Origin of the sequence: Microbispora bryophytorum (assembly GCF_006874465.1) — a bacterium.
Lineage (GTDB): Bacteria > Actinomycetota > Actinomycetes > Streptosporangiales > Streptosporangiaceae > Microbispora > Microbispora bryophytorum.
In genome coordinates this window covers 451,134-508,804 of record NZ_VIRL01000001.1, presented here as the reverse complement: position 1 = coordinate 508,804, position 57,671 = coordinate 451,134, and the positions used below count along the sequence as shown (strand labels likewise).

Below are 57,671 nucleotides of genomic sequence, written 5' to 3'. Positions count from 1 at the left end.
GCCTGCGCGCACTGACGGTCTCCGGGTCGCCCCTCAGCCCGCATCGGCTGCTGGAGGCGCTGGACCGGCTGGGCCCCGTCGTCCACGTCGTGTACGGCGCGACCGAGGCCGGAGCCATCTCCATGCTCACCCCGGAGGAGGGCCACGACGCGCCCGGCTCGGTCGGCCGCCCGCACCCCGGCGTGGAGATCAGCGTGCGCGACGAGGAGGGCCGCCCGGTCGCCCCGGGACGCATCGGCGAGATCCACGTGCGCGGCCCCTACCTGATGGCGGGCTACTGGAATCAGCCGGAGGAGACCCGCGACGTGCTGCGGGACGGCTGGCTGCGCACCCGCGATCTCGGTCACCTCGACGAGACCGGCCTGCTGCACCTGGCCGGCCGGACCAGGGACGTGATCATGGTGAACGCGATCGTCGTCTACGCCGGTCCCGTCGAGCGGGCGCTGGCCGGCCATCCCGGCGTGGCCGAGGCGTACGTGACCGGCGCGCCGGACGAGCGGACCGGGGAGGCCGTCCACGCGTTCGTCGTCCCGGCTCCGGGCGCCACCCTGGACCACGCCGCCCTGGCGGAGCTCGTGCGCGCCGAGCTCGGCGCGGACAGCGTCCCCCGGACGATCACGACCGTGTCCTCCGTGCCGGTCGCGCCGAGTGGCAAACCCGACAAGCGCGCGCTGGTGGAGCGGCATCTGCCGTCGGCGCTCTGATCCATCTCTGAGAATCGCCCGCCAACACTGGTGAAACTTCAACCACCCCAGTGAGGGAGGCGTCAGTGCCCGACAACACCCTGGACTATTTGGTGATCGGCGCCGGACCGGCGGGCCTGCAGATGGGCCACTTCCTGCATCGGGCGGGGCGCGGCTACCGGATTCTCGAAGCGGCGCCCGAGCCCGGCGCGTTCTTCCGGACCTTTCCCCGCCATCGCAAGCTCATCTCCATCAACAAGAAGCACACCGGATGGGACGATCCGGAGCTCAACCTCCGGATGGACTGGAACTCGCTGCTGTCGGACGACCCCCGTCTGCTGTTCACCCGCTACAGCGACCGCTACTTCCCCGCCGCCGAGGACTTCGTCCGCTACCTGGAGGACTTCGTCGCCTTTCAGGGCCTGCACGTCACGTACGACGCGCGGGTCGCCGAGATCGCGCGCCCGGACGCCGAAGGCCCGTTCCAGGTGACCGACGAGCACGGCCGGACGTACCGGGCACGGCGGGTGATCGTCGCGACGGGGGTCTCCCTGCCCAACGTCCCGCCCATCCCCGGCGTCGAGACCGCCGAGCAGTACGGCACCCACTCGACCGACCCCGCGGACTACACGGACATGCGGGTGCTCGTCATCGGCAAGGCCAACTCGGCCTTCGAGACCGCCGACAACCTCCTCGAGACGGCCGCGGTCGTCCACGTGGCCGGACCGCACTCGCTGCGCCTGGCCTGGCGGACCCACTTCGTCGGGCACCTGCGCGCGGCCAACAACAACTTCCTCGACACCTATCAGCTCAAGTTGCAGAACGCCTTGCTGGACGGCGACATCAGGCGCATCGAGCGCCGGGCCGACGGCTCCTACCTGGTGACGGTGGCCTTCGCCCGAGCCGACGAGGTCACCAAGGACATCCCGTACGACCGGGTGATCGTCTGCACCGGATTCCGGTTCGACGCCTCCGCCTTCGCGCCCGAGTGCCGTCCGGAGCTGACGATCGGCGACAGGTTCCCCGCGCTGACCCCGGCCTACGAGTCGGTCAACGTGCCCGACCTCCACTTCGCCGGCACGATCACCCAGTCGCTCGACTTCAAGCGCGGCACCAACGGGTTCATCCACGGGTTCCGCTACGGCGTGCGCGCCCTGCACCGCACGCTGGAGAGCAGGCATCACGGCGTCCCCTGGCCGGGCCGCGACCTCCCCGCCGATCCGGACGCGCTCGCGGCGGCCGTGCTCGAACGGGTCAACCGCAGCTCGGCCCTGTGGCAGCAGTTCGGGGTGCTGGCCGACGTGATCGTCCCGGACGGGCGCGGCGGCATGCGCTACCTGGAGGAGTTGCCGCTCGATCTGCAGGGCCCGCCGATCGGCGATGGGGGCCACTTCGCGATCACCCTGGAGTACGGCCCGAACCACGACCAGGTCGACCCCTTCGACATCGCGGTGGGGCGGATCAGGCAGAGCGACGCGGAGCGTGCGCACGAGGGCCACTACCTCCACCCGGTCGTACGCCGCTGCCGAGGCGGTGTGGTGGAGGCCGTCCACCACGTCACCGAGAACCTGGAGAACGACTGGACCTCGGAAGAGGTGCACCTGCGCCCGCTCCGGGACTTCTTCCAGCGCCAGAGCCTGCCGGTCTCGGTGTGACGGCCGTGCTGCCGGCGATCCGGGACTTCGAGGCGGCGGCCCGCGACCGGCTGGACCCCGCTCACTACGACTACTTCGCCGGCGGGGCCGGCGACGAGCTGACGGTGAGGGCCAACGAGGCGGCGTTCGCCCGGCTCGCGCTGCTGCCGCGGGTCCTGCGCGGCGCGGGGAGCCCGCGGATCGGGGTGACTTTGCTGGGCAGCCGCGCGGCGATGCCGGTGCTGGTGGCGCCGACCGCGTTCCACCGGCTCGCCGACCCGGAGGGGGAGAAGGCCACGGCCCGCGCGGCCGCCGCCGCGGAGACCATCATGATCGTGAGCATGGCCGCCACGGTCGCCGTCGAGGACGTCGCGGCCGCGGCGCCGGGCGCCACCCTGTGGTTCCAGCTCTACGTCCAGCCGGACATGGCCTTCACCGAGGCGCTCGTCCGGCGTGCCGAGAAGGCCGGCTGCGCGGCGCTGGTCGTCACCGTCGACTCCCCGGCCCGGGGACGCCGGGACCGGGACGTGCGCAACGGCTTCGACGACCTGCCCGCGGGCATGCGCTGCGAGAACCTGCGCTGCGAGAACCTGTGCGACGGCGGCGCCGGGCCGGTGCGGCCGATCGTCATGTCGCCCGTGATCTCCTGGGAGCACGTGGACATGCTGCGGCGGATGACGCGGCTGCCGATCGTGCTCAAGGGCGTCACGCACCCCGCCGACGCGCGCCTCGCCCTGGACCACGGGGTGTCGGCGCTGTACGTCTCCAACCACGGCGGGCGGCAGCTCGACACCGTTCCGGCCACCGTCGACCTGCTGCCGGAGATCGTGGCCGCCGTCGGCGGGGCCGTACCGGTGCTGATGGACGGAGGGATCCGGCGCGGCACCGACGTGATCAAGGCGATGGCGCTCGGCGCGTCCGCCGTCGCGGTCGGCCGTCCGGTGATCTGGGGCCTGGCGGCGGGCGGCGAGTGCGGCGTGGCCCGCGTGCTCGGGCTGCTGCGCGACGAGGTCGAGCACGCGCTCACCCTGTGCGGCCTCGCCTCGACGCAGGACCTGGAGCCGGGGCTGGTGCGGCGATGCTGACGGCGGCGTGGGTGGCGATGCGGGTGGTGCTGTGGGCGGCCGCGGCCGTCGTCGTGATCAGCCTGCCCCGGTGGCTCCCCGGGCGCGTCGTCGTGCTGCGCGGGTGGGTGTTCACGAGGATCAACGGCGAGGAGAGCATCGCCGTGCCGGGTGACCTGGTCGGCGTGGACCGGTTCAGGGAGGTCTACTCCCATCCGGCGGCCTCGGGCCGGAGCAAGGGCGCCGTCCTGTCCGACCTGTTCTGGTACTGGCTGTCGCCGGGGCCGGAGATGCACCAGGAGCACCTGGAGGCCGGGGAGCGGTACGACGCCGTCGCCCTGGCCACCCGCCGCATCCTGTCGCGCCCGCGGGCGCAGGTGGAGGAGCTCACCCGCCGGTGCGTCCGCCGGACGCTGGAGGGCAGGCACGGGGTCAGGCGCGGGGTCAGGCACGGGGTGGTCCGGCTGCGCGACCTGATGATGCCGGCCTGGGCCGAGTTCTCCTACGAGCTCGTCTTCCGCGAGCCCTGCCCGCCGCACGCCCGCGACCTCATCGTCGGCAACGCGGACGACGTCGTGACCGCGCTCAAGTGCTGCGGCCTGCGGCACATGGACCGGCGCGACCGGCTGACCGCGTATCTCGTCGAGTCGCTGCCGCGGGTGGGGCACGAGCTGCCGCCGGGCCTGACGGCCCGGGAGCAGGCGCTGTATCTCCAGGGCGCCTTCTTCAACACCGCGGTCGTGCAGATGTCGGAGGCCACGGCCCATGTGCTGATGGCTCTCGCCCGGCACCCGGATGTGCAGGACAGGGCGCGGGCCGGCGACGACCGCTTCCTCGACCAGGTGATCGCGGAGACGCTGCGGCTCTACCCGCTCTTCGGCATCGCCCACCGCGTCACCACGGGCGACATCTCCGTGGACGAGGGCGTCGCCATCCCGGCCGGCTCGGTGCTGTGCTTCGACTATCCCGCCTTCCACCGTGCGGGCTTCCCCGAACCCGAGCGCTTCGATCCCGGACGCTTCGATCCCGGGCGCGCCTCGGTCAAGGAGCTCAACCACATCCCGTTCGGTATGCCGGCGAACCGGCCCTGCCCGGCGTGGCGGCTCGCGCCGCTCGCCATGCGGGTCGCGGTGCGGGAGGTCCTGCGTTCGTACGAGCTCGACTCCACCGCCGCGCACACCCGGTCGCTGCCCAACCGGGGACCGTGCCTGCTCACCCCGCCGGGCGCGCGGCGCGGGCGGGGCCGGCGCCTGACGCTGCTGTCCATGCGGCTCAGGGACGGCTGGGAGGACGTCTGGCGCAGCCTGGTGCAGCTCGTCCTCGGCACGTACATGGTGTGGGACGCCCGCCGGCTGCGGCTGTGCGAGCGCCACTTCTCCGGCGACGCCCGGTCAGAAAGCACGTAGACCCCGGCCGATCTCAGGTCCCGATCACGAGCGGAGGCGCAAGCCATGCCCGTTCCGGCTCTTCTCCCCGACCTTCTCCCAGCACAGGCGTCCGCCGCCGACCCCAACCTCGAACTGGCCCTCAGAGTGCTGCCGGCCCTGGCCGTCATCCTGCTGACCGCCGCACTGTGCGGCCGGCTGGCCACTTTGGTGATGCAGCCGCGCGTGGTCGGCGAGATGGTCGCCGGCGTCCTGCTCGGGCCGACGCTGCTCGGCGCGGTGTTCCCCGACGCCCAGGCGGCCCTGTTCCCCGCTCAGGTCAGGCCGGTCCTGTACGTGCTCAGCACCCTCGGCCTGACGTTGTACATGTTCCTGGTCGGGGCCGGGATGGACCACGACGCCCGGGCGCCGGGCGAGCTGCGCAAGGCGAGCGTGCTGGCGGCGTCGGGGATCATCTCCCCGCTGGTCCTCGGCGGCGCCGCCGGGCTCGTCCTGTGGGAGCGGCTGTCCCGCCCGGACGTCGGCCGGTTGGAGTTCGCCCTGTTCCTCGGGGGAGCGCTGTCGCTGACCGCGTTCCCCATGCTCGCCAGGATCCTCTACGAACGCGGGCTGCAGAACACCCGCGTCGGCCGGATCGCCCTGCTGTCCGCCTCCATCGACGACGCCGTGGCCTGGTGCCTGCTCGCGGCGCTGTCGGCGGTGCACCTCGGCGGCGGCACCGGCGACACGCTGCGCACCATCGCCCTGGCCGGGGTGTTCGCCGCGGTGATGCTCGGGGTGGTGGCTCCGCTGCTGCGTCCCCTGGGCCGCCGCGTCGCGCGTACCGGGCATCTCGGCGCCGGCGCCGTGTACGTGGTCGTGCTGGTGCCGATCGTGGCCGGGTGGATCACCGACGCCATCGGCGTCTACTCGGTGTTCGGCGGTTTCGTCGCCGGGTTGGCCATGCCGCGCCAACCGGCGTTCCGCGCCGCTCTGCACGGCCGGATGATGGACCTCGTATCGACCCTGCTGCTGCCCGTCTTCTTCGCGTTCTCGGGGCTGAACACCCATCTCGGCGGCATCACCGGGGGTTTCGCGCTCCTGGCGTTCGCGCTGATCCTGCTTCTGGCCTTCTCCGGGAAGTACTTCGGCTGCTCGCTGGCGACGCGGGCGCTGGGATTCGGCTGGCGCGAGTCCTGGGCCATGGGCGCGATGATGAACGCCCGCGGGCTGATGATCCTCATCTTCATCAACATCGGCCTGGCGCAGGGCATGATCACGCAGGAGCTCTTCGCGATGCTCGTCCTCGTGGCCGTGCTCACCACCGCGGCAGCCCTGCCGCTGTACAAACTGGCGCTGCCGGAGCGCCATGAGCCGGCGGATGCGGAAGGCGCGCAGAAACCGGCCCCGGTGGGCGCGGCGACGGGAGAAACCGGTTTCATCTAATTTCATGTGAAAGCTCAGGACAACCGCAGAACATGGGGCGGCCTCCCGGCAGCGGCAATCCGGAGTCTGGATATTTCCTGATACTGGTGCGACGGTTGGCCGGTGGCACGGATATCGGGGACATCCGAACCGCGCTCGTCGCGTCTACTGCTCGTGGAGGACGACCGTGAGCTGGGAGACATGCTGGTCGAGGTGTTCACCGACCAGGGATACACGGTCGACCTGGCGCTGGAGGGACAGCGGGGCCTGCATCTGGCGCTGAGCCGCGGCTACGACGCGATGATCATCGATCGCGGACTGCCCGTCGTCGACGGGCTCGATCTGCTGCGGCGGCTGCGCCGGCAGGCGGTCACCGTGCCGGTGCTGATGCTCACCGCCTTCGGCGCCCTCGCCGACCGGGTCACCGGACTCGACGCGGGCGCCGAGGACTACCTGGTCAAGCCGTTCGAGATCGACGAGCTGCTGGCCCGGGTGCGCGCCCTGCACCGCAGGAACCTGGACCAGGCCGCGCTGCTGCCGCTCGGCGCCGCCTGGCTCGACTCCGCGTCCAGCACCGTACGGCTGCCGTCCGGCGAGCAGGTGACGCTGTCGGGCCAGGAGTGCCGGCTGCTCCACGCCCTGGCGGCCCGTCCGCAGCAGGTGCACACGCGCGCCTCGCTGCGGCAGCGGATCTTCGACGGCGCCAGGACCGAGTCGATCGTGGACACCTACGTCTACTACCTGCGCAACAAGCTGGGGCCCGGCGTCGTCCGCACCGTGCGGGGCGTGGGATACCGCCTGGGCGAGCTGTGACGATCAGACGGGCCTTCGACCCGGAGCGGCGCCTGCTGATCCGGACCCGCCGCCGGATCACCGCGCAGGTGGCGGCCGTGTTCTCGCTGGCGATCGCCCTCCTGGGCGCGCTGGTCTACTTCGTCGTGGTCGACGCGCAGGATGCCACCGCCCGGCGCGATCTCGCCGTGGCCGCGGCGTCGGCCCCGATGGACCACCCGCCGCCCTGCGTATGGCTGTTCGAGCTCCGGGCGAACGCCCTGCGGAGCACCCCCGGGGCGCCGGAGAACCTGCCGGTGCGCGAGGCGCTCGACCGGGTCGCCGCCGACGGCCGCACCCGGGTCGAGGTCGCGGAGGCCGGCGGCAGCACCTACCTGGTCCGTACACAGCGGCGCGGCGAGGTGCTGCAGCAGGCGGTGATGGACCTGTACTTCCCCGTCACCGAGCGGCGCCGGCTGCTGCACACGCTCTGCGCGGCCGAGGTCGCGGCCCTGCTGGCGGCGTTGCTGATCGGCCAGGTCCTCGCCCGCCGGGCGATCGCGCCGCTGGGCGAGGCCCTCGACCGGCAGCGCCGGTTCACCGCCGACGTCAGTCACGAACTGCGCAGCCCGCTGACCCGGCTGCACGTCCGCGCGCAACTGGCCGCCCGGCGCCTGCGCGGGGAGCCCGATCCTCTGCTCGTCGTGGGCGACGTCGACCGGCTGGTCACCGGCATCGGGCAACTGGGCGAGGTGATCGAGGACCTGCTGCTGTCGACCCAGCTCAGGCAGCGCCGCCGGCCGTTCGGGCTCGCGGACCTGGGCGCTCTGGCGGAGGAGTCGGCCGAGGCCGAGGCGGCCCGCGCCGGGCAGCACGGGGTGACGATCGACCTGCGGCGGAGTCCGGGCGACCATGTGGTGTGCGGAGCGCCGTCCGCGCTGCGCCGGGTGATCTCCGCGCTCCTCGACAACGCGCTGCGCCACACCTCGGCGGGCGGCCACATCTGGGTGACCGTGGGTTCGGATCCGGAGACGGTTCGGCTCAGTGTGCGGGACGACGGCGTGGGGCTGGACCCGTGTGACGGCGAGCGCCTGCTCGCCAGACATGCCGGCGCGCCCCACGCCGGGGGTCTCGGCATCGGTCTGGCTCTCGTGAACGAGGTGATGGACGCGCACGGCGGCACGATCGACGTGGACGGGCGGCCGGGAGCCGGAGCCACCTTCACCATCCGTCTGCCACGGGCGGCGCCGGACCCCGCCGCGCGCCTGTCCGGGATCTTCCTGCCCCAGGAGGCGCGGAGCGAGGTGAACAGAACGCCCGAGGCGACCGCCTCCGGCCCCGGCGACCCCTCCCTGTAGTCCTCCGGGGAGGGCGCAGTGGTCGCGGGCGCGCGGATGATCTGCCTGGAGAGCATCCGCACCGACGCGGCCACCCTGACGTACGCGCAGTGGCCGGGCGGAAGTCGCCGATCGCGATGCTCTCCAGGTATGCCGCCATCAGCGCGTCCTTCGATGGGTAGCACTGGTAGAGCCGCATTTGCGGACAACGATCGTTGTCTCGTCCGGGGAGGAGAGCACGATGAGCACACGTCCGCCGCTTCCGCCGTTCACCGAGGACAGCGCCAGGCAGAAGGTGCAGGCCGCCGAGGACGCCTGGAACACCAGGGACCCCGAACGCGTCGCCGCCGCGTACACCGAGGACTCGGTGTGGCGCAACCGCTCGGAGTTCCTGACCGGACGGGAGGAGATCGTCGCCTTCCTGACCCGCAAGTGGGAGCGCGAGCGCGACTACGCCCTGCGTAAGGACCTGTGGACCTTCGGCGGCGACCGCATCGCCGTGCGGTTCCAGTACGAGTGGCACGACGCCGAGGGCCGGTGGTGGCGCAGCTACGGCAACGAGCTGTGGGAGTTCACCGCCGACGGCCTGATGAGCCGCAGGGAGGCGAGCATCAACGACGTGCCGATCGAGGAGAGCGAGCGGCGCATCCGCGGCCCGCGCCCCGAGTCCGAGCACGGGACCGGCTTCCCACTCGCCTGACCGGCAGGGTCGGCCCGAGGTCCGTCACCCGGCCATGCCGCCGAGGGACTCGGCGCGGAGCGCGTCCGGCCGCGCGGACGACGACCTCTTTCGAGGTCCTCGTGTCGTCCATCGCGCTCAGGGCCGCCCAGGCGCAGCCGTCCGGATCGCTGCTCTCCTGGGCGGTCCCGCCCGTCCGGACCGGGGCGGGCAGTTTTGTCGTACGGCTCGGCTACTTTCCGGATCATGACAGACCGTTCCCCCAACGGCGCGACCGTGTGGGCGCGACACAGCAGGCTGCGGGTGGTGCCGCCGGTCCAGCCGCGCAAGCTGGCGAAGGTCCCCTTCGTAGAGCTGGCCGACGGCCGGCTACAGGGCGTGGTGTCGAGCGGCTCGGACATCGGCCGGGTCTACGTCTCCTCCATCGCCGCCGGCTCCCACAACTACAACTGCAGCACCAACAACAACCGCCCCTGCGGTGGCTTGTACGGCTCGCCGTGCAAACACCTGCGGGCCCTGGTCGCCGAGGCCGTCGTGCAGTACGGCGCCGACCGCGTGTGCCGATACCTGCGGGTCGAGGTCCCCGAGGGCGCGGATCCGGCCGACTGCCTGGGCGGCGTCCACGAGCCCGCCCCCGCCGCGGTCGTGTTCAGCCGGTTCCTGCGCCACCTGGCCTACCTGGAGGTGCCAGACACGACCCTGCCGATCCCGGAGCTGCACTGGTTCCCGGCCACGGGGACGGTGGGCTGATGCTCGCCGTGCAGCTCGCCGCCCTGCTCGGTGGCGACTCGGGAAAGGCCGGTGAGGGGGCCGAGGAGGCGCTCGCACTGCTCGACGGCTTCGACGACGCCCTGGTGCACGGCCTCGCCCGGCTCGCCGACGAGCGCGCCGAGGCGGTGGCCGCGCTGGCCGCCGCGTTCGCCGCCACCCCTCTCGGCGATCGGCTGGCGGAGGCCGCCGATGCGGTCGTGTCCGGTTCGATCACGCAGGAGCATCTGACGGCCCTGGCGGGCGGCCGGGTCGCGTTGTCCGGCGCCGTGCACGACGCCCTGCTCGAAAGCCTGGACACGGCATTGGGACGGGAACGGGCGGAATGGCCGCCAGCGCCCGATGGCCTGGGGACGACGGGCGGCGCCGCCGTTCAGCCAGCCGTTCAGCCGGCCGCCCAGCCCGCCGCCCAGTCGGCCGCTCAGTCGGCCGTTCAGCCGGCCGGGAACGTGCTCGGTGGCGTCCGCTCCTGGCTACGCGAGCTGGCCATCACCGGCTGGCGCGGCGTCGACCACGACCTCGTCTCCGCGGCGGACCAGATCGTCGAGGCCCTGCTCGCCGCGCCGGATCTGCGCAGGCTCGCGGTGCTGCTCGACGGCTTCGCCGCCGAGCTGCGGGCCTCCTGCCCGATCGGCTCGGCGGAGCACCTGCCGGTGCGGCGCTGGGCCGACCTGTGGACCCGCGCCCTGCTGTTGTCGCAGGACGGCGTCCTGACCGCAGAGCCCCGGCCCGCCGCCACGGTGTCGGGACGGCTGCTGGTGCTCGGCGTCGACGTGCACGAGCACGGCACCGCCGTCCAGTTCCAGGTGCACGCCGTCCTGGAGCCCGCCGACGGCGGCAGGCCCCGGCTGCTGCGCACCTCCGTCGCGGTCGCCAAGGTCGACACCATCGCCGGGCCCGCGCTGTGGAAGCTGACGCAGCGCCACAAGCTACTGCTGGCCGCGCTGGCCGACCGCCGCTGCGTCGAGATCACGGACATGCCCCTGCTCGACAGCGGTGACCTCGTCTGGGACGACGACCACGCCTTCGTGAGCAAGCCCGCCGACCCGTTGGCGGCCGCCCGGCTGTGCCTGTCCGGCGCGCTCGCCCCGGCGGTGCCGCCCCTCGACCGCGTTGCCGTACGGATCGCCGAGCCGGTGCTGGTGGAGGGCTACAAGGTCACCAAGGACGGCTCCTTCGACCTGGGCGGGACCGTCCTCGCCGTGGACGCGCAGCGGCTGCCCGAATGCGGTCCGCTCACGCCCAAGCTGGTGGCGGCCTCGTCGGCGTGTGTGGGGCTGGTCCGGTGGGACGCCGGCCGCTGGACGCTGCAGCCGCTCGCCGTGCAGGCGAAGGTCAAGCGGGAGGCGGTGGTGGTCGCCACCGGCGACTGGGCGCTCGGCCCCACCGACCCCAAGGCGGCCAAGGCCGAGGCCAGGGCCGCCGACGCGGTCACCGTGCTGCGGGAACGAGCCGGACGGTTACTGCGACGATGAGCGACGACATCCCCACGACCGGCATCCCCACGGCTGGCATCCCCACGGCTGGCATCTCCGCGGCCGATATCTCCACGACCGGCGAAGACGGTCTGACGAACGCCGACCGGAACCGGCGTCAGGTGCTCTACTGGCGGCTGCTCGCCCGGTTGTTCGACCACGAGGAGCAGCCCGCGCTGGAGACCGCCGGCGTCGCGGTCGTCGGCGACCTGGGGCTGCCCGCCGGGCTGCTCGACCCGGCCGTGTCGGTCGACTCGCTGGTGCAGCGCTTCCCCGACCTGGCCACCGAGTTCGAGACCCTGCTCACGCCGGGCGAGCATGTGCCGGGCGGTGAGGTGCGCCGGGCGGCGCTGATCTCGAAGCTGCTGCTCAACGTCTTCGCCACCGGCTCGGGTGACGTCAGCGCCACCCAGCTCGCGGCCTGGCAACGGGACGCCGCCTGGCTCAAGTGGGCCCTGTGCGCGGGCACGGCCCCCGGATCGGGAACGGGCGCCGGGACGGGCGCGCGAACGGGCGCGGCGCCGGGAGAGCAGGACGGCGAAGCCGGGACGGGAGCAGGATCCGGCTCCGGCCACGGCTCCGGGAGCGGTCACGGCTCTGGCCCCACGGCCGGGTCCGGGCCGGGCTCCGGCGTCAGGGTCGGCGACGACGACCTGGCCAAGGCGCTGGCCGGCATCGAAGCCGGGCTGGTCAGCCGCATGCGGCTGCGCGAGGTCCTGGCGGACCCGGCCCTGGCGCGGCAGCTCACGCCCAGCATGTCGCTGGTCGAGCAGTTGCTGCGCGACAAGTCCAACCTGTCGGGGGTGGCGCTGGCCAACGCCAAGGCGCTGATCCGCAGGTTCGTCGACGAGGTCGCCGAGGTGCTGCGCACGCAGGTCGAGAAGGCCGGCGTGGGCACGATCGACCGGTCGGTGCCGCCCAAACGGGTGTTCCGCAATCTGGACGTCGAACGGACGATCTGGAAGAACCTCACCAACTGGAACCCGGAGGACCAGCGGCTCTACGTCGACCGGCTCTACTACCGGCGCACCGCGAGGCGTACCACGCCGGCCAGAATGATCGTGGTGGTCGACCAGTCCGGTTCCATGGTCGACGCGATGGTCAACTGCACCATCCTGGCGTCCATCTTCGCCGGGCTGCCCAAGGTCGACGTGCACCTGGTCGCGTACGACACCCGCGCGCTCGACCTCACCCCGTGGGTGCACGATCCGTTCGAGGTGCTGCTGCGCACCCAGCTCGGTGGCGGCACCGACGGCACCGCCGCCCTGGCCCTCGCCCAGCCGAAGGTCGCCGACCCCCGCAACACGGTGGTCGTGTGGATCTCCGACTTCTACGAGTGGAACTGTCCCGCCGTCTACGCCGGGATGGAGGCGCTGCACCGATCCGGCGTACGGATCATCCCCGTGGGCTCGGTGGACAGCGGCGGCCAGCAGAGCGTCAATCCGTGGTTCCGGCAGAAGCTCAAGGACCTGGGCACACCGGTGATCTCGGGTCACATACGCAAACTCGTGTTCGAACTCAAGAACTTCCTCGCTTAGGAGACCCCCCACATGACCAACGAGATGCTCCGCGCCCCCGCCGAGGTGAAGTACGCCGAGGAGCTCGACTGGCTGGAGTCGGTCGACGACGGCCCCAAGCCGTTCTCCTGGCGGCTCAGCCCCCGCATGGTCCGGCTGTTCGTGCTCGGCAGCGAGCGGTCCGACGGCCTGGACCGCGAGATCCCGCAGAAGTGGTTCGGCGACCGGAGCTTCGTCGAGCGCAGCATCGTGACGCTCGCCTCCGACCGCGGCCTGCTGCTGATCGGCGACCCGGGCACCGGCAAGAGCTGGCTGGCCGAGCTGTTGTCCGCCGCCATCTGCCGCGACTCCACCCTGGTCGTGCAGGGAACGGCGGGCACCACCGAGGACCACATCAAGTATTCGTGGAACGTCTCGATGGTGATCGCCAAGGGCCAGTCCCGTGAGTCGATGATCCCCTCGCCGATCATGACGGCGATGGAGCAGGGCATGATCGGTCGTTTCGAGGAGCTGACCCGTTCCACCAGCGACGTGCAGGACGCCCTGATCTCGATCCTTTCGGAGAAGTACGTCTCCATTCCCGAGCTGGACACCGACAACACGGTGTTCGCCAGGCCCGGGTTCTCGATCATCGCCACCGCCAACAGCCGGGACCGGGGCGTCAACGACCTGTCCTCCGCGCTGAAACGGCGGTTCAACTTCGTCCGCATCCCCGTGGTGACGAGCAAGACCAGCGAGGCGGAGATCGTCCGCTTCCGCACCACCGAGCTGCTGCGCCGGCACCGCATCGAGCTGGACGTGCCGCCCGCGCTCCTCGACATCCTGCTGCAGAGCTTCGCCGACCTGCGCGCCGCGGCGGCGTCGGCCACGAGCGAGGACGAGAAGCTGGAGTCCGCCCTGTCCACCGCCGAGCAGATCGGCGTGCTGGAGGACGCCATCCTGCACAGCCACTTCTTCGGCGACAGGACGCTACGCGCCGAGACGCTGGGCGGCGCACTGGTGGGCTCGTTGGCCAGGCGCGCCCCGGAGGACCTGGCCATCCTCAACAAGTACTGGCACGGCGTGGTCGAACCCCGCAGCAAGAACGACGGCGGTGAGTGGACCCGGTTCCTCGACGGCGGCCGGCAGACGATCTCGACGCTGTCATGAGCACCTTCGGCGCCCTGCGCGAGCAGCTTCTCGACGCCGCCGCGGCCTTCTCGGGCGACGGCGACGCCCTGGCCGGCATCCTGTCCGGCATGGTCGACGACGTCGACCGCATGCTGCGCGAGGAGCTGGAGATCTTCCCGGTGTGCCACCACTCGCCGGCCTCCGCCCTGGCCATGACCCGGCGGCTGCGCGACAGGCGGCCCAAGGTCGTCTACCTGGAGTTGTGCGAGGACCTGCGCCCCCTCCTGGACGAGCTGCGCAACTGCCGGCTGCCGGTGGCACTGCAGGCGTTCGCGACCCAGCTCGACGGGTTCCCGCCCGGCTCAGGGCCCCTCAGCGTGATCGCGCCGGTGACGGAGGCGTCGGCGGAGTATCAGGCCATCGCGTACGCGCTCGACACCCCCGGCGTCGAGATCGTGCTGGTCGATCGCTCGGTGGACCACGTCTTCCAATGGCTGCCCCAGGAAACGGACGGCCCGGCCGGTCCGGCTCCGGAGGAGTCCGGCTCCGCCGACGACGGGCACGGTGACGAGGCGGCGCTGCACGGGGACGCCGTGGGCGTCGAGATCGGCGACCTGCGTCCGCGCTTCGCCGAGCTGGAAAAGCACCTGCTGCACCACGGCAAGGTGCGGCACTGGTCGGAGTGGTGGGACCAGTACGTCGAACAGCCGCTGACCGGGGCCGACTACGGCACCTACCGCCAGGCGATGGCGCTGGTCGGCAGCCTGTTCCGGCGGCTGCGCCCGGACGGCGACGGCCGCCTGGCCGTCGACGAGGAACGCGAGCGCCACATGTGGGCGCGTATCCGCGAGCACCTCGCCGCGTCGGGCGCGGACCCCGCCGACTGCCTGTACGTGTGCGGAGCCTTCCACGCGGTCAGTACGGTCGCCGAGTTCGGTCTGCGGTCCGAGGCGCCGCCGTACGAGATCAGCCCGCGCACGGGCACCCACTGGCTCTACGGGCTGATCCCCTCCAGCCACTCCGCGATCGAGGCGCAGTTCGGCCTGGCCCGGGGCTCGGTGTCCATCGCCGCCGCCACCTGGGCCAAGGCGGTCAAGCGTGGGGGCCTCACGCCCCACCGGCTGGAGGGGCAGCAGGGCGGGTCCGGCAAGCGGACCACCAAAGCCAAAGCCACCAAAGCCACCGGTCCCGCCGGGGCCGCACCGCCCGTCGCCGCACCGCCCGCCGCCGAGCCGTCGGCCGACCGGCTGACGGGGTTCCTCGCCGGCCCGCCCGCGCTCGATGGCCTGGACGAGGACGAACTGCGCGGATGGTGCGTCGACATCGTGCGGCTGGCCCGCCGCAACGGCTATCTGGCCAGCACGGCCGACGCCATCGCCGTGTTCGAGACGTCGATCCTGCTCGCCGGCGTGCGCGGCCGGGCGAGGCCCACGCCGTACGACTTCGCCGATGCGGCCGTCACCTGCATCGAGAAGGACGTCGTGCCGGGTCGCCGGGACGTCCGCCGCCTGTGCGAGATCCTCCTGGGCGGGGACAAGATCGGGATGGTCGGCTACGCGGCGCTGCCCCCGCTGGTCCGCGACGTGCACGACCGGCTGGAGCCGCTCGGGCTGGACCTGACCAGGCGCACGCAGCAGCGCGTGCTGCTCGACCTCAAGGCGGATCCCGAGCTGGAGCCGTGCTCCGATCTGCTGTGGACGCTGCGCTACCTGCTGCCCGACGGCGCGATCCGGCCGATCATGGGGGCGCGCCGCCTCGGCGAACGGCCGATCCAGGAGAGCTGGGACGTGGCGCTCGGCCGGCACCAGCGGGAGATCATCGAGCTGGGCTACGAGGGCGTCACGGTCGAACAGGTGCTGGAGCAGCGGCTGCGCCGCACGGTGTGGGACCCCCAGGCCACGGCGGGAGTCGCGCTCGCGGCCGTCGAGGACGCCATCCTCTACCTGGGCGGCCGCCGCCTCCCGAGCGAGCTCGGCGCCCGCGCCGTCGAGCTGCTGGCCGCCGAGCGCACGGTGGACGACGCACCCGAGGTGCTGCGCAGGATCAGGCGGCTGCTGACCTATTACCGGGCGAGCGAACCGGAGCTGCCTGCCTGGTGCGAGGACTTCGTCACGGCCGGATACGCCCACTACTGCACGCTGCTGCCCACCGCCTTCGCCGACGACGACACCGGCGTGCGTCAGGTCGGCGCGATGCTCGGCTTCCTGTTCACCCTGGAGGGCCTCGCGCTGTCGCTGGGCTGCGACCGGGCCCAGCTCGAACTGGCCGTACGGCAGTCGCACCCGCGGGCCCCGGCCAAGGTCGCGCTGCTGTGGGCGGCGCAGACGCAGCTGGGCCTGCTGACCAGGGAGGAGCTGCGCGCCCGCTGTGACGAACTGTTGGCCAACCCGCTCGTCGTCCCGGCCTATCCGCTCTACGTGAGCGGGTTCGTCCAGGCGCTCGAACCTGTCCCCGGCCTCGCGCCATTCGTGGTCGAGGCGCTGTCGAAGGCCTTCGCGCGGCTGCCCGACCCCGTCCTGCTGCCGTGGCTGCCGACGCTGATCACCACGTTGCGCCGGCACGCGCCGGAGCTGGTCCCCGTGCTCGTCCGCGAGGCCGGCCGGACCTTTCCCGGCACCCTGGCCGAGCTGGACGCCTGGACCCCGCCGTGGGAACGGCCGGCCGCACCGCCGCGCAGGGCCCGTGCGGCGCCCGTGCCGAGCGGGCCGGTGCCCGCGCTGCTGACCCGGCACCCGGCGACGACCGGCGCGGTCGCCGCGCTGCTCGGCTGCACGGCGGAGTGGGGGAGCCGGCAGGAGAACGGCGAGGTGGCGGCCCTGATCGCCCGGCACCCGATGACGACCGGCGCGGTCGCCGATCTGCTCGGCGCGTGAGCCTGCGCCCGCGGCTTCATCCGGTGGCGGCGTTCTCGACCCGAACTCGGCGGCGCCCCCCGACGGCGGCGCCCCCCGACGGCGGCGTGCCGGGCGGAGGGGCGGCCGGCGGGGGGTTACCAGTCGCCGTCCCCGCCCTCGTCCTCGTCGTCCTCGAAGATCTCTTCGATCACCTCGCCGGCCACCAGGCCGCCGACGACCCCGGCGGCGCCGGCCGCGGCCACCACGCCCCAGCCGGGGCCACCGCGCTGCTCGTGGTGACCGTGGGGATGGTGGTCCTCGTAGTGGCCGCCGTGATGGTCGCCGTACGGTGCGCCGTAGGGGGCACCGTGGGGAGCGGAGTGCTGGGAGCCGTACTGGGCGAGCCCGGTCAGCCAGCGGTCGAGCTCGCCGGGCCAGTCCATGCGCGCCGCGTCCTCGTGACTGACGCGGAAGCGGCCGATGGCGTCGCCGGAGTAACGACCGGCTCGCTTGTCGGCCTCCAGGATCACTTCCAGACCCGCGGGGTCGGCCACGAAGGTGAGCTCGGCCTCCCCCACCGCACCGGCGTGCCGCGGGGGCGGGTAGAACTCGATCTCCTGGTAGAACGGCAGCTCCTGGCGCACGCCGTACAGGTGGCCGGCCTCGAGATCGGCCGACTTGAAGGCGAAACCGAGCTGGAGGAGCGCCTCCAGGACGCGGAACTGCGAGGGGAGCGGCTCGACGGCGATCGGGTCGAGGTCGCCCTTGTCGACGGCCTTGGCGATGGCCACCTCGGTGCGTACGCCGAGGGCCATGCCGGTCAGGCGCTGCCCGTCGATCTCACTGATCGGGGTCTCCCACGGCACCGGGATCTGGAAGGGGACGCTCCGGTTCTCGCCCTGGCGCAGGGTGAACGGGCCGGACACCCGGGCACGGGAGAACTCGCCGAGCCCCGCGCTCTCGCCGTCGCCGTGCTCGATCTCCACCGCGGCGACCAGGCCGAGAGTGATGTCCTCGATCTCGGCGTCGAAGTCGCCGCCGGTCAGGCGCACCTCGCCCGTGAGCACGCCGCCCGGCCGGACTCGCGGGGTGGTTAGCACGGTGTCCACCGAGGGGGCGCCCACTCCGAGAGCGGCCAGCATCCGCTTGAAGACCACGTATTTCTCCCTGTCGACGATCGATGAGGTGTGTCAGCCGCCCACCTGAACGATCAAGGGCCGTGGCCGGGTTCCGCCCGCCGGTAAAGACTGCCCCGAGGTGATCAAGATCTCGTCGGCACGGCCCGTACGTCCGGGACCCGGAGCTCCCGCACCCCCGGGAAGAGCACGGCCAGCATGGAGACCAGCACCACCATCGCGCCGCACCCGATCAGCGCGGGCTGCGCGCCGACCGTGACGGCCAGCGGACCGGCCAGCAGCATGCCCAGGGGCCCGAGCATCAGGGAACCGAGCGAGTCGTAGGAGCTGACCCGCGACAGCGACTCGCCCGGGATCTCCCGCTGGACCGTGGTGTTCCACAGCACGCCGTAGATGTCGAAGCAGACGCCGGCGACGAGGGCCCCGCTCACGATGGACCACAGCGGCGCGCCGACGCCGAGCAGCACGTACGGCGCGGCGGTGGGCAGGGTGAGGAGCGTCGCGACCATGACGGGCCGCCGGGGACGCAGCCGGAAGGCGAGGACGACCCCGATGGCCATTCCGACGGCCTCGCCGGCGAGGACCGCCGACCAGGCGGGAGCGCCGCCCATGTGCTGCCTGGCGACCAGAGGGCCGAGCACGCCGTACGCCGCCTGCACGGCCATCATCAGGATCGAGAACTGTGCCACGGCCACCCACAGCCACTGCCGGGAGACGAACTCGCGCCAGCCGTCCCGCAGATCGGCCAGCACCGAGTGGGCGCCACCGGGTGAGCCTTGACCGGGGGAACCGCGGAGCATCGTGACCAGCACGGCGGCGACGGCGAACATGACACCGCTCGTCATCAGCACCCAGCCGCTGCCGATCAGGACCACGGCGCCGCCGCTGAGCACGAGACCCGCCATCTTCGAGACGTTGGTCCCCATCCCGAGCAGGGCGTTGGCACTGTGTAACCGGCCGGGCGGGACCACGTCGCGGATGATCCCGGTCAGCGCCGGGAACAGCATGGCGCCGGCGATGCCGCTGACGGCGCTCGCCACCAGGAGCGGGGGGAGTGGCGCCCACTTCGTCAGCATCATCGCGGCCAGGCAGAGGTGGGCCGCCGCGTTGACGGACTCCGCCGCGGTCATCACCCGGTGCCTCGGCATCCGGTCCGCGACGACCCCTCCGAGCAGGAGGAAGGCCACCATCGGCAGCGCCTGGGCGGCGAGGACCGCCGACAGCGTCGTCGCCCTCGCACCGGGCAGCGCGAGGACGCCGAAGGCGAGGGCGATGGGAGCGAAGCCACTGCCCAGCACCGAGACGGTGCGAGCGGCGAGCAACAGGGCGAACCGCCGTTCCCTGACCATGGCCAGATCGCCGCCGAGCCCGTACGCGTCGCCCATCCGGAGCGGCGGGGAGCCCGGCTCTCGCCCCTGATGTTCTCGCCGCCCGGAATTCGTCCCGGTTTCCGCGGCCGGATCGGCGCCTGTCGCCGGGAAGGGCCCTCGCCGGGTGTTTCCGGCCCTGTCGACGTCACGAGAAGGTGCCCTGTCCATCAGCCGCCCTCCGCACGAGATCAGTACGTGGTGGGCGCCCGCGTCTCGGACCGGCCGTCCGCGCCGCGCTTCGGGTTCCTCCTGCGGCCTGTCCTGGATCGGACTCCGGCCCCCACTCGCGCCCGGTATCCGTCGGCCCCGCTCGAACACCGAGGGCCCGGAGAGGGATTGATGCCCGTGTATCCCGCGCCACTCCTGATATGGCCGGATACAGCGTCATATCCTGCGAAAAGGGGGTGACATGTTCGGGCAAATCAGCACCGACATCCCCGGACGGCTGGACCGGCTCCCCTGGGCTCGCTGGCATTGGATGGTGCTGCTCGGTCTCGGCACCGTCTGGATCCTCGACGGCATCGAGGTCACGATCGTCGGCGTCATCGGCCCGAGGATCACCGAGCCGGGCAGCGGACTGGGGCTCACCGAGAGCCAGGTCGGGATCGCGGCCGGAATCTACATCGCCGGCGCCTGCGCCGGCGCGCTCCTGTTCGCCCACCTGACGGACCGCTTCGGACGTACGAGGATCTTCCTGGTGACGCTCGCCCTCTACCTGGCCGCCACCTTGGCCACCGCCTTCTCCCATCACGCGTGGGACTTCTATCTGTGCCGGTTCTTCACCGGCATGGGCATCGGAGGCGAGTACGCCGCGGTCAACTCGGCGATCGACGAGCTCATCCCCTCGCGGGTGCGCGGGAGGGTCGACCTCGCGGTGAACGGCTCCTTCTGGCTCGGCACGGTTCTCGGCGCCCTCATCGCGATCCCCGTGCTCAACATGAGCATGCTTCCGACCGACCTCGGCTGGCGTCTGCTGTTCGGGCTCGGCGCGCTGTTCGGTTCGGTGATCCTGCTGGTCCGGCGGCTCGCGCCGCCGCCGGAGAGCCCACGCTGGCTGCTGATCCACGGTCGCGTGCGGGAGGCGGAGGAGACGATTGATCACATCGAGGCGACGGTGCGGGAGCAGGCCGGCCGGAGCCTCGATCCGCCCCGCGCCAGGATCAGGATCACCCCGCGAAGGTACACTCCGCTGACCGAGGTGGCCGCCACCCTGATGCGCCGATATCCCCGGCGGACGGCGGTCGGCCTGCTGCTGTTCGTGGGCCAGGCGTTCCTCTACAACTCCATCTTCTTCACCTACGCCCTGGTCCTCTCGACGTTCTTCACCGTCCTGGACGACGACACGCCCTGGTATCTCATCCCGATCGCGATCGGCAACTTCCTCGGTCCGGTGCTGCTGGGCCGGTTCTTCGACTCGGTCGGACGCCGCCCGATGATCGCCGGCACGTACGGGACATCGGGGGTGCTCCTGCTCGGGACGGCCGCGCTGTTCCAGGCGGACCTGCTGTCGCCGGAGACACTCACCATCTGCTGGATGGCGGTGTTCTTCTTCGCCTCGGCCGGGGCGAGTGCCGCGTACCTGACGGTTTCGGAGATCTTCCCGATGGAGACGCGGCCGGTGGTCATCTCGTTCTTCTACGCGCTCGGCACCGGCCTCGGAGGCATCGTCGGCCCCGTGCTGTTCGGCCACCTGGTGGAGAGCCACAGCGTGGGCAACGTCGTCGTGGGATACCTCATCGGGGCTGTCCTGATGATCGCCGCCGGGCTCGTGCAGTGGTTCATGGGAGTGGAGGCGGCTCGCCGTTCGCTGGAGGACGTCGCCGAGCCGCTGGGCGCGGAAGGCCCGCGAACGGTCTGATCGGCGCTGCCGTAAATTTGCCGCCCATTTTGCTCAAAATGCATGTTTGGGATTGTTCTTCATTTGACTCGTTAATACGGATGAAGCGGACAGGGTGGAGGTGGCGAACCGGCGTGGAGACCATTTCGGCGGAGGCAGAGGCGGAGGCGGACGCGGGGGCGGAGGCGGCGACGGGCCGCGCGCCCCGGAGCAGGGTCGTCATGTCGCTGATCTCCCTGGCGCTGGCGGCCGTGCTCATCTCGTTCCTTCCGCACATCACCGGAGTCACCTGGGGGCAGCTCGACGAACGCCTGGTGCGGATCGGCTGGGGCGCGATGGCGGTGCTCACCGGGGTGTGGGCGGCCGGGCTGTGGGCGTACTCGAACGTGCTGAGCGACTCCCTGCCCGGGTTGAGCAGGCGCCGGGCGCTGCTGGTCAACTGCGTCGGCAGCGGCGCCAGCAACATGCTGCCGTTCGGCGGGGCCGTGGGCGTGGCCATGACCTTCACCATGATGACCAGGTGGGGCTTCGGACGGCGGCCGGTGGTGGCCTCGACGGTCGTGACGGGCGTGTGGAACCTGCTGTCCCGCTTCCTGCTCCCCGCCGTGGGACTCGGCTGCCTGCTCGGCGCGGGATACATGCCGGATCGCCGGCTCGCGACGGCCGCAGGGGTCGGCGGCGCGTTGCTCATCGGCGTCGTCGTCGCCATGACGGCCGCCCTCCACCGGGAGGCGGTGGCCGACCTGCTGGGGCGGGGCCTGGATCGGGTGGTCCGATTCCTGCCGCTCAGGCGAAAGCCGTGCCTGCGCGACTTCCTGCTCGACCTGCGTCACTCCACCATCGAGATCACTCGTACGCGGTGGCCCCGGCTCACGCTCGGCATGGTCGCCTACATGGCGCTGCAGTGCGTGCTGTTCATCGGATGCCTGCGCGTGACCGGTGCCGAGGTCGCCGTCCCCGAGGCGGTCGCGGCCTTCGCGATCAACCGGGTGCTGACCACCGCCGTCATCACACCCGGCGGATCGGGGATCAGCGAGTCGGCGACCGCGCTGGCGCTGATCGGCTTCGGCGTCGCACCCGGGGCGGCCACGGCGGCGGTGCTGCTGTTCTGGTTCTTCGCCCACCTGATCGAGATCCCGGTCGGCTGGTTCGCCTGGAGCATCTGGTCGCTGACCGCACGGGCGCGGCCGTGAGCCGCCGGCCGGCGTGCGGCGCAGCATCCCTACCTCTGCACCGGGCGGCCGGAGGGCGTGGCCCTGGCGCGCTCCGCCCTGACACACTCCGCCCCCACAGACTCCGCCCTGGCACACTCCGCCCCGACAGACTCCGCGACGACCGGCGTTCGCGGCCGGGTCAGCCGGTGGACGCCCAGGCCGGCGGCGGCCAGCGCGACCAGGCCGGCCGCGACCAGGAGACCGACCCGCCCGGAGAACTGCTCCACCAGCTCGTACGAGCTCCCCGCGGCGTACCCGAGCGCGACGGTGCCCGCCCCCCAGGCCAGCCCGCCGGGCACCCCGTAGGCGAGGAATCTCGCGTACGGCAGGCGTCCCATGCCGGCCAGCATGGGGACCAGGGCGCGCAGCAGACCGACCCAGCGGCCGAACAGGACGGCCCATCCACCGCGCCGCCGCAGGTAGTCCTCCGTGCGGTCCCATCGCTCCGCGCTCACCCGGCGGCCCAGCCGGCTGGCGCGCACGCGAGGCCCCAGCCGCCTGCCGATCCGGTAGCTGATCGAATCCCCGGCGACCGCGCCCACGCCGGCCACGACCATCATGACGAGCAGGCTCACGTGCCCCGTGAAGGCGAGGAAACCGGCCATCAGCAGGGTGATCTCACCCGGCACCACGAGCCCGACGAGCGCCCCCGTCTCCGCGCAGGCCATCAGCCCGACCACCAGGTAGGCCCATGGGCCCGCCATCGCCATGAACTGGTGCAGCCCCTGCGTCATCGGATGCCCCCCGCCCCGCGACGACTGTCTCCCCACAATGCACGCCCTCCCCACAATGCACGTCACATGGGGAACGCCAGTAGTTCGAGGCGGGAAAGCCTCAGTAAGCGTCCAGGCGGCAGGGAAAACGTCAGACCGCGCCGGAGAACGTGTCGCACCGGGCGGGAGAGCCCGTCGTATAGCCCGTGGTGAACCATTTGACCCGCTGCTGGGAGCTCCCGTGCGTCCACCCCTCGGGGTCCACCCTGCCCCGGGAGCGCTCCTGGATCCTGTCGTCGCCCACCGCCGCCGCGGCGTCCAGGGCCTCCTGGATGTCCGCCTTGGTGAACGGGCTCTCGTAGAACCCCGTGTCCACCGCGTTCTTCGCCCACACCCCGGCGTAGCAGTCCGCTTGAAGCTCAAGCCGTACGGAGGCGCTGCCCGCGCCCTGGCTGTCGCCGGCGGCCCGCCGGTTGGTGCCGAGGATGTTCTGCACGTGGTGGCCGTACTCGTGACCGATCACGTACGCCTGCGCGAAGGGCCCGCCCTTCGCGCCGAATTCGCTCTCCAGCTCCTTGAAGAAGCCGAGGTCGAGGTAGACCCGGCTGTCGGCCGGGCAGTAGAAGGGGCCGACGGCCGAGCTCGCCTGGCCGCAGCCCGTACTCACGGCGTTGGTGAACAGGACGGTCCGCGCGTTGCGGTACGACTGCCCGCCCCGCTCGGCGAAGGCGTCCCGCCAGTATTTCTGGACGCTGTTGACCACCCCCACCACGCGGCACTTCTCCGACTGGTCCGCGTCGCTGCCCTTCTTGCACTCGCTCAGATCTCGCGAGGTCGGATCCGAGGCAGGGCGCGCGCCCGTGGACCCGCCGGACGAGGAGCCTCCACCGCTGAGGAGATCGGCCGGGTTGACCCCCAGAACCAGGGCGACGACCAGGGCGACGACACCCACGACGCCCCCGCCGATCGCGAGCCCGCCGCCCGGGAACCCGCCACCTGAGAACCCGCCGCCGCCCTCCTCCACCTGTGACGCGTCGAGATCCACGTCGTCGCGGAAGTCCATCACGCCCGCCTTCCTGTCCCGGGAGCAGCCACGTCCTATGATCCCCGACGGCCGCACCGGGAGCAGGCGCAGTTGTCGATCTACCGGCGTAGGCGGGGCCGATCCCCACCTGGCGCTCGGACCTCGCCCGGCGGTCCCTGCCGGCGTATGGAGCCCGGATCGTCATCCCCGGCAGTGCGGGCAGCGCCCTGTCCGAGCCCCTCTGGGGCGGTCGCCCGGCTTCGTGACGAGGCCCGGACCGTGGTCGAATCGTTCATCCACCTCCTTCCGCTGAGGAGCCGCAGACCATGAACGATCGATCCCTTGAGGAGACCAGGGAGTTCTTCGCCGCGAGGGCGGCCACCTGGGAGGAGAAGTATCCCGACGACGGCCCGGCCTTCGCCGCCGCGATCGCCGAGATGGCCCTGCCCGCCGGGGGGCTGGTCCTCGACGCCGGATGTGGAACCGGCCGTGCGTTCCCCCTGCTGCGGGACGCGGTCGGGGCCGCCGGGCACGTGGTGGGCGTGGACGTCACCCCGGAGATGATCCGGTCCGGTCGCGAGCGGGGACGGGGTGAGTTCGGCCGGCTGGTGATCGCCGACGTCGGGCGGCTTCCACTCCGCGACGGCGTGGCCGAGGGCGTGCTGGCCTCCGGGCTGATCTCCCACGTTCTCCTGCCGGCGGCCGTGCTGTCCGAGCTGGCCCGGGTGACCCGCCCCGGCGGGATGCTGGCGTTGTTCCACCCCGTGGGCCGCGCGGTGCTCGCGGCGCGGCGTGGCCGCACCCTGACCCCCGCCGACATACGGGCCGAGCACAATCTCCGTCCCCTGCTGGATGCCGCCGGCTGGACCCTGCTCGACTACGACGACACCGAGGAGCGCTACCTGGCGCTGGCACGGAGATGAGCGACCGATGACGCGGGTGACGGAGTGACGGGGTGACGGGGTGACGGGGTGACGGCCCAGGAGGAGATCGCCGCCGGCGCTCGCGCGAACGCTGCGGACCACGCTCTCCGCAGGAGAGGTCCCGTCAGCGGCGGTCGCCGGTTCCGCGACACTTGGTCCTCGACGAGTGCCCGAATCGGCGCCTGCGCGGCCCGGCTCGAAGGCGACCGCGCAGCCGACGAAGACCGAACGCAGGAGACGACCGTGAGCCTTGAGGCACAGCGCGCCCACATCCTCACCGGGCGGATGTACAACGACCTGACCGGCGAACTGGTCGCCGCCCGGCAGCGTGCCGTGCTGCTCACCAACGCCTACAACGACAGCTTCGGAGCTCCCCAGGCCCAGCGCGAGGCCCTCCTCCGTGACCTGCTCCACCACGTGGGCCCCGGCGCGCACTTTGAGCCCACCTTCCGGTGCGAGTTCGGCTACAACATCAGCCTCGGCGCCGGCTTCTACGCCAACTTCGACGCCGTCATGCTCGACGGCGCACGCATCACGATCGGCGACAACGTCCTGCTCGGGCCGCGCGTGAGCATCTACACCTCCAACCACGCCATCGATCCCGACGAGCGCGTCGCGGGGGCCTGTTACGCCAGGCCCGTGACCATCGGCGACAGCGTGTGGATCGGGGGCGGGGTCACCATCAACCCCGGCGTGACCATCGGCGACGGCGCGATCGTCGGCTCCGGGGCCGTCGTGACCCGAGACGTCCCCGCACGCGTCATCGCCGCCGGCAACCCCGCCCGGGTCCTGCGCGAGATCACCGAGCGGGATGCCACCGGCTGGCGCCCCGACGCCCTGTAACCGCGCCCGACACGGCGGCGTCGAGCCCATGTGGATCGACACTCCGGGTGCGCCCTCGCCCGGGCCGCGGAGACACCCCGCCCGTGGCGCAACCCATGTCGGCGTCAACGCGGCATTGGGCAGGCCTCTACTCTTCTGCGGAAGTTCTGCGATTAGCTGATTCCTCGTAGGCACTTCTCAGAAGCGCGAGCACCTCGTCGTTGATGTCGCACTTCAGGTAGTTGTTCTGACCGATCTGGCCAGGAAGCCGTTCGTCCAGGCGGGCTAGTGCGTTCGGCGCCTCGGCTTGGATGACGGTGCGCTGCGGGCTCACATAGGCGCCTCCGTCATTCCAGATCGTGAACATTCCACGGCTCTGGCCGGGAAGACGCGGATTGAGGATCCAGCGGCCCTTGCCCACGGTGGTGAAGAGGGTGGTCAAACGGTCCGACTGCAATTGCTCCGCCCAGTCGCACAGCCGGCGGAGCAGCTCACGATGGGAGGGATCGGCGCTGTCGATGCTGTCGCGGAAGGAAGCCGATCCCGAAGTCGGCTTGGCTTCCCGCTGCATCCTCGACGGCGAAATCGAGGCCGCCAAAGCGCGCTCCGGTTCGACCAGTTGCGGGACGAGCACCTGGCTACCACCCACGTCGTAGGCTGTCACCGTCACCAGATCGATGTCCAGACGATCGTTGGTGACGGTCTGCAGATACCCTGCGAGCTCGATCAGGTCGGTCGGCGCGGCATCGAAGACCACAACGCAGCGCGCATTCCCTTTTTCGAATTCCTCAGCCATGCCGTTGCGAAAGGAATCGATGTCGAACGACCCGTCACCGACCTCGGCAGCCACCAAGGCGGCGACAGTCGCGTGTCCACGCTTGGTCACATAAGGCTGCATGAGCTCTTCGAACGCGGTCGCCGACAGCCGGAAAATATAGGACGCGTATCCGAGAACCTGTGCGAAGACGGTTCTCCGATCCGAATTGGCGGCCAGTTTCACTTCGATGACCACTGGTCGCCCACTGTCCGCGTCCACGGCCACGAGATCGGCATAGCCATTGCCGAGCTGCACCTCCCGGCCCAGAATCACCAGTCTTGGCTGACCGGGAAGCGGCAACATCGCTGGAGCGCGTTCGATGCTGCTGTGTAGCGCCTGCTCGTCCGCGTAACGCTGGGCCGGGAGAGGTACGAGCCCTTTTCCTTCGTCATGCCAAATACCTGTCACCGATGCTCCCTTGCTGACCGTCACTGTTGCCCGATGACCGGCGGGCTTGCCGTCTACTGCTCAGCGGCAGGCGATCAGTCGTCGAACTCGAACCCGTCCGCCTCGGCGGCCGTAATGAGCCGCCGCATGCGGTCGGCGTCTGCGGCGACGGCCGCCATCCGGGCGCCCAGGTCCTCCAGCGCGCCACGGTCCCCGCCGTACGCGCAGAACATGCCGCCTTCAGGGTCGTATGCGAACCGGCCTTCCAGGGCAGGGGCCTCGGTGCGGACGAGCACCTGTGCGACGCCTTCCCAGAAATATCCGTTCGGCTCGTGACCGAGTTCTTCTATCACGTCGTCCACCTGCGTGGTTCCCGCGTTCAGCACCAGCGCGTACTGTCCCGGGGTCGAGCCGATCAGCTTCATCGGATACATCGGCGCATGCTGTCACCTTCGAACCCACGCTGCAAGGCACGCTCGTCGCCCACTGGCATGCCGCCGCAGCGCAGCACGTCGTGAGGAAGCCCGGGTCGCGATGGCCGGTCGGCGCGACGTGCGTGCCCGCCTCGGCGCGACCGGCCCATCCACTGCGGATGCGAGCGGCGGTTGGGGCGGGGACCAATCGAGCGGTTGCGCGCACCGCGGAGCACAGGCCATTATCGAGGCATGATCTCCAACCGAAAGGGCGGCGACGCCCACGCGCGGTGACCGCGCTCACGCGGCGCTATGCCGCCGCCGAACCTGTGGCCGACGTCCGGAGCAAGAGCGCTCGCGACCGGTGGCAGGAAGCAGTCAAGATCCGGCAGGAGTGGCTGGACCACGGTCTGTCCACACAGCCCGCCGCCCGGCGGACTGCCGAACACAGCCTCACCGTGATCTACGCGAGGATCTCTCGCCCGAAACCCCGGTTCGAATGGGTCGACTCACCGGCCAAGGCGATCCCGCTTGTCACCGGTCTGCCCACTCTCGACCAGCTCTACGGGTGGATCCGGGATCCTCATCCACGGGGGACACCATCACTGGCCAGTGATCTGGCCATGCTCGAGTCCCAGTTGCGCGGCGCACTCAGCGCCGGTGTCTCCCACACCGACCCTGAGCTGTCCCCGACGCGGAAGGGTAAGCGGGGCGAGCCCTGGCCCGAACTGCCCCCGCTGAAGGCACTCGACGCCGGCGTTCCACTGGGTGTGGTGCTGCACCAGGGCATCCGCACCGCACTGCACCGGAGCCTCGCGCACGGATATCGCGTGCCCGTCCGCAACGCGCTGTCCGGCGGCAGGCCCCTGTCGGCGTGCTGGTACGGGCAGCAGGACGCGGCATGGGTCGCCTACTACGACGCTTTGCACCGGCTCGGACTGGCCTCCTACGGGCCGGACGAAGTCGAGCACCTCGGCCACTGGGCCGCACTGGTGCGCTCCTGCGGCTGGTGGTGGCCCGGCGAGGATGTGTGCGTCGTCGTGGATCGGCCCGAGATGGTCCGCGTCGAACCGGTGCCAGGAACCTGGCACGACGAGGTCCGGCTCCGTCGCGGGGGTGTCCGCTACCGGGACGGCTGGCACCCGTTGCTTACGTGACCACGGTGCTTGCCTGATCATAAGGCTTACCTGATCACGGGGCTTGCCTGATCACGGGCGGGCCGGAGACGAGACAGGTTGTTCCGTCCCCGGCTCGCCCCCCAGCCCGTCCCCCGGCCTGCCCCGACAGCGGGGACGCGCCGGCGCGGGCATGAAGCCGGGTTACATCCGGTTGCAGGGTGTCGCCAGGCGCCGGTGCCTCTGAGACCAGAGCAGGGCGGCCGAGACCAGGCAGGCTGCGGTGAACCACAACGGTGAGACGGTCGGCCTCGAGAAGGTCGCAATCACGCCGTACAGATCGACGTCATCCGGCCGGGAGAGAACCCAGCCGCCGGGGAGATCGGGCCCACGCCGGTCGACCAGGGTCACGGCGGCGAGCCCGCCGAGCGCGGTGAGGAACAGGCCGCTCATCGCCGCCCAGAACACGGCCCGCCGATGCAGAGCGACAAGCACCAGTACGGACAGGCCGCCGACGCCGACGAACAGCTCCGAAGCGTGCCAGAACGCCGGGGATACGGCGCCCACCACGTCACCCACGACGGGAGGCAGTCTTTCGATAGACACGTGCGGGCTGATCCACGCCGGATGCTTGTTGGCCAGCGGCGGAAGGAGCAGAACCAGGCACGCGGTGAGGCGGGCCACCACCATGAGCGTGGCTCTGCGGTCGGCCGGCGGGACGTACGGCGCGAGCCCGCTGGGCGCGCCCCCGAGCTCGTGGGCGGACCGGGCCAGCCAGATCACGAAGAGGGCGGAGGCGGCCGAGGTGGCCTCGTCATACACGTTGTAGAGGTCGCCGGTCCCGCTCAGCGGTATGCGCCCGAGGAGGAGCGCGTCCGGAGCCACCAGTGAGGCGACGCCGTACCACACGGTCGCCCGCCCCCAACGGCCGTCCCGCCACTGCGCCACGAGCACCAGCACGGACCACACCAGAGTCCCGACGGCGGCGAACCCGCCGAGCGCCGCCGCGCGCTCCGCCGCGCGCCAGTCGAGCACGTCGAACACCTCGGTCGCCGCCACGCTCCCCTGGGCCAGCAGGCCGGCGCCCAGGGCGAGGCCGGCGTGACGTACGTTGCGGCGCAGCACCGGGTGGAACAGTATGACGACCACCGACGTCACGAGCACGTCGAGCAGCACGGCCCACCACGGCCAGGTCGGCATGACCGCGTAGAACGCCCAGAACGCCACTGCCGCATACAGAGCCCGTCGCAGCGGGCGCGTCTCGGGGTCGGCCGGGAGCGTCTTCCCGTACGGCAGGCCCCGCAGGCTCTGCCACAGGGCCCAGGCCCACAGCCCGCCCGCGAAGACGAGGATGAGCACGGTGGGCCACGTGGCCACGGCGTCCTCGTCCGCTTCGACGAACAGCGACAGCCGCCACAGGAAACCGACGTCGCGGCCGGTCAGCGCGAGCACGACGGCGACCATGAGCGCCGCCGTATATCCACCGGTCACGAGCACGGCGGGAAGGATCGACCGATAACGGCGCACGCGTCACGTCCAGGAGATCAAGCGGGGGGACGCTCACTCTAGCGATTCCTGATCACGAATTCGATCGGCAGCCGAACGGACAAGGGATCACGGCGGAGGAGCCGGCGTGCCCAGCCCGGCCAGGGTGACGGCGACCAGGCGGTGGACCGCGTCATGGCTGTCGACCGTGCCGGCCGCGGTGAGGGCGTGCAGGCAGTAGCCGGCCAGTTCCCCGGCCGCCACATCGTCACGGAGATCCCCGTCCTGTGCGGCCTCGGCGATCAGGTTCTCCACGAACTCCCGTAGCCGCTGCCGCGCCCTGTCGACGTGCTCACCGCTGTGCAGTAGTGCGGCGAGCTCACCGCCATGGTGGCGCGCCGAGTCGTACTGGATCTCCGCGAAGGTCCGCAACGCGGCCCGCAGGCGTACGACGGCCGGCTCAGCCGGCTCGGCCACCGCGGTGAGCCGGTCGAGATGTGCGTTGATCTGGCGTTCGTGCCATGCGGTGAGGACGGCCTGGGCGTCGGGAAAGTACTTGTACAGCGTCGCGCGCCCGACGTCGGCGTGGCCGGCACGGTCGTAGCGGAATCATGCTGGACCGCCGCCGCCGGCGACGTCGTCATCGTGCTCATCGTGGTGAAAATCGCGCTGATCGCATGGGCCCGCGTCCGAATCCGCCGTCGGTGATGTTGCGCAGGACGTTCATGTTCGGGAGCAGGTTGATCTGCTGAAACACCATGCCGATCTTCTTGCGGGCCTGGCGCAGGTGGCGCTCGTCCGCGGGCACCCGCCGTTCGCCGCGCCGCATGTGAGAAAGGCACTGGCCGTCGGCGTGGATGGTGCCGGAGGTGACCCGTTCGGGCCTGTCGATGACAGGGCCGGGCGGTCTACCAGTGCGGATCGAAGGGCAGCATCGGGATCATCCCCAGCAACGAATCCCGTATCAGCGTGAGTATCCACAACACACCCGCGCTGAGTACGACGCCAATCAGAAGTGACACCACGACCAGCGTCACCAAAGTTCGCCCAGAGGACCCGGGCCGACGCTGAAGAACCATGCCACCAGCCAAGCAAACGGACGGCAGGCATACCAGTCTCGATGGCGTTCGCTGCGAATTCGATACGAGTCGTCAACCGGCATAGCCACCAGGTCGGCACTCGGGAATGCAGAAGGCCGGTTCCGATCTTCGGAACCGGCTTGATCGTACAGCCGCACGGCAGGCGCGACGGCGACACTTACACCTTCAGGATCAGCGTCCCTCCGCGGTGTCCAGCAGGGACGGCCCTCGGCCTGGTAGGCCGCAGCGCCCCCGGGCGGCAGGCGATCCTGTTCGTACCCCGCACCGACCGGGCCGCGATCGGAGAGCGGAACGTGTGGCCGAGGCGTGGTGGAGTTTCATCGGCACCGTCGGGGCGCCGTCGGGACGACAGGAAGTCTGTCTGAAATTTACAGCGGTGTCCGTGACGGACCAGCGGTTCGAGCACGTCGTCTCCCTTTCTGTTGACGCGCTACCGCCCCCTCTCTAACGTGTGGCCTCCGTGGGTGTTGTTATCGCTAACAGTGTGCACAAGTGAAAGTTCGACCCAGCAATTCGGATCTCGTGATGGGACATTTCATGGCACTGAGCATGGCGTCTGATGATTACTCATCAGGACCAACGCGGAGCATCCGGTCGTTGCGCCAGTTGCTGATCGCCCTTGTGGTGACCGCGCTCGCCGCAGTGGCAGCCCTCGTCCCCGCGTCGTCGGCCAATGCCGCCACCAACCAATTCCGAGGCATGAACTGGGCCGTGCTGGGTGACAACTTCAGCACCGGCACGCTCGTCCTGCAGGGCCTGAGCCAGTCCGACAGCAACGCGACAGTACGGGCCAAGGCCAACGCGCTCTACGACCACATGGCCTCCACCATGGGGGTCAACACCGTCCGGTTGCCCATCAACACTCACACGGTGGCCAACACGACCTGGTGGAACTCCTATCGCGGCGCCATCGACGCCGCCACCGACCGCGGATTCAAGGTCATTCTGGCCTATTGGGAGGACGGCGCAGCCTCCGGCGGCAGGATCACGAACCTCGCCGCATGGAACTCGATGTGGTCCACCGTGACCAACACGTACGGCTCGAACAGCAACGTCTACTTCGAGCCGATGAACGAGCCGCACGGCTACTCATCGGCGGACTGGCGCAACGTAGCAGCGAACTGGCTCAGCACTCACACTTCGGCGGTGCCTGGCCGGGTGCTCATCGGCGGTACCGGCTTCAGCCAGGACCTCCGGGACATCTGCAACGACAGCCGCTTCAACTCGACGCTGCTGTCCTTCCACTACTACGCCTTCTTCTACAGCGCGATGACCTACGACGGCTTCCGAAGCCACATTCAGACGCTTCTGGGCAACTGCGCCTCCCGCGCGATCGCGACGGAATTCGGCGCGCCGATGTCCACCGGCCTCAACTACGCCGACGCGAACAGCACCGACAACTTCGTGCGCTACCTCCGCGCCGTGGCCCAGGTCATGCGTGACAACCAGATGGGCGGCACCTACTGGCCCGCCCTCGGCGGCAAGCCGGGCACCATCGGGTACGACTGGTACTCGATGTACGCCCTCGGCGGCAGTGGCACCAATCTCACCTTGAGCATCCGCAACCAATCCGGCGCCGACCGGATCCGCTACGCCTGGGGCGACACCGTCGGCGACTCCACCCCTTCGCCGCAGCCGGAAACGTTCTACAGGATCAATGCGCGCCACAGCGGCAAGGCCATGGACGTCCTCCAGGCGAGCACCAACAACGGCGCGCGCGTCGACCAGTACACCTACGGCGGCAACCCATGGCAGCAGTGGCAGTTCCAGGACGCCGGCAGCGGCTACTGGCGCATAATCAGCCGCCACAGCGGAAAGTGCCTCGACGTGACGAGCGCCTCGACCGCCGACGGCGCCGAGCTCATCCAGTACACCTGCGGCACCGGCACCAACCAGCAGTTCCAGATGGTCGCCAACGGTGGATACTTCCAGCTCCGGGCACGACACAGCGGCAAATGCGTGGACGTACCGTCCGCGTCGACCGCGGACGGCGTGATCCTCAAGCAGTATTCGTGCAACACCGGCGCCAACCAGCAGTGGTCGCGCACGGCCGTCTAACGCTCGTCTCGACGTGACCGCGGATCCGCGGATCCGCGGTCACGTCCCTTCCCCGGTGCCGCACGTGAGGTTGCTTCTGAAGGATCGCGGGTCCGTGCAGTGGAGATCACCGTACAGTCCCCCCGACCTGTTCGTACTCTGAGGCGGTGCGTACCGGCTCTCCCGACACCCGTCTGATCGTTCTTCGCGGGAACTCCGGCTCTGGGAAGACCAGCGTCGCCCGTGCCGTGCGGGCCGCCTATGGCCGCGGTCTGGCGCTGGTCGGCCAAGACGTCGTACGGCGGGAGATGCTGCGGGAGCGGGACGTACATGGTGGTGTGAACATCGGTCTCATCGACACGATCGTCCGGTACTCCCTCGACCACGGGTATCACGTCCTGCTCGAAGGCATCCTCACCGCCGGCCGGTACGGGGCCATGTTGCAGTCCCTGCGCCGTGACCACACCGGGACCAGCGTCTTCTTCTACCTGGACGTGTCCTTCCCGGAGACGCTCCGGCGGCACGACAGCCGCCCTCAGCGATTGGAGTTCACCCCGGACCAGATGCGGGAGTGGTATCAGGAGCGCGATCTGCTGCCGGACGGGTGCGAGACGGTCATCGGCGAGGACAGCCCGCTGGAAGCGTCGGTACGGCAGGTGCTGCGCCAGGCGCGCCTGACTCCAGCACAGACCAACCAGTGACAACGCCGCTCGATGGCGGCCGCCTCAATCCGATCTCGGGACTGTACGGTCTTTGACTGGACGGACCTCCACCAGCGTCGAAACTCGGCCTGCCCGGACCTCGAACGCTCCAGCGACGCCGTCAGCACCAGCTCGGCGGCGGTGTTCCTGGCGGCCGGAAGACCACCGGAAGACCAAGCGGAGAACAGCGGCCGCCGACGTGGGCGACGGCAGACTCCGCACCCAGTTCGATGCGGCATGCCCGTTCACTCCGGGCGTGTCCGGCGGTCCCGCTCCTCCACTACCGGGCGCCCGAGCAGCTTGTCGATGCTGCGGCGCTCGCGTTTGGTGGGACGTCCCGCGCCGCGAGCCCGAACGGCCACCGTCAAGGTTTCCTCGCGCGGAGGAGGCGGAGGGCTCTTGTCGACGTAGCACTCGGCGGCCACGGGGGCGCCGACGCGCTTGGTGATGACGCGGGCGACGACCACGATGCGTTCGCGCCCCTCGTGCCGCAGGCGGACCTCGTCACCGACCCGGACGACGTGCGCGGGCTTGACCCGCACCCCGTTGACCCGGACGTGACCGCCCCGGCAGGCGTCGGACGCGATCGAACGAGTCCTGGTCAGCCGTACCGACCAGATCCAGATGTCCACCCGCGCGCCCACCTGCTCACCCGACACCCCGCCACTGTACTGAGACAGGGCGCACGGCCGGCTGAGGTCCTCGTCGCTTGAGATCCGCTTGAGGAGGGAGAGTTGGCGGAGATTGACCGGGGTCCCAACGGTGCATGACGTCAGCTCGCACCTGCTCGCGGAGCGGGGCAACCCCTCGTGTCGTGCAACGCGCGGAGTCATGCCGGGTGAATTGAACTGCCGTCGATGGCCGGAGCTTGTTCATCAAGGTGCCCAGGAGATCCCGTCAGTGCCCCCTGGCGGCGCTCAGACTGACGGCGAACGATCAAAGGCCTGACCGCTGTCTCCAGCGATCAGGCCCTTGACCTGCAACTACCTGGTCGGGGTGGCGGGATTTGAACCCACGGCCTCTTCGTCCCGAACCGCGAGCGCCGCTTCAACAGAACGTGTTTAAGGCATCACCATCTGTGTGAAACCCCAGGTAGAAGCCCTAGTGTGAGTGTTACGTGGTCCTGCCGAATGTCAGCTCCTGGTGCAGGGTCCACTAACGCGGCACTAACGGACGATCAAGGGGGTGAATTGGGCTACTCGTTCAAGCGGCTCGACTCGCGCGGTCGGGTTCGCTACACGGCCTGCTACAAGGACATACGCGGGAACGTTGTCTCAGCGGGCACCTACTCATCGAAGCGGGCGGCGGACAAGGCCTGGCAGCAGGCAGAAGCCCGTATGGATCAGGGGAAGATCGGCCATCCCAGCCGGGGCAAGCAGACCTTCGCCGAGTACGTGAAGAACACCTGGCTTCCCAACCACCAGGTGGAGCCGTCGACCATGCAGAGCTACACGTACACGCTGAACAGGCACATCCTGCCGACCTTCGGTCCCATGCGAATGGTCGACATCCTTCCCGAGCACGTCAGGGCGTGGATCGCCAAGTTGAAGGATGACGGCGTCAAGGCACCGACCATCAAGTACGCCAAAGTCCTGCTCAGCGTCATCTTCACGACCGCGCTCAACGACCAGGTGACGTACATCCACCCTGGCCGGGGTGTGAGAACGCCGACCGTTGCCGTGAAGCCCCGGACTGTGATCACGCCCGAGCAGTTCGACGTCCTCTATCAAGCCCTGCCCGACAGCGACACGCAGTTGCTCGTCGAGACCGCGATCGAGACTGGGCTTCGGTGGGGAGAGCTGTCCGAACTTCGAGTGAAGGACCTCAACACGAGAACCCGGATCCTGACCGTGAGCCGCGCCGTGGTCGAGGTCAACCCGAAGTTCCACCCGGACGGCGGACGCTTCATCGTCAAGGAGTACCCCAAGGACAAGGAGTTCCGTCGGTTCAAGCTGAGCCGGCAGATGGTCGACAAGCTCGAGGAGCACATCAGGAGCGAAGGCCTGGAGCGCGACGACCTGTTCTTCACCTGGAAGCATGTTCCGCGGGCTCGTTCGCGGACCAAGGCGCTTCCCGATGTGGACACGCTCGGCTGGACCAAGCCGAACGAGAACGCCAAGACGTACAAGCACGGGACGTTGTCCGCCTACAACGCGGGCAAGTGCCGCTGCGAGTACTGCCGCGCTGCTTTCGCGCAGTACCGGGCGAAACGCCGAGGTGAGGAAGGGAAGGACGCCCCACGCCAGCCTCGGCAGCGCGACACCGACGGCCACATCCCGGCTGACTGGTTCCGACGGCAGGTCTGGAAGCCCGCGCTGAAGGAAGCCGACTTGGGGATCCACGTGCGCATCCACGACATGCGGCACGCACATGCCTCATGGTTGCTCGCTGGCGGCGCCGACCTGCAGGTGGTCAAGGAGCGACTTGGCCACGCCTCCATCGCCACCACCGAGAAGTACCTGCACACCCTCGATGACGCCGACGAGACCGCGCTGGAGGCGTTCTCGAAGATTCGGAATCGGTCCGCGAGGTGAGCAGGTCTGCTTCAGTACGGCGCCTTCGGCCCAATCCCGATTCGCGGAAAGGAGAGCCCTAATCAGAGGGAGAACACGGGCGAGACCCGGAGGAGAGGATGCATCTTCGCCCACCCATCCGACGCGCGACGATCGTCGCGCCGTAACCTCGTCGGTTTGTTGTCACTGCGAGTGAATGCTGGGGTTAGGATGTCCCGTCCCGGATGCCCTTGGGACGTTATGACGGTGGAAGACACCTGCGATACGTACATCCCCTTCGCGGCATCCACCACGCTCGTTCTCCATGGTCGGGAGGGCTGAGCGATGGCGGAACCAGACGCTCACGCTGTACGCCGCATCCAACGCACGACGATCGCTGGTGTCGTGCTACTGGCGCTGATCGCGGCGGTCGTCTCGTTCAGGCACATGCACGAACTCTGCCTGCGCCACGGTGAGGACCACCTCGCGGCAGTGCTCATCCCGCTCGCCGTCGATGGTCTGATCGTCGTCGCCTCGATGTCCATCCTCCTTGCCAACCGTTACGGCCTTCGGGGCGGCATGCTGGCGTGGAGCCTGCTCGTGGTCGGCAGCCTGGCCAGCCTCGGCGCGAATGTCGCCGTTGCGGAGCCCAGCTTGATCGGCCGTATCATCGCCGCTTGGCCGTCCCTGGCCTTGATCGGCAGCTACGAGATCCTGATGTCCCAGATTCGCCGCTTCGCGGGAGGACTGGCCGAGTCCCAAGAACTGCCTGCCCTCAGCGCTGATCCCGCCGCCGACGCGGAAGCTGACCCAGTGGAACCACAGAACGATCACGAGGAAAAAGCCGTCGCGGCTGAGCCCACCAGGAACGGCCGACTGCTACAGCGAGAGGCCTGGCGTTGGGCACAGCAGAACCGTCAGGCGGACGGAGACCTGCCCAGCGGTGTCGCCATCGCTCGGACCTTCGCCCGCAGCCCTCGTTGGGGCCGCTTGGTCAAGAAGGCCGGACTCACCGGCAAGCTGAGCTGACGCGGGGGAACGAGAAGGCGAGGGTGCATGCTGTCGCGCATCAACTTCTGGTCACGTGTCCGTGGCCATGTAAAAGGGTTCTGATCCAATTATTGTGGGCGCTCCCGCTACAGAACCCGATCAGCGCGGGGGCATGCGGCCCGCGATTCACTGCTGGTCCTTGACGCGCCAGTGAGGTGAACACTTCCGCCACGAACCCACCGAGGTCCCCACGAAGGCGCACGCGCAGCAGCATCGACCACCGCGGACCCAAGATTGAATCAACCTAACGAAGCACTACTTAGAGGGTGATGTCTCCGTGGATGTCGCGGGCCTGGATCACGTTGTTGGCTTGGCCCGTGAAGGAGTTGGCCACGGCGCCGGTCTGCGCCTGGTTCCACAGGCCATGACAGTCCTGACGAAACCTGGGATCTCTGGTGAACTCCGTCTCCAGGGCGGCGGCCGCGCTCTCCTCGGATTCGAGGACGGCGGGCCTGTCGCGGAAACGGTCACGGATGCGGCCGATCAGGGTGGTCAGGGCCGTCCCGGCGGACTCTCCAGTACGGGTGGCAATACCAGTGGCGACGGCACCGGCGATGGCAAGGGTGACAGGATCCATGCGGGAGCTCTCCCTGATCAGGAATCGGGATTCAGGCGGGGTAGGCATTCCAAGACGTAAACGTCCCAGCGAGGCGGAGTGACGCCAGGAAGGGGACCGTTTCTGCCGACCTGGCGCCATCCGAGGTGCCGGTAGATGCTCTGCGTTTCCAGGGCGGTTGGCTGCACCGACAGGACGGCGCGTTCCTCTGTTCGGGTGCCGAGCAGATGGTTGATGAGCTGCTTGCCGATGCCGCGGCCTCGCTGGTCCGGAAGGACGGCCAGGCTGGTGAGGGTGAATGTCCTGCCGTCCCATTCGTCGGTGATCTCGGACCTCGGCCGAGTTCCTTTAGCGCTCTGGCGAGCGGAAGTGTCCCCCAGGCTTGGCTCCATTCGTCATTGATTTTGACGAAGATCCGAACGGCGTCGGCTCCCAGCTGCGCCGCCTGGTCGAAGTGGCCGAGGAGGGCTGCGTGTTCGCCCAGGCTGAGCAGCGTCATGCCTTCCCCTCGCCGTAGTCCTCCGGCGCGGAAGACCTCAAGGGCGGCTTGGAAGCAGTTGTGCGCCTTCTCGCGGTTGCTCATCTCCTCGTGGATCAGCCCGAGCCCTCTGAGGGAAAAACCGGTGAGCCACGTGTCGTCGGTCTGCCTGGCGTAAGAGATAGCGCTCTCGTAGTTGGCTATCGCGCTTTCCCGTCTACCCCCGCGCCAGTCCGCGTCGCCAAGCGCGAAGAGGTTCGAGGCTTCCCCCAGCCGGTCGCCGAGAACACGGGCGGCCTCGGCGCCGGTGCGGTGGATCTTCTCCCACTCCATCCAATAGGAGTGAAGCTCGAAGAAGCCGTCGGCCACGACGGGTAGCTTCCACGCGATGTCGTACTGGCCGGTGTCCGTGGCCTGGTCCAACGCGGCCAGGATGTTCAGGCGCTCTACCTCAAACCAGCCCATGGCTGCCTCCGCGTTGTCGAATACCGGAATGACGAGCTGTTCCCGCGGCACGAGCGGAACTTCGTGTGAGGAGGGGAGGATGGCTCTGCGACCGGTGTCGGCGGTCAGGAGGTACCAGCTCAGCCCCCGGCGAACCGCCAGCGCCTGGTCCCTCGCGCTGGTCTCCGCCCTCAGACGTTCCTTCGCATACGCCCTGAGCAGATCATGCAAGCGGTATCGACCTGCCGACACCGTTTGCAGGAGATGCGTCGTGGACAGTGCGTCCAGGAGCCGCTGGGTGGCGCGCTGATCGGTGGAATTGAGCAGCGCCAAGGCCGCCTCCGTGCTGAACTCCTGCCCGGGGTGGAGGCCGAGCAACCTGAACGCTCGCTGCAATTCGGGCGAAAGTGCACGGTACGACCAGGAGAACGCGGCACGCACATCGCTGAGTTCGTCTTCGCTGGAGGCGAGGGAGTCGAGCCTGTGCTGTTCCACTTCGAGCTCGGCGACCAGGTCCGCGAGCGCAAGTTGCGGCCTGCCTATCGCGCGTTCCGCCACGACGCGCAGCGCTAGCGGGAGGTGGCCGCACAGTTCGGCGACACGAGCTGCGGCCTGGGGTTCTGCGGTGACGCGGGCAGTGCCGATTACTTGTCCGAGCAGCTCGATGGCGTCAGAAGCACTGAGCACGTCCAGGGTCACACGAGCCGCCCCTTCCCTCGTTACCAACCCTGACAGGCTACTTCTGCTTGTGATCAAGGCAAAGCACCCGCGTGATGCCGGAAGGAGCGGGCGGACCGTGGCGGTGTCTGCGGCGTTGTCGAGGACTACGAGCATTCGCCTGCCGCTGACTAATGAGCGGAACAGCGAGGCGCGTTCCGCCAGGGTTGCGGGGATGCTCTCCTTGGGGACGTTGAGCGCCCTTAAAAAGCTGTCGAGAGCCTGGCCAGCACTCAACCGAGCACCTGGTCCGTAGCCGCCGAGATCGATATAGAGATCTCCGTCTGGGAAACGGTCACGCACCCTATGGGCCCAGTGCACGACGAACGCGGTTTTGCCGACCCCGGGTGGGCCGGCGATGGCGGAAAGGACGCCCGTGCCGCTTTCGGCCGCGAGAAGGCGGTCGAGCGTGGCCAGGCTCTCGGCCCTGTTGACGAAGCCACCCACCGGAGGGGGAAGCTGTCGCGGCAATGGCAGTGCCCGTGTCAGAGGGGTCAGGTTGATCGAGCCGTGCATAGTGCCTATCTGCACGACGGAATCGGCGTCACCTGTGAATTCGTTGCTGGAGCCCTGCATTTCCGTCAGCTCGCCGCAGACTAAAATATGCCGTCGTATTTCTCTTCAAAGGCAGTGAATGGGATAGACTGGCTCACTGCCATATCTCTCCAGAAATTGGCCTGAACGATGCTCTGCGGGTCGTCCACAATCTCCGCTGCCTCAAATGAACCATCCTCTTTATAGTGCATGGTGATGAGGCTGGACGAGTCGAAGAGCCAGTAGTCATAGCGAGGGAGTCCCTCGGGCCATTCCCCGGACGGGACTGGGATGAGTCGCACGTCCTCACCCGCTGGCACGGTGTGCGCATATGCCCAGGCGCACTCGAACCGCACGTAATCGGACAGGGGTTCCTCCACCACGTGGACCCGGTGCAGGAGCTTCCCGGAATCTCGCGCGGGCCTGACCGTTCCATCGATCCACTGGGCGATCCCGGGGAACTCACCGCGCTGCTGGCCGCTTAGGAAGAGATCGAACTCCGCCTTCTCGTAGGAGACGTCGTAACGCTGCAGCGACTCCAGACGGTAAGCAGTGAAGCGGAACTCGGTGAAGAAGCGGTTGAACTCCGCGTCGTCGAGAGAGCGAAACATTCGCCCCACTCAGCGCGCCTCGTTCTTGGCATGAAGCCTGTCGACGGCGCCCAAAAGCACCTCAGGCGCAATCTGTAGGGCGATCTCGCCCGGCAGAACGTTGACGAGGTTGGAGAAGGTGTCCCGGTCGACCGCTGGCCCCTGAACCACGATTTGCCCATTCTCGGCCAAATAGATAGCTGGGCAGCCGTTGCCGCCCGAGCCCTGGTCTTTATAGAGCATTTCGAGCCGCATGGAGGCCCTCCCGTGAGATCACAAAATTGGCTTCAATGTATCCCGGCAAGACTCCCAGGTCAATCCCAATGAATGGAGGGGCCATAATGCACAATACGTGCACCGATGGCCCTCCTTCCCAAGGCTGCGCAAGAGACGCATGTCGGGGCCAGCAGTCGGTCCAGTGCCGTGCAGGGGCTGCTTCGTTGAAAGGCCAGCCACCTATCATCCGCGTCACCAATCTCCCTGGGGAGCACACCTATGGGCGGTGAAGCTGTCGGTTACCCAGAGACCGACCAACGGACGGGCGCGTTGGCCATCGGGAGGTGGGCGAAGCTAGCCTGGTATTCGGCCGCAAACAGGGCTGGACTGCCGTAGGTGCCCCCCACTCAGCGTGGATGTGCCTGGCCCGCACGGCCAGCCCGGGCGTCGGCCGTGACCTGGGCGGCCCCAGGCTCGGCGTTGATCGGCCGGTAGAAGCCCGACCGGGACACCTGCAACAGCCGGCTGCCTGACCCCGAAGGCGTCGCGGTCTCAGCCGAGCCAATGCTCAGTTGGGACGCGACCGCCTTCATCATCGCCAGCTCCGTCGGATAGTAGGGGCGGATCGCAGCGACCATGTGGATTGCGTGCCTGCTCAGGGGGATAGGGGGACGGACGTGCCCCGACTCGATCCTCTCATTGAGTCTCCACCGACCCAAGGTGCTTCGTCATGGGCATCGACAATGGCTTGCTCGGGCTTCGAGTTGACCTTTGTCCGAAAGGCGATCAGCTTGCGGTCGTCCGATGTAGCGGACTCGGGCGCGAGGAGACGGAACGCGAAGGTCAGGTTTCTTGGGTCGATCCCATTACTCGGGTCTCCCGCGACGTAATCCTTCTCCACGACGGGGTAGATGATGGCGGCACCTCGTTGTGGACCCCTCAAGCCACGAGCGGTCTCGTCACCCGCCGGCGACTCGCACTTCGAGATCGCGGCCGCCACCGTGCGGTGCCTGGACTCGCTGATCGCGCTGAAGTAGTCCGTACGGATCCTCTTTCGTCGGAACAGGCTCATCGGCTCGCTGCCGAAGATTCGGGCCTTCGCCTCGCCTGCCCGCACGTGCCGCGGGAAGATCAGAACCCAGTCCTTGACCTTCCCGGTCTCGCGAAGCTCAACGAGCCAGGAGAGGTCGGGAATGAAGACATCGCTTGCCGCCCACTCGAGGCGCCTGAGTGCGTCCAGAAGCTCCTCGTGGGTGACCACGGCGACGTCGGCCTCGAACGAGGGAGTGCCGTCCCCGCCGAACCGGACACGCCGATCGATCGCGGCGACCAAGGGTCGCCAAACCTCGGCGTTGGCGGCGATGCGCTCGGACTTGCTGGGGTAGGCGCGGGGCTCGATTGGGGCCCCGGGGGAGCGTCGAAGTACGAGCTCCGCGTTGTACATCTTGCTCGCGGACGTCGGCTTGATCCACGGCAGGTGTTGGTGGACAAGCGGTGGTATCTGAGCCGGGGTGATCTGCGGGCGTCCATCGACAAGGTCCGCGTAGCGGCGGAGCTCGTCACGGAAGAGTTCCTCGTCGAGGACGATCCCCTCGAAGGCCTCATGCAGTTCTTCCGTGATGAACAGCCGGACGAGGTCCTGGTAGCCCTTCCGGAAGCCGAACCAGCGTCCCATCTGCATCAGGGTGTCAGCCTGCTTCGTGCCCCGGCGGTAATAGGAGACCGTGAGGCCCTCGACTGTGAAACCTCGGGCGAGCTTGTTTCCGCCCACCAGGACTCGCCAGACCGCGTTGTGGTCGAAGTCCAGTTCTTCCCGTTCGGTGTCCTTGTCGCTGTTGACGATGATCACGGGATCCCCGTGGGGTGCGATAAGGCGTACGGCGGTGCCCACATATCGAGCTACCTGATCGAACTCGGGTGTCGCTTCGGCCTGGCCCAGCGTGGTCGAAACTCGGCGGACATCATTTTCGTAGAGCGATCGGAGGCGCTCCAGCCCCCGAGGAGAGAAGTACCCTGCGGAATCCCATAGCTGTCGGAGTTGTCTCGCGGACTCGCTGTGTTGCGCCCGCTGCATAGCCTCGTGGACAAGCATCGTGTGATGCCTGAAGCGGCCATAGCCGCGTTCCTGCCGGTAGAGCTTCAGTGCGCCGGTGAGCACGAACATGTCCAACGCGTCGCGCAGTTCGTGCTCCTGGGACTCATCGGGGTCCAGGTAACGAACATGGGCCTCTTCGGAAGAGTGGGTTCCTTCGACTTCGCCATCGTCGAAGTCGTGAAAGTCCCGGGCGCCCATGTAGCCGGGCGGTCGCCGCAGGGAGATCAGGAAGTCCTTTGGGAAGATATCTTGCGCGTCGGTGGGGTCCACGAATACGTTCGCGAAGGGTGTGGCCGTGTACCCCACGTACTGAGCTCTGGGGAGCATCGATAGGAGTTCGGAGATCAGTCGGTTGATCGCCGTTCGCTCCTTCTGTTCCTCCTTCCACTTCTTCGGGTTGCTCGTGTTCACTGAGGCCTGATCCGATTCATCGTCAATGATCAGAGTCGGTATCTCTTCGAGTTGCGTTGTGATCATTTTGAGATCGGCCACGAGCTTCTTCATGACCGTTGAGTTCTTCTTCAGAACCACGAGGCGCGCGTCGCTGTTGAAGAGGTTCGCCGGGTCGTAGAAGGGGCGGTGCCGCTCACGACGATCGACATCCAGCGCCGCGATTCCCTGGTGAAGGCTCTTGTAGTCCTTCGCACGAGTGGTGAGCCGGTGGATGTCGGGCCGTCCGGCGTCGGAAGGCAACAGACCATGCCTGACGAACTTCCCGTCTCGCCAGTCATCGTCGTCGCGGTAGTCGATCTTGTCCATCGCCTCGATATTGTTCGGATCGATGCCGCGGAGGATGTTCTCGACGCCCACCAGTTCCATGTCGAGGCGTCGCTGAGTCTGCTCCCGCAGCATGTTCGTCGTGCCAGTGAGGACGATCACCAGTCGGTATCCGACATCGATGGCTTTGGCGATGACGCCAGTGAAGTTGGCGGTCTTGCCGCTCTGGACGTATCCGACCACCAGGCCACGAGAAGAGTAGATCTCCGGGCGGGTGGGATCCGACAGGCGCTCGACGACCCGATCTGTGGCGACGTCCAGTGAACTGACCGCGTCCGCGTCCCAACCCTTCTCCCGGAGGTGATGGGCGTAGTGGATCCAATAGAAGTTCCGGCGCCTCCGAATCTCGTCGGTGTACCACTCGTCCCACTCTGGCGCGATGACGATGGGGCTGGCGCCGCCGGCGACGGGAAACAGATCCAGGAGAAGGCCGGCCGTGGCGTCGTCGACCGTCAGTCGCCGGATGATGACGTCACGGCGCTCGTTCGTGCTGGGTTTGGTTCCCTCAGTCCAGTCGGCGGTCTCGTGCTTGTCCCAAGTCGCCAGCCGTACCTGGAACTCATCGAAAAGCGCGTCGTCGCGATCGGCGGCCTTCAGGAGCTCGCGGAGCGCCACGTCGGTGGCGGCCACACCTGGGTCGACCCCGTTCGCCATAGCGTGCAAATCGCGCGGTCCCCGCCGGATCATCGCGGAGAGGGCATCCACGTAGGCGTCCTTCAGTTCCGCGCTCACGCCGTACCTCCCGGTAGTGTCTCATCTGTCACGGCCGCTGTGAGGATGGCCTGCCAGAGGTCGATATTGTCCCGGTCGCGAGGACCAAGGTGTTCCCCCTGGAAGGCGTCCTCCATCAGGAGATAGAGCAGCGCCTTGAGTAACGGCGTGTCACCCTGCGCCCTCCTGTAACGCTCGTTGAGCCAAAGGGTCTGCTGATGCCGGTCGATGTCGAAGAACTCGTCCCCGTCCATGGCCCGCCAACGGAGGTGTATCGGAGGGCGGCCGGGAAGGGTGGGGATCTCAGCGGCCACAGCGTCGCGTATCGCGTCCGAGAAGCCGTCTCCCAAGGGGAGCATCTTCTTGCGCTGGCGTTTGCGCTGTCGAGACTCCTTGAAGCGCTCCTCCGCCGCTTTGAGGTACGCGGCGAACGTCGTTCTATCCTCCGCTTCGGCGTAGTCCACGAGGGCGCCGAACTCAGGTCCAACGACCACCTTCGACTTCTCGGGGTTCATCCGGAAGAGCCCCGCGATGTCATCGTCGATATCCACCTCTACCCGGGCAAGCTGTAGGCGATCTTCCACCCCCTGGAGGCCGCCCCATCCGCCGCCCGCCTGCAGTAGACGATCACGGCGGTAGAAGTACAACCCTTGGCGGGACGCGGCACCTCCCGGAAGCCGGAACTCCGGAGAAGTGGATCGCGGAGGCCAGACATGGCAGACCAAACGAAGCTCGCGGCCAGCCAGGCTCGCACGCAGCTCCTTGGGATAACCGGAGAGGCCCGGTCGGCTGTACGCGAACGGGTTCTTCGGTGTAACAGTGAATCTCGCGCCAGGGAGGGGATGCTCCACGTCCGTCACGTCGAGCGCGATCTGGATTCGCCCATCGGACAAGAACCGGTGAAAGACCAGGCCGAGATGGTTGAAGAGATCTGTGGTCATACGAGCGACGAAGGTCTCGACACGCTCGGAGTCATTGGTGGCGGGGAAGCACGTCAGGTGATCCCACCGGATCACTGTGCCGCTGTCTCCCATGGGCACGTTCCAATCACGGCGAAGTTCGCCGGTGGCGAAATCCTCCGAGACGATGTCGCATTGAAATCCGCTGCGTCCCGACCGCAAGCGCCATCGGCGGCCCACGGCGGGTCGGCCGGCCGCTCGGGACAGCACGGTGAAGTCATCGGCTTGGCTGAAAGAAGCCGCTTTCAACCCGAGGCCGAACCTGCCCAGGTCACTGTCGCCATACTCCCGGTGGCCGCCAACCGTCATGGCGGCGTCAACTGTCTCGGGTGTCATGCCCTTGCCGTTGTCGACGACGTAGAGCGTCCTGAGATAGCCATCCTGGCGAACCAGACGGATGAGTACATAGGTAGCCCCAGCGTCGATGGAGTTGTCCACGAGATCGGCGAGGGCTGTCTCAAGGGAGTGGTTTCGCCCCAGACTCTCCAAGGCGCGAGGATCCGGGGGCAGATCGACAGATCCAACGACAGGGATGGCCTCTCGCCACCCACCCCGAGTCTCGATATGGGGGACGGGTGGGGGCATTGGTGCCGACGGGGGTGTGAAAGGAGGCGACTCGATCTCACTCTCTCGCGGAACTGGCGGCGGCGCGGGTGGTTCCGCGCCTTCTGGAACCCAGAAAGACCACCCCTCGGGCGGCTTCGGCCACGAGGGATCCGGCTTCCAACCCGAAGGCGGCGTCCATCCAGCTGGAGGCGCCGGCCAGCCGGGGGGTGTGTTAAAGCGCCACGTGGTCACTTCGTCGCTTGAGCCTGCCATAGCCACACCATTCTCGTATGACTCGGCCTTTGCCCAGGGCAACTTGCCGTAAGCCGTCCAGTGTGATCGCAGTTGACCCATCCGTACATGTAGGGCCATTCTCCTGCTCGTGACTGCTTTGCCACGAGTCACATGGGCCCGGCGCGGCACTGCCATCATTCTGGTAGCGATGATCAGCTGCTCCGGCTCATGACAGGCCACGCAGACCGATGATCTTGGAAGGTAGCGGCATAGGTGCGCGTTCTCATGCTCGGCTCGGGGAGCGAAATCCGCGAGCTGCGTCAGCAAGCCGAGCGCTACGGGCTCGAAGTCGCTGAACGCCTCACGGCCAGCGTCACCCACGTCGTTATCGATCAGTGGGTCAGTCCTGACGACCCTCGGCTGGTCAAGAGCAAGATCGCTGGCCTGCCTGTCTTCACGGTTACGCAATTCAAGGAGTGGCTGGATCGGACTCGTGGTGGTCGCCGCCCAGAGCTCTGGGACGCGGGTGGGGCCCAAGAACCCGCCCAGGATGAGGACACCTCGGTGGTCGTTCCGCCCCCGCCGGGGCCTGTCGCCGCTCCCGAACCAAAGGCAGTCTCTGAGCCGGAGCCCATTTCCCCCCCAAAGGACGCGGAAGAAGCCCTGCTCGGGGTCGTGAGGTCCTGGCGGGACTCGTTGCTCGACCTCAGCGGGCGCAACAGGCTCCTCAACTTCAAGCACCTGCAGACCGCCACGCTTGAGATCATCGCGCCCTCTCCGGAATCGGTGATCCGAGGGCTCGAACGCGGCCTGTCGTTCGACAGGATCGACGAGGATGGCGAGCGGCCGTCTTCTCGTGGCTCGCTCCTGGTCACCCAGAAGAGCACTCAAGCTCAGCTCGACCGTTCGCTGAAGCGCCTCTCGGCGGCATCGACTCAGCACTTCAACGAGACCGGTCTGTGGGTTCTGTACCTCGGCGTGGGCTTCGTGGAGTGGCGTGACGATCCTGTGGGGGAGTTCAACGCCGCGCCGATCGTCTTGATCCCGGCACGCCTCGACCGAACCGAAGACGGCTCGTATGACCTTGTCGCGGTCGAGGACAGTGAGCCGATCATGAACCCTGCCCTCGCCGTGAAGGCGGCGGAGGTGCGACTCTCGTGGCCCGACCCGGCGGAGTTGGACACAGACAACCTTTCCTGGACGTTGTCGGCTGTACGGCGTGCGGTCTCTCCACGTGGCTGGAAGGTCAACGAGCGTGTGGTGCTCGCGGTTTTCCACGCTCACAAAGAGGCGATGTACCGGGACCTCCTCGACAACGAGGCCCGCATCCTTCAGCACCCCGTCGTGCGTGCCATCGCCCTGGGACCACGTGCGCAGACGGCCGGCGCAGAACCCGCCGCCCTCGCGCCCATGGAAGACATCGATGTCGTCCAGCCGCCAGAGGACACACCTTTGGTCTTGGACGCGGACGCGTCACAGCGCCAGTGCGTCGCGACCGCGGTGGATGGTCGGACCTTCGTCATGGACGGGCCGCCGGGGACGGGCAAGAGCCAGACGATCGCCAACATGATCGCTGCTCTGCTCCACCAAGGACGCAGCGTCCTATTCGTCAGCGAGAAAGCCGCGGCTCTCGATGTGGTCCGTAACCGGCTCGACCAAGTTGGGCTCGGTTCTTTCCTGCTCGCGCTTCATAGCGAGAAAACGGGACGAAAGCAGGTCGCCCAAGAACTCGGCCGCACTCTCGACGAGCGAGTCAAGGCGTCGCGGACGATGAGCGAAGAGGACCGTCACCGGGTGCGTAGCCTGCGACGACGTCTATCCGAGTACGCTGAGGCGATCAACGAGACACGTCGCCCGCTGGATAGAACGCTCCACGATGTCATCGGCAGGCTCGCCGAGCTGCAGGCCGTTCCAAGTCTCCCGGTCGTGGGCGGGGGATTCGTCCCAGGCGAACTCACCGGCCACGCCCTGGTCGACATCCTCGACGCGGCCGACGCTTTGTCCAGGGCCTGGCGGCCGGTCATAGAAGGGCCGGACTTCGTCTGGCGGGACCTGCGAGGCCGAGCCAATCCGTTGCCGGCCGTCGACGCCGCGCTTGAACGATTGGCGAGCCTCGAGCGGTGCCTGGCCAAGCACGGGAAACTCGCCAACTCACTGGGATTGAATGACCTCGCTTCTGTCGAGCGTCTCCTTGCGACACTGCGGCTCACGCGCAATCGCCCCGACGTTCCTTCCGGCTGGCTGACCGCAACCGATCTCTCCGGCACGATCACGGAGATCGACCGTTTCGCCGGCGCTCTCGAAGAGGTGCGCTCCCTCGAAACCGCCGCACGACAGATCGCCGGCGACTCGTGGCGCGATATCCCTGTCGACTTGGTCGACGAGATCCCTCTCCACCAGGCATCGCTGGACCGGCTCCAACCAACAGGTGTGCTTCTGTCCGGCTTGGACAGCACGTCCGCCAAGGATCTGGTGAAGAGATTCTCTGACACCATGGCGATGATCGCGGCGCACCGTGATTCCCTCCGCGGGATCGCGACTCTGTACGGCGTCGCCGTACCGACCAACGCGCAGCAGGCGATCTCTCTTTGTGAACTCACGCTGCTCGCTTGCTCCGCTGACAAGCCCGAAGCCGCCTGGCTCAACTCCGAGGAGCGTGAGCGGGCGCGAAACGCGGCGACATCGTTGAGCGCGGCGCTCATAGAGCTTCGTGGCGCTCGCGATCGCGCGGAGCTCAACTTCACCGACCGTGTCCTTAGCGCCGACAACCTCGACGACGCCGTGCGGTGGTTGGAGGGTCCCTTCCGGTCGGACACACGCTATCTGGCACGGCTGAGCACGATGTCTACCTACACCGACGCCATGGTCACTCGTTTGCCGCAAGCGATCGACTGGCAGAGGGCCCACCAGGCGTTCTGGCACGTCGCTGAGGAGAGCTTTCCTTCACTTGGTGACTACTGGTCCGGCGAGAGTACGGACTTCGACCTCATCGACCAGTTGATGGCTGTGGCCGAACGGATCTCGTCGCTCGCGCCACGTATCGTGGACCCTGAGCGTTTCGCCGCCCAGGTGGCTCGCGGCGGGACACCCCATCGGGGGGTGATCGAGTCGGCGCGAGTCCTGCAGTCTGGGCTTCGCGAACTTCCGAGGCTCGCGGCCATGTTCGGTGTACGGACACCGGCCACGCTCACGGAAGTCGTCGCGCTCTGTGATCTCATCGCTTTCGCGAACGTCCCCGATAAGTCGCGCGCCTCTTGGCTCGACGCCACGAGTCCCCTGCCGACGCATGACCAGGTTCGTGCGCTGGAAAGCGTCGTTCACCGACTGCGTGGCGCACGTGAGCAGGCCACCAGCAGCGGCTTCACAGACGCTGTACTAGCAACGGATGGCCTCCCGAAGGTAGCGGAACGACTTGCGACGCAGAAGGGCGTCTTCAGCGTCTTGTCCTCCACCCACCGTGCGGATAGGCGATATGTAGCGGAACTCACGGCCGCAGGTTCGTGGAACAGCGGCCTCGTGGAACTGTTACCGCTCGCGCTGGAGTGGCGGCGAGCACAGAGCGCCTTCGATGAAGCAGCGGACGCGAACAAGGACTGGCTGGGAGAGTTCTGGCAGGAAGAGCGGACGGACTTCCACGCCATCATCCGGGCGGTCGAAACCGCACGGAAGATTCGTGAGCTAATTCCCAACCCCGCGGATCTGGGCGCACTCGCCCGGCAGGTCACGCTGGGATCCACTCCAGACCCCGCTGCCATCCGAACCGGTGCCTTGATCTCCGCGCATCTCAAGACGCTGCCGCAAGTGACAGCTGTTTGCGGACTCCCCGTTCCCGAGACTCTCGGCGAGGTGGTCGCCTTCTGCTCTGTCATGTCCTACGCCGATGCGGCGAGGAAGCCCGAGCCGGCTTGGTTGGACGACTCCAAGCGGGCGAAGGCCCGGGCTGCGGCCAGCGCCAGCCGGGCCGCGACTGCTCGACTGGCGGCGGCACGCGCGGCGGCTTCGGACATGTTCACCTCGGAGATCCTCTCCGCGACCGACCTTGAGGAGATCTCCGAAAGGTTTGATGGAGCGCACGCCCGAGCCAAGGCGTACATAGCCCAGTTCACTCGGACTGGCGCGTGGAGCATGGATCTCCTCGACGGCCTCGGCCAGGCTCTGGCCTGGAAGCGTGCCGCCGCCGAGTTCCGAACCGTGGAACAGCGGCACGCGGGTTCCCTCGGCTCGTTCTGGGCCGGCGAAGCCACGGATTTCGACGCGATCTCGCGAGGACTCGACCAGGCCGACCGCATCGATGAGCGAGCGCGCGATGTCTTCGACAGCGACGCGCTCGCCGTACAGGTCGCTCTTGGCGGCAACACCAACGAGACGGTCCAGCCACTGGCAACGAAGATCGCCGCAGACCTGGAGGAGTGGAAACGGAGCCTCGTACCCGCGCCTCTCAAAGGGCCCCGGCTCGGCCTGGAACGTCTCGACTTCGAGAACGCGATCGAATGGTACGGCGAGCATATCTCGGCACTCAACGCGGTGATCGAGTTGAACGAGGCCGTGCACGGCACGGACGGATCGGGTGACGTCGATGAAGCCCGCGCCAAGCTGACGGCGGTACGAGCGGCCGTGTCCGCCCAATCGGCATTCCTCGGCGAAGCCGAGCGGCACACAGCGTTGCTAGGTGGTCTCTACGCTCAGGTCGAGACGGACCTCGACCTTGTGGGGCGGTCCCTCAATTGGGCCAGGCAGGTGCGAGAAGTCACCGGGAGCATGACGTCCGTCGCCGCCGAAGCCTTCAGCCTCTCCACGGACGATCCCCTGCTCGCGGCCGCATACCAGTCGTGGAACGAGGCGAAGTCGGAAGTCCTTGGACTCTTCGACGACGCGAAAGCCAACAGGCTCGCCAAGACCTTCGTAGGCGGTGCCGACGCCGCCCGCGAAACGTTGCTGCGTATGCGATCGGATGCGGACGGTCCTAGGGAATGGCGTGCGTTCACCGGCGCACGCGCCAGGCTGGGCGCGCATGGCCTGAGCGGCATCGTCGATCAAATGATCAGCAGTCGTGTCAGCTCGGATCGGCTATCCGACATGATCGAGCGCGCCGTGCTCTCGTCCTGGGTCGATGGCGTACTCGAGAACGATGAACGCCTTGAGGATGTCCGAGGTGTAGACCAGGATGCGCGGATCAAGGACTTCCGCAAACTTGATCACCTTCTGATCTCGACCTCGCACGCCTTGGTGATTGACGCTTGCAACACTCGTCGCCCCAAGCCGAACGTGGGAGAAGCCGCCACGATCGCGCGGGAGGCTCAGAAGAAGACGCGCCACAAGCCTGTTCGGACGCTGCTCGCCGAAGCCGGTCACGCGATTCGGGCACTGAAGCCGTGCCTCATGATGAGCCCGCTCACCGTCAGCCAGTTCCTGCCGACCGACTACACCTTCGACGTGGTCATCTTCGACGAGGCGTCCCAGGTGCTTCCCCAGGACGCGGTCAACTGCGTGTACCGCGGAAAGTCCCTAATCGTCGCGGGCGACCAGAATCAGCTGCCCCCGACGTCGTTCTTCACTGGGTCTTCCGGCGATGAGTCGGAGGATTACGACGAGGACACCCCCGACGCCTTCGAATCGCTGCTCGACCTGTGCAAGGCGAGTGGTGTGATCCCCAGCCTGCCTCTTCAGTGGCATTACCGCAGCAGGCATGAGAGCCTCATCGCCTTCAGCAATCGGGAGTTCTACGAGAACACCATGGTCACCTTCCCAGGGCCGGTGGAAGGCGGTCAGAACGTAGGTGTGAGCTTCGTCAAGGTCGACGGTGTCTATGACCGGGGCAAGAGCGCGACGAATCGCATCGAGGCGGCGGCTGTGGCCGAGCGTGTTATTCACCATTACGAGACTCGCCCCGGTCTTTCGCTCGGCGTCGTCGCCATGTCGGAGCGGCAGGCGGAGGCGATCTGGGAGGCCGTCGAGGAGGCTCGCCTAGCTCGGCCACGGCTGAACAAGTACTTCGCCGACGATCGGCTCGACGGATTCTTCGTGAAGAACCTGGAGACCGTCCAGGGTGACGAACGAGATGTGATCATCATCTCCATCGGATACGGCCCCGACCATGAGGGCAAGCTGGCGATGAATTTCGGCCCCTTGAATCGCCAGGACGGCTGGCGCCGACTAAATGTCGCGGTCACGCGCGCCCGCAGCCGGGTGGAGGTCGTGGCCTCCCTCCGGAGCTCCGACATCGATGAAGGCGAGAACGTCAGCAGGCGGCACCTGAAGCGTTATCTCGCCTATGCGGAAGGAGACACGGGCTCGATCGGACGTCATCAAGGTGACGTGAGCGACCCTGGGTTGTTCGGGCCATTCGAAGAGGTTGTCGCCTCCACACTGGAGGAATGGGGCTACGACGTCGAGCGTCGGCTGGGAGTCGCGGGCTACAAGATCGATATAGCGGTTCGGCACCCTGAGCGTCGCGAGAATTTCGTCATCGGCGTGGAATGTGATGGCGGCATGTACGGCTCCGCCAGGGCGACGCGCGACCGTGATCGCCTTCGCGGGGAAGTGCTGAAGCGCCTTAGTTGGCGCCTCCACCGGGTGTGGAGCATCGACTGGCTCCGTGATCCCGAGGGCACGAAAGAACGTCTGCGGTCGGCGATCACCGACGCCATGACCAACATCGAGCAACCGGTCAAGGTGCGCGAGCGAAGTCCGTTCGCCGGGCCCGTGATTCGGACGGTGGACGCGAGGAACTACACGCCCGGGAGGGACTGGGCAGTGCCATACAAGATGGCCCGCCTTCCCTCAGTCGATCTCTACTGGGACGACACCTCTCAAGTCGGTGACATGATCTATACGATCGCCCAGGCGGAAGCTCCGATCCATTGGGACCTGGTACGCCAACGCCTTCGCGACTGGTGGTCGGCAAGGATCACAGCGAGTGTCGATGAGGCCCTTCAGCAAGCGCTGAGACTCCTGGTCCGACGGAAGCGGGTACGCCAGCGTGATGATTTCCTCTACTTGCCTGGCATGAATGTGACTCTGGCTCGGACGCCATCCGCCGGCGTCACTCGCAAGATCAGCCACATCGCCCCGGAGGAACGACAGATCGTGCTGGTCCAGCTGGCCATGGAAGCGCCGGGCATCGAAGAGCAGGAGTTGTTCACCGAGACGGTGAGATTTTTCGGAGGTGGCAGGAGCAGCTGGATCAGTAGCGAGTTGCTCGCTGACGACCTGCGAGTTCTCAAAACTCGTGGTGCTCTAGATGGACTGACGATCCGCTACTCAAGTGACGCATTGCTTAGGGCGGTGCGGAACCGTGAGGGGTCGCGGTCGGACAAGCCTACGAAGACCAGCATCGTGTAGTCGCCGTCGCCAGCGCCCACACCCATGGGACGTATCCAGAGGGTGCCAGCCCAGGCGCCCTTGTCCCTGTAGTGCAGGAGCTCTTGAGGCTCGAGAGCCCTGAACCCCATCGAACGCGATCGCCTGGGTGATTCGGCTGTGAAAGCAGTTGTCTCTTACCTGCTTTGATGGGGGAATAGCTTCCATGAGAAACGCTCGAGACGAACTTGCGGGTTACCTCAAGAGCCGCCGTCAGATGGTGTCTAGGTTGAAGGCCTGGCGAGCAGGGCCAGACCGTATCCTCACCCTGCTTCAGCAGGCGGCACGGATCCGGCACGAAGAGGCGCTACGAGCGGGCGATCCGCATGTCACCGAGGATGCCGCCTTATGGACGAGAATCTTCGCCCGGCTGGTCAACTGGAACGCTCGCTTCCCGTACGGCCACGGGGACTGCTCACAGAAGGACGCCGAAGAGGTCGTGGCTTTCGCGAGAGAGCTCGACGCTACAGAGCGGCTCGAAACCGCAATTAGCGTCGGCGCATTCTCGGTCACCAAGTCATCGGGTCTTTTCAAGCTTGCCATCACTCAGGATCCTGCCGTTGAGGCGGCCGATCTCATGCTGGAAGCGTTGACCAGCCCACATAGATACCCGGATATCGGCGGTTCCGAAGTCAACGTTTGGCTCCACCGTCTTGCACAGGGAAAGGGCGCCACAGGGATCCCGACGAATGTGCGTAGGTCGTCGGCCCTGTGGGGGAGGAAAGCTATTGAGGCTTACCGGGCGGCGCTTCCAGAAGGAAGTCTCCAAGACTCCTTCACGCTCCGGGGGCGGCTGACGGTGGGTAACGCTGTCCAATACTGGGCAGCTCTGGTTGGGCTCTGTTACCTACTAGACAGGATCGCAGCCATCACCCGGGATACGAGGGCCACTCTGATGTCGATGCATAAGAATGCAATTGCGGCGAGGTTGGCCGATGCCGTCGGAGAGGGGGCGGATCTGGAGCTGGCCCAAGAGGTCGTTGAGCTGGCGACCTTCACTCCGGGAGCCAGTCCCCTGGCCGCTCCCCTCATTCCGTGCGGAGACCGGCTCATCATTTGCCCCGCCCTCGTGAATCCAATCGGCACAGAGCGTCTGCTGCTGCGAGCTGTCGCAAGCGATCCATCCCGCTCTGGGAAGCTGGGTAAAGACCTTGGTAGACGGGCTAGCGCATGGGGTGAGTTCCTGTGTGGGATCCCGGGAGTACTTGTGGCCGAAGGGGTCATAATCAAGCGGGCAACCGGAGGAATCGCGGGGGACTTGGACGTGGTCGCTGTTGATCCTTCCGCGGGCGTTGGCATCTGCTTAGAGGTAAAATGGCCTATCGACGCGCAATCGCTGGGAGAGTCGATGAAAATCACGGATGTCACAGATAAAGGCGCAAGACAGCTCGACCGTCTCAGGTCCTTTCTCGCCACTGGCGATGCGATTTACACCCTTCCTTCAGGCTGGCCTCGATTCGAGGAGGTCGAGTGGGCTTGGGTGGTGGGAACGCCCCAGCAGCTCTATGCTGGCACGCTCCCCGTGCACGATATCCATGTCACATCTCTGCGCTATATCATGCAGCTGCCGAAGCCGGCTACGCTTGGCCAGCTGATCGGCGGAATCGCGAGCCCCTCTTGGCCGGAAAGGAATCGCCACTTCGAGATACGTCCAGCGCGTATGCGAATTGGGGCGATCCGAATCGAGCAGGAGACGATCGCACTCATGCGAACGCCACGCTGGTCACCCAAATACTCGGAAAATGGCATTGGCTGATTCTTGTCCGACTTCTTTGCTTGTCCGCATGCTGGTCCCTACTGGCATTATGTGCGGACGTGTCAACGATAAAAATCTAGAGAAAATCAGATCACCTAGTGGGTGGGGCGGGAGTGGTGCTGATTCGTGAGCGCAGTCGCTAACCGCCTGCATAGGTATCCTAATGCACCTATTGAGCCCGGGAGGCTGTGCTTTCTCTTCGCGTGGCCACTGCTGCAGCCACCCGCTCAGCCGCCTGGGTAGGCGATTCGTGTTCCCAAACGCGGATGACTAACCAACCGGCTTCAGTGAGTACACGATCGGTGTCTCTGTCGCGGGCCTGATTCTCGGCGATCTTTCTGGTCCAGAAATCGCTGTTCCGTTGGGATGCCCTATGGTGCTCGGGGCATCCGTGCCAGAAGCAGCCGTCGGAGAAGACCGCCACCTTGGCACCTCTAAACACTATGTCCGCGCGTCGCCTGAACCCAGTGATAGGCGCGACATCGACGCGGTAGCGGAAGCCGAGATTGTGGATGGCCTTGCGGAGGGCGAGTTCCGGCTTGGTATCCTTTCCGCGGTTTCCGCGCATTGAGGCGCGAATGGCGGGTGAGCTCGCCCACGATTCGGCTGGCATCGAATCATCTGGCGTCCGCACGAATCCTTTGGACGTGGCGATCTCCCAAGCTACGGCGAGATTGCGCGCTCTAGTCGCTTCTTCCACCTCACCCAGGTACTCCACCTGGGTCTTGCCGGCGTTCGACCATCGCAGGTACGCACGAATGCGTCGTGTACGCCGTCGGAGCTTCAGTTCGACCGATGCCCTGGCGGTTCTGCCGTCACCGAGATCGACCATGCGCCGGTTCGGGCCGCCTGCCGCACGGTCCTGCTCCTTCGTGCGTGCGGATCGGGGCAGGTCAGGCTTACAGCGCCAGGCGCTGTCGGGAGGGCATTCCTTCTTCCAACGACCTAGCTCCTGTCCTTTGGCCGGGCTCATGTCGGCTTCTCTGCCTCGCCGAGGATCTTCGCGACAGCCTCAGCGAAGGCATGTCCGAGTAGCACCGGGACGGCGTTGCCGAGTTGCCGCATCTTCTCTCCGCGGGATCCGGCGAGGGTCCAGGTGTCGGGGAAGGTCATCACCCGGGCGGTTTCGCGCACGGACATGTAACGATGGGATCCGTCGTCGAGCGCTACCACCGATTCCCCACCGGGCACGCCGTGAACGCCTGCCTTCACTGTCTTCGCGGGGCGGTCCAGTTCGTTAGGGGTGTGGCCTTTGTAGATCCGAGCGTCCGGCCAGCCGACGTGATCGGTGAAGCCGCCGAGGAATCGCTCCTTGCGGTCGAGGTACTCGATCGGGATGGGTGGGAGCGTTCTCTGCCCGTCGATGCCGTTGACGGCGTCCCTGAGCGTTCGCCAAGCCGGTTTCTGGTCCACTGCCGAAGGGAGTGTCTGTTGCGGAAGTCTCTCCATGACCCTCTCCTGGACCTTTCGAGGGACTTCTGGATGTCTGTCCCAGTATGTTCCGTCGGCCATGGACGCGTACAAACTGGCTTCGGAGAACTGTGGCTTCACCAATTCTTCGAATCTCTTCATGTCCACGCCCAAGTCTCGGCGGAACGCGACGAGGATGACTCGATTCCTGATTTGAGGGACTCCGTAGTCGGCCGCGTTGACCGCGAAGTGCTGAACGTCGTACCGCTCGTCCGGCAGGCCGCCGTCCTTGTCGATCAGCTCGCGCAGTCGCGTGTCGTGTTCATGCCACGAACCGCCTTCCCGGCGCTGTTCGAACGGCAGCGTGAGCTCTCTCTTGATGTACTCGAAGTAGGGCGCGAACGATTGGCGTAGGAGTCCTCTCACGTTCTCGCAGATGACGACCTTGGGCCTCATTTCCCGTACGGCCCTGAACATATGAGGGAAACCGTTGCGGTGATCCTCGTCCCCGCGGCCGGTTCCGCCCAGGCTGAACGGCTGGCAGGGCGGACCTCCCGCGAGTACGTCGACCAGGCCGACGAGATGGTCGAATTCGGCTTTCGCCACGTCACCGCGTAGAAGCGGCGGCCTTTCCCCGGGGGTGGGGATGGGAGGCCGCTCTCCTTCGATGTCGTATGGCTTGGCGCCGTTGGCGACGAGGGTCTCGCACGCCCACTTGGCGACCTCGTTCAAGAGCAGGGGTCTGAAGCCGGCGCGTGCGACCGCCATCGCCAGCCCTCCGCCGCCCGCGAACAGTTCGACGCTCGTTCTGTCCTGATTGGCGGAATCCAGCAGCTCAGACATTGCCGAAGTGTACCGCGGAGTTGATGATCCAAGCCACCTCTCGTCAAGTAGGAATCGAAAACGGTGTCGAACCTGGGGTGGCGGTGGACGTCGATGGCCCGGCACCGGCTCGCGCGGTCTCCGAGGTTAGGCGGTGGGACAGGCTCCTG

Annotated in this window: 44 protein-coding genes (2 of these 44 cut by a window edge); 25 read left to right on the top strand and 19 right to left on the bottom strand. The window is 67.9% G+C overall.

Annotation, left to right across the window (positions count from 1 at the left end; genetic code table 11):
• The 13 genes from FLX07_RS02450 to FLX07_RS02390 form a co-directional block, all read left to right on the top strand.
• Positions 1-704, top strand: partial view of a class I adenylate-forming enzyme family protein gene (locus FLX07_RS02450; protein WP_142567749.1) — the end only. It extends 1,084 nt beyond the left edge of the window; the window shows 704 of its 1,788 coding nt (coding positions 1,085-1,788); its start codon lies off the left edge, out of view; its stop codon occupies positions 702-704.
• A 65-nt stretch (positions 705-769) separates the two neighbouring features.
• Entirely contained in the window at positions 770-2,338 is a 1,569-nt protein-coding gene (locus FLX07_RS02445) for an NAD(P)-binding domain-containing protein (RefSeq protein ID WP_229689457.1), read from the top strand.
• Positions 2,335-3,402 (top strand): alpha-hydroxy acid oxidase, encoded by a 1,068-nt coding sequence (locus FLX07_RS02440; RefSeq protein WP_208762038.1) that lies wholly within the window; start codon positions 2,335-2,337, stop codon positions 3,400-3,402. The genes FLX07_RS02445 and FLX07_RS02440 overlap by 4 nt, the downstream gene beginning before the upstream one ends.
• Positions 3,396-4,787, top strand: a complete 1,392-nt coding sequence (locus FLX07_RS02435) for a cytochrome P450 (protein ID WP_208762037.1) — start codon at positions 3,396-3,398, stop codon at positions 4,785-4,787. The genes FLX07_RS02440 and FLX07_RS02435 overlap by 7 nt, the downstream gene beginning before the upstream one ends.
• A gap of 45 nt (positions 4,788-4,832) precedes the next feature.
• Positions 4,833-6,191 (top strand): cation:proton antiporter domain-containing protein, encoded by a 1,359-nt coding sequence (locus tag FLX07_RS02430; RefSeq protein ID WP_142567748.1) that lies wholly within the window; start codon positions 4,833-4,835, stop codon positions 6,189-6,191.
• A 153-nt stretch (positions 6,192-6,344) separates the two neighbouring features.
• On the top strand, positions 6,345-6,983 hold the full coding sequence (locus tag FLX07_RS02425) for a response regulator transcription factor (RefSeq protein ID WP_208762036.1): 639 nt from the start codon (positions 6,345-6,347) through the stop codon (positions 6,981-6,983).
• A complete protein-coding gene (locus FLX07_RS02420; RefSeq protein ID WP_208762035.1) occupies positions 6,980-8,299 on the top strand; it encodes a sensor histidine kinase in 1,320 nt (439 codons plus the stop codon). Before FLX07_RS02425 ends, FLX07_RS02420 begins: the two co-directional genes overlap by 4 nt.
• 220 nt (positions 8,300-8,519) lie before the next feature.
• Positions 8,520-8,978, top strand: a complete 459-nt coding sequence (locus tag FLX07_RS02415) for a nuclear transport factor 2 family protein (RefSeq protein ID WP_142567747.1) — start codon at positions 8,520-8,522, stop codon at positions 8,976-8,978.
• 225 nt (positions 8,979-9,203) lie between these two features.
• Positions 9,204-9,707, top strand: coding sequence for a hypothetical protein (locus FLX07_RS02410; protein WP_142567746.1), 504 nt, complete (start codon positions 9,204-9,206; stop codon positions 9,705-9,707).
• A complete protein-coding gene (locus FLX07_RS02405) occupies positions 9,707-11,200 on the top strand; it encodes a hypothetical protein (protein WP_142567745.1) in 1,494 nt (497 codons plus the stop codon). Before FLX07_RS02410 ends, FLX07_RS02405 begins: the two co-directional genes overlap by 1 nt.
• Complete coding sequence (locus FLX07_RS02400; RefSeq protein ID WP_142567744.1) at positions 11,197-12,738, top strand: VWA domain-containing protein; 1,542 nt, start codon at positions 11,197-11,199, stop codon at positions 12,736-12,738. Before FLX07_RS02405 ends, FLX07_RS02400 begins: the two co-directional genes overlap by 4 nt.
• A 12-nt stretch (positions 12,739-12,750) precedes the next feature.
• Entirely contained in the window at positions 12,751-13,866 is a 1,116-nt protein-coding gene (locus tag FLX07_RS02395) for an ATP-binding protein (RefSeq protein ID WP_142567743.1), read from the top strand.
• Entirely contained in the window at positions 13,863-16,700 is a 2,838-nt protein-coding gene (locus tag FLX07_RS02390) for a DUF5682 family protein (RefSeq protein ID WP_142567742.1), read from the top strand. The genes FLX07_RS02395 and FLX07_RS02390 overlap by 4 nt, the downstream gene beginning before the upstream one ends.
• A gap of 116 nt (positions 16,701-16,816) precedes the next feature.
• On the opposite strand, the gene FLX07_RS02385 is transcribed toward FLX07_RS02390, so the two are convergent.
• On the bottom strand, positions 16,817-17,818 hold the full coding sequence (locus tag FLX07_RS02385; RefSeq protein ID WP_189104857.1) for a sporulation protein: 1,002 nt from the start codon (positions 17,816-17,818) through the stop codon (positions 16,817-16,819).
• Between the two features lie 104 nt (positions 17,819-17,922).
• Positions 17,923-19,182 (bottom strand): MFS transporter, encoded by a 1,260-nt coding sequence (locus FLX07_RS02380; protein ID WP_142567741.1) that lies wholly within the window; start codon positions 19,180-19,182, stop codon positions 17,923-17,925.
• A 394-nt stretch (positions 19,183-19,576) separates the two neighbouring features.
• Here FLX07_RS02380 and FLX07_RS02375 point away from each other — a divergent pair, with 394 nt between their 5' ends.
• Together FLX07_RS02375 and FLX07_RS02370 are read left to right on the top strand one after the other, a co-directional pair.
• Entirely contained in the window at positions 19,577-21,025 is a 1,449-nt protein-coding gene (locus tag FLX07_RS02375) for an MFS transporter (protein WP_167748085.1), read from the top strand.
• 113 nt (positions 21,026-21,138) lie between these two features.
• Positions 21,139-22,197 carry a lysylphosphatidylglycerol synthase transmembrane domain-containing protein gene (locus tag FLX07_RS02370; protein WP_167748084.1) on the top strand — a complete coding sequence of 353 codons (1,059 nt, stop codon included), beginning with the start codon at positions 21,139-21,141 and terminating at the stop codon, positions 22,195-22,197.
• A 29-nt stretch (positions 22,198-22,226) separates the two neighbouring features.
• On the opposite strand, the gene FLX07_RS02365 is transcribed toward FLX07_RS02370, so the two are convergent.
• Together FLX07_RS02365 and ypfJ are read right to left on the bottom strand one after the other, a co-directional pair.
• Complete coding sequence (locus tag FLX07_RS02365; RefSeq protein ID WP_142567739.1) at positions 22,227-22,952, bottom strand: DedA family protein; 726 nt, start codon at positions 22,950-22,952, stop codon at positions 22,227-22,229.
• 130 nt (positions 22,953-23,082) lie between these two features.
• Positions 23,083-23,994, bottom strand: a complete 912-nt coding sequence (ypfJ, locus tag FLX07_RS02360; protein ID WP_142567738.1) for a KPN_02809 family neutral zinc metallopeptidase — start codon at positions 23,992-23,994, stop codon at positions 23,083-23,085.
• Positions 23,995-24,281: 287 nt separating this feature from the next.
• On the opposite strand from ypfJ, the gene FLX07_RS02355 reads away from it, so the two are divergent.
• Complete coding sequence (locus FLX07_RS02355; RefSeq protein ID WP_142567737.1) at positions 24,282-24,878, top strand: class I SAM-dependent methyltransferase; 597 nt, start codon at positions 24,282-24,284, stop codon at positions 24,876-24,878.
• A gap of 243 nt (positions 24,879-25,121) precedes the next feature.
• On the top strand, positions 25,122-25,721 hold the full coding sequence (locus FLX07_RS38225) for a sugar O-acetyltransferase (RefSeq protein WP_142567736.1): 600 nt from the start codon (positions 25,122-25,124) through the stop codon (positions 25,719-25,721).
• 127 nt (positions 25,722-25,848) lie between these two features.
• Here FLX07_RS38225 and FLX07_RS02345 read toward each other — a convergent pair whose 3' ends face one another.
• Both FLX07_RS02345 and FLX07_RS02340 read right to left on the bottom strand, forming a co-directional pair.
• Complete coding sequence (locus FLX07_RS02345) at positions 25,849-26,949, bottom strand: PDDEXK family nuclease (RefSeq protein WP_142567735.1); 1,101 nt, start codon at positions 26,947-26,949, stop codon at positions 25,849-25,851.
• Positions 26,950-26,999: 50 nt separating this feature from the next.
• A complete protein-coding gene (locus FLX07_RS02340; protein WP_142567734.1) occupies positions 27,000-27,338 on the bottom strand; it encodes an Imm51 family immunity protein in 339 nt (112 codons plus the stop codon).
• 269 nt (positions 27,339-27,607) lie between these two features.
• Here FLX07_RS02340 and FLX07_RS02335 point away from each other — a divergent pair, with 269 nt between their 5' ends.
• Positions 27,608-28,474 (top strand): DUF6745 domain-containing protein, encoded by an 867-nt coding sequence (locus FLX07_RS02335; RefSeq protein ID WP_208762034.1) that lies wholly within the window; start codon positions 27,608-27,610, stop codon positions 28,472-28,474.
• Positions 28,475-28,636: 162 nt separating this feature from the next.
• Here FLX07_RS02335 and FLX07_RS02330 read toward each other — a convergent pair whose 3' ends face one another.
• The 3 genes from FLX07_RS02330 to FLX07_RS02320 all read right to left on the bottom strand — a co-directional run bounded on the left by FLX07_RS02330 (position 28,637) and on the right by FLX07_RS02320 (position 30,746).
• Positions 28,637-29,959, bottom strand: a complete 1,323-nt coding sequence (locus FLX07_RS02330) for a hypothetical protein (protein ID WP_142567733.1) — start codon at positions 29,957-29,959, stop codon at positions 28,637-28,639.
• 87 nt (positions 29,960-30,046) lie between these two features.
• Complete coding sequence (locus FLX07_RS02325) at positions 30,047-30,394, bottom strand: SbtR family transcriptional regulator (RefSeq protein ID WP_142567732.1); 348 nt, start codon at positions 30,392-30,394, stop codon at positions 30,047-30,049.
• 172 nt (positions 30,395-30,566) lie between these two features.
• Positions 30,567-30,746: a hypothetical protein gene (locus FLX07_RS02320; RefSeq protein ID WP_208762033.1), complete on the bottom strand. Its 180-nt coding sequence runs from the start codon at positions 30,744-30,746 to the stop codon at positions 30,567-30,569.
• 868 nt (positions 30,747-31,614) lie between these two features.
• On the opposite strand from FLX07_RS02320, the gene FLX07_RS02315 reads away from it, so the two are divergent.
• Positions 31,615-33,075: an RICIN domain-containing protein gene (locus tag FLX07_RS02315; RefSeq protein ID WP_208762032.1), complete on the top strand. Its 1,461-nt coding sequence runs from the start codon at positions 31,615-31,617 to the stop codon at positions 33,073-33,075.
• A gap of 146 nt (positions 33,076-33,221) precedes the next feature.
• Positions 33,222-33,755 carry a kinase gene (locus tag FLX07_RS02310; RefSeq protein WP_142567731.1) on the top strand — a complete coding sequence of 178 codons (534 nt, stop codon included), beginning with the start codon at positions 33,222-33,224 and terminating at the stop codon, positions 33,753-33,755.
• Positions 33,756-34,000: 245 nt separating this feature from the next.
• Here the strand turns inward: FLX07_RS02310 and FLX07_RS02305 are convergent, their stop codons facing one another.
• Entirely contained in the window at positions 34,001-34,414 is a 414-nt protein-coding gene (locus FLX07_RS02305; RefSeq protein WP_229689456.1) for an RNA-binding S4 domain-containing protein, read from the bottom strand.
• A gap of 531 nt (positions 34,415-34,945) precedes the next feature.
• Between FLX07_RS02305 and FLX07_RS38220 the strand changes: the two genes are divergently transcribed.
• Together FLX07_RS38220 and FLX07_RS02295 are read left to right on the top strand one after the other, a co-directional pair.
• Positions 34,946-36,289 carry a tyrosine-type recombinase/integrase gene (locus FLX07_RS38220; protein WP_373292423.1) on the top strand — a complete coding sequence of 448 codons (1,344 nt, stop codon included), beginning with the start codon at positions 34,946-34,948 and terminating at the stop codon, positions 36,287-36,289.
• 303 nt (positions 36,290-36,592) lie between these two features.
• A complete protein-coding gene (locus tag FLX07_RS02295; protein WP_142567729.1) occupies positions 36,593-37,276 on the top strand; it encodes a DUF2637 domain-containing protein in 684 nt (227 codons plus the stop codon).
• Between the two features lie 280 nt (positions 37,277-37,556).
• Here the strand turns inward: FLX07_RS02295 and FLX07_RS02290 are convergent, their stop codons facing one another.
• Together FLX07_RS02290 and FLX07_RS38780 are read right to left on the bottom strand one after the other, a co-directional pair.
• The gene (locus FLX07_RS02290) at positions 37,557-37,874 is read right to left on the bottom strand and encodes a hypothetical protein (RefSeq protein WP_142567728.1); all 318 of its coding nucleotides are present in this window, start codon (positions 37,872-37,874) and stop codon (positions 37,557-37,559) included.
• A gap of 17 nt (positions 37,875-37,891) precedes the next feature.
• On the bottom strand, positions 37,892-38,245 hold the full coding sequence (locus tag FLX07_RS38780; RefSeq protein ID WP_223852996.1) for a GNAT family N-acetyltransferase: 354 nt from the start codon (positions 38,243-38,245) through the stop codon (positions 37,892-37,894).
• A gap of 755 nt (positions 38,246-39,000) precedes the next feature.
• Between FLX07_RS38780 and FLX07_RS38970 the strand changes: the two genes are divergently transcribed.
• Positions 39,001-39,348 carry a hypothetical protein gene (locus FLX07_RS38970; RefSeq protein ID WP_464467227.1) on the top strand — a complete coding sequence of 116 codons (348 nt, stop codon included), beginning with the start codon at positions 39,001-39,003 and terminating at the stop codon, positions 39,346-39,348.
• A gap of 740 nt (positions 39,349-40,088) precedes the next feature.
• On the opposite strand, the gene FLX07_RS02280 is transcribed toward FLX07_RS38970, so the two are convergent.
• The 4 genes from FLX07_RS02280 to FLX07_RS02265 all read right to left on the bottom strand — a co-directional run bounded on the left by FLX07_RS02280 (position 40,089) and on the right by FLX07_RS02265 (position 45,863).
• Positions 40,089-40,637 (bottom strand): DUF6879 family protein, encoded by a 549-nt coding sequence (locus FLX07_RS02280; protein WP_030506723.1) that lies wholly within the window; start codon positions 40,635-40,637, stop codon positions 40,089-40,091.
• 9 nt (positions 40,638-40,646) lie between these two features.
• Positions 40,647-40,871, bottom strand: coding sequence for a hypothetical protein (locus tag FLX07_RS02275; protein ID WP_142567726.1), 225 nt, complete (start codon positions 40,869-40,871; stop codon positions 40,647-40,649).
• 616 nt (positions 40,872-41,487) lie between these two features.
• Positions 41,488-44,436: a Z1 domain-containing protein gene (locus tag FLX07_RS02270; protein ID WP_208762031.1), complete on the bottom strand. Its 2,949-nt coding sequence runs from the start codon at positions 44,434-44,436 to the stop codon at positions 41,488-41,490.
• Positions 44,433-45,863: an ATP-binding protein gene (locus tag FLX07_RS02265; RefSeq protein WP_208762030.1), complete on the bottom strand. Its 1,431-nt coding sequence runs from the start codon at positions 45,861-45,863 to the stop codon at positions 44,433-44,435. The genes FLX07_RS02270 and FLX07_RS02265 overlap by 4 nt, the downstream gene beginning before the upstream one ends.
• A 564-nt stretch (positions 45,864-46,427) precedes the next feature.
• On the opposite strand from FLX07_RS02265, the gene FLX07_RS02260 reads away from it, so the two are divergent.
• Positions 46,428-53,495 (top strand): DUF4011 domain-containing protein, encoded by a 7,068-nt coding sequence (locus tag FLX07_RS02260; RefSeq protein WP_142567724.1) that lies wholly within the window; start codon positions 46,428-46,430, stop codon positions 53,493-53,495.
• A gap of 184 nt (positions 53,496-53,679) precedes the next feature.
• Positions 53,680-55,269, top strand: coding sequence for a hypothetical protein (locus FLX07_RS02255; RefSeq protein WP_142567723.1), 1,590 nt, complete (start codon positions 53,680-53,682; stop codon positions 55,267-55,269).
• Between the two features lie 169 nt (positions 55,270-55,438).
• Here the strand turns inward: FLX07_RS02255 and FLX07_RS38655 are convergent, their stop codons facing one another.
• From FLX07_RS38655 to FLX07_RS02240, 3 genes are all read right to left on the bottom strand, one after another.
• Positions 55,439-56,242, bottom strand: coding sequence for a very short patch repair endonuclease (locus tag FLX07_RS38655; RefSeq protein ID WP_142567722.1), 804 nt, complete (start codon positions 56,240-56,242; stop codon positions 55,439-55,441).
• Positions 56,239-57,522 (bottom strand): DNA cytosine methyltransferase, encoded by a 1,284-nt coding sequence (locus tag FLX07_RS02245; RefSeq protein WP_142567721.1) that lies wholly within the window; start codon positions 57,520-57,522, stop codon positions 56,239-56,241. Before FLX07_RS02245 ends, FLX07_RS38655 begins: the two co-directional genes overlap by 4 nt.
• A gap of 126 nt (positions 57,523-57,648) precedes the next feature.
• Positions 57,649-57,671 carry the final stretch of a sigma factor-like helix-turn-helix DNA-binding protein gene (locus tag FLX07_RS02240; protein WP_167748081.1) on the bottom strand. It continues 1,303 nt past the right edge of the window, so 23 of the gene's 1,326 nt are visible here — the last part of the coding sequence; its start codon lies beyond the right edge, outside the window; its stop codon occupies positions 57,649-57,651.

Excerpts from the sequence above, each read along its gene's own strand:
- FLX07_RS02435 (WP_208762037.1), top strand. The coding sequence starts at position 3,396 with ATGCTGACGGCGGCGTGGGTGGCGATGCGGGTGGTGCTGTGGGCGGCC.
- FLX07_RS02430 (WP_142567748.1), top strand. The coding sequence starts at position 4,833 with ATGCCCGTTCCGGCTCTTCTCCCCGACCTTCTCCCAGCACAGGCGTCC.
- FLX07_RS02415 (WP_142567747.1), top strand. The coding sequence starts at position 8,520 with ATGAGCACACGTCCGCCGCTTCCGCCGTTCACCGAGGACAGCGCCAGG.
- FLX07_RS02410 (WP_142567746.1), top strand. The coding sequence starts at position 9,204 with ATGACAGACCGTTCCCCCAACGGCGCGACCGTGTGGGCGCGACACAGC.
- FLX07_RS02405 (WP_142567745.1), top strand. The coding sequence starts at position 9,707 with ATGCTCGCCGTGCAGCTCGCCGCCCTGCTCGGTGGCGACTCGGGAAAG.
- FLX07_RS02400 (WP_142567744.1), top strand. The coding sequence starts at position 11,197 with ATGAGCGACGACATCCCCACGACCGGCATCCCCACGGCTGGCATCCCC.
- FLX07_RS02395 (WP_142567743.1), top strand. The coding sequence starts at position 12,751 with ATGACCAACGAGATGCTCCGCGCCCCCGCCGAGGTGAAGTACGCCGAG.
- FLX07_RS02390 (WP_142567742.1), top strand. The coding sequence starts at position 13,863 with ATGAGCACCTTCGGCGCCCTGCGCGAGCAGCTTCTCGACGCCGCCGCG.
- FLX07_RS02380 (WP_142567741.1), bottom strand. The coding sequence starts at position 19,182 with ATGGGCGACGCGTACGGGCTCGGCGGCGATCTGGCCATGGTCAGGGAA.
- FLX07_RS02375 (WP_167748085.1), top strand. The coding sequence starts at position 19,577 with ATGTTCGGGCAAATCAGCACCGACATCCCCGGACGGCTGGACCGGCTC.
- FLX07_RS02365 (WP_142567739.1), bottom strand. The coding sequence starts at position 22,952 with ATGACGCAGGGGCTGCACCAGTTCATGGCGATGGCGGGCCCATGGGCC.
- ypfJ (WP_142567738.1), bottom strand. The coding sequence starts at position 23,994 with ATGGACTTCCGCGACGACGTGGATCTCGACGCGTCACAGGTGGAGGAG.
- FLX07_RS02355 (WP_142567737.1), top strand. The coding sequence starts at position 24,282 with ATGAACGATCGATCCCTTGAGGAGACCAGGGAGTTCTTCGCCGCGAGG.
- FLX07_RS02340 (WP_142567734.1), bottom strand. The coding sequence starts at position 27,338 with ATGTATCCGATGAAGCTGATCGGCTCGACCCCGGGACAGTACGCGCTG.
- FLX07_RS02320 (WP_208762033.1), bottom strand. The coding sequence starts at position 30,746 with ATGCGGCGCGGCGAACGGCGGGTGCCCGCGGACGAGCGCCACCTGCGC.
- FLX07_RS02295 (WP_142567729.1), top strand. The coding sequence starts at position 36,593 with ATGGCGGAACCAGACGCTCACGCTGTACGCCGCATCCAACGCACGACG.
- FLX07_RS02290 (WP_142567728.1), bottom strand. The coding sequence starts at position 37,874 with ATGGATCCTGTCACCCTTGCCATCGCCGGTGCCGTCGCCACTGGTATT.
- FLX07_RS38780 (WP_223852996.1), bottom strand. The coding sequence starts at position 38,245 with ATGGAGCCAAGCCTGGGGGACACTTCCGCTCGCCAGAGCGCTAAAGGA.
- FLX07_RS38970 (WP_464467227.1), top strand. The coding sequence starts at position 39,001 with ATGCAAGCGGTATCGACCTGCCGACACCGTTTGCAGGAGATGCGTCGT.
- FLX07_RS02280 (WP_030506723.1), bottom strand. The coding sequence starts at position 40,637 with ATGTTTCGCTCTCTCGACGACGCGGAGTTCAACCGCTTCTTCACCGAG.
- FLX07_RS02275 (WP_142567726.1), bottom strand. The coding sequence starts at position 40,871 with ATGCGGCTCGAAATGCTCTATAAAGACCAGGGCTCGGGCGGCAACGGC.
- FLX07_RS02255 (WP_142567723.1), top strand. The coding sequence starts at position 53,680 with ATGAGAAACGCTCGAGACGAACTTGCGGGTTACCTCAAGAGCCGCCGT.
- FLX07_RS38655 (WP_142567722.1), bottom strand. The coding sequence starts at position 56,242 with ATGAGCCCGGCCAAAGGACAGGAGCTAGGTCGTTGGAAGAAGGAATGC.
- FLX07_RS02245 (WP_142567721.1), bottom strand. The coding sequence starts at position 57,522 with ATGTCTGAGCTGCTGGATTCCGCCAATCAGGACAGAACGAGCGTCGAA.